The organism is Paenibacillus xinjiangensis, assembly GCF_059686975.1.
On record NZ_JCAALS010000011.1, the window covers coordinates 1 to 57,671 of the forward strand.

General features: G+C 46.7%; 44 protein-coding genes, 1 rRNA gene and 1 pseudogene (1 of these 46 running past the window's edge). 3 read left to right on the forward strand and 43 right to left on the reverse strand.

The features are described from left to right. The 7 genes from AC6ESP_RS12580 to AC6ESP_RS12610 all read right to left on the reverse strand — a co-directional run. Positions 1–108: ribosomal RNA gene (locus AC6ESP_RS12580) — 16S ribosomal RNA — on the reverse strand; the annotation flags it as partial. Between the two features lie 326 nt (positions 109–434). Next, positions 435–2,483 carry an NAD-dependent DNA ligase LigA gene (gene ligA, locus AC6ESP_RS12585; protein ID WP_497097081.1) on the reverse strand — a complete coding sequence of 683 codons (2,049 nt, stop codon included), beginning with the start codon at positions 2,481–2,483 and terminating at the stop codon, positions 435–437. A gap of 22 nt (positions 2,484–2,505) precedes the next feature. Then, positions 2,506–4,866, reverse strand: coding sequence for a DNA helicase PcrA (pcrA, locus tag AC6ESP_RS12590; RefSeq protein ID WP_497097082.1), 2,361 nt, complete (start codon positions 4,864–4,866; stop codon positions 2,506–2,508). A 223-nt stretch (positions 4,867–5,089) separates the two neighbouring features. Then, the gene (pcrB, locus tag AC6ESP_RS12595) at positions 5,090–5,794 is read right to left on the reverse strand and encodes a heptaprenylglyceryl phosphate synthase (RefSeq protein ID WP_497097083.1); all 705 of its coding nucleotides are present in this window, start codon (positions 5,792–5,794) and stop codon (positions 5,090–5,092) included. Positions 5,795–5,993: 199 nt separating this feature from the next. Further along, the gene (locus AC6ESP_RS12600) at positions 5,994–8,513 is read right to left on the reverse strand and encodes a U32 family peptidase (protein ID WP_497097084.1); all 2,520 of its coding nucleotides are present in this window, start codon (positions 8,511–8,513) and stop codon (positions 5,994–5,996) included. A gap of 141 nt (positions 8,514–8,654) precedes the next feature. Further along, a complete protein-coding gene (locus AC6ESP_RS12605; RefSeq protein WP_497097085.1) occupies positions 8,655–10,547 on the reverse strand; it encodes a copper amine oxidase N-terminal domain-containing protein in 1,893 nt (630 codons plus the stop codon). A gap of 37 nt (positions 10,548–10,584) precedes the next feature. Continuing rightward, on the reverse strand, positions 10,585–11,691 hold the full coding sequence (locus AC6ESP_RS12610; RefSeq protein WP_497097086.1) for a S1C family serine protease: 1,107 nt from the start codon (positions 11,689–11,691) through the stop codon (positions 10,585–10,587). A 298-nt stretch (positions 11,692–11,989) separates the two neighbouring features. Here AC6ESP_RS12610 and AC6ESP_RS12615 point away from each other — a divergent pair, with 298 nt between their 5' ends. Next, complete coding sequence (locus AC6ESP_RS12615; RefSeq protein WP_497097087.1) at positions 11,990–12,958, forward strand: sugar phosphate isomerase/epimerase family protein; 969 nt, start codon at positions 11,990–11,992, stop codon at positions 12,956–12,958. Between the two features lie 55 nt (positions 12,959–13,013). On the opposite strand, the gene AC6ESP_RS12620 is transcribed toward AC6ESP_RS12615, so the two are convergent. The 13 genes and pseudogenes from AC6ESP_RS12620 to ftsE form a co-directional block, all read right to left on the reverse strand. Then, a complete protein-coding gene (locus AC6ESP_RS12620; RefSeq protein WP_497097088.1) occupies positions 13,014–13,433 on the reverse strand; it encodes an OsmC family protein in 420 nt (139 codons plus the stop codon). Between the two features lie 46 nt (positions 13,434–13,479). Then, a complete protein-coding gene (locus AC6ESP_RS12625; protein ID WP_497097089.1) occupies positions 13,480–14,232 on the reverse strand; it encodes an amino acid ABC transporter ATP-binding protein in 753 nt (250 codons plus the stop codon). A gap of 24 nt (positions 14,233–14,256) precedes the next feature. Beyond that, positions 14,257–14,901 (reverse strand): amino acid ABC transporter permease, encoded by a 645-nt coding sequence (locus tag AC6ESP_RS12630; protein ID WP_497097090.1) that lies wholly within the window; start codon positions 14,899–14,901, stop codon positions 14,257–14,259. Between the two features lie 51 nt (positions 14,902–14,952). Further along, entirely contained in the window at positions 14,953–15,792 is an 840-nt protein-coding gene (locus AC6ESP_RS12635) for a substrate-binding periplasmic protein (protein ID WP_497097248.1), read from the reverse strand. 575 nt (positions 15,793–16,367) lie between these two features. Beyond that, a pseudogene (locus AC6ESP_RS12640) lies at positions 16,368–16,534 on the reverse strand (amidase family protein); the annotation flags it as partial. Between the two features lie 43 nt (positions 16,535–16,577). Continuing rightward, positions 16,578–16,793: a hypothetical protein gene (locus AC6ESP_RS12645; RefSeq protein ID WP_497097091.1), complete on the reverse strand. Its 216-nt coding sequence runs from the start codon at positions 16,791–16,793 to the stop codon at positions 16,578–16,580. A gap of 301 nt (positions 16,794–17,094) precedes the next feature. Beyond that, positions 17,095–19,980 (reverse strand): excinuclease ABC subunit UvrA, encoded by a 2,886-nt coding sequence (gene uvrA / locus AC6ESP_RS12650; protein ID WP_497097092.1) that lies wholly within the window; start codon positions 19,978–19,980, stop codon positions 17,095–17,097. Between the two features lie 135 nt (positions 19,981–20,115). Beyond that, the gene (gene uvrB / locus AC6ESP_RS12655; RefSeq protein WP_497097249.1) at positions 20,116–22,125 is read right to left on the reverse strand and encodes an excinuclease ABC subunit UvrB; all 2,010 of its coding nucleotides are present in this window, start codon (positions 22,123–22,125) and stop codon (positions 20,116–20,118) included. Positions 22,126–22,352: 227 nt separating this feature from the next. Continuing rightward, complete coding sequence (locus tag AC6ESP_RS12660; RefSeq protein ID WP_497097093.1) at positions 22,353–23,672, reverse strand: PDZ domain-containing protein; 1,320 nt, start codon at positions 23,670–23,672, stop codon at positions 22,353–22,355. A 93-nt stretch (positions 23,673–23,765) separates the two neighbouring features. Further along, positions 23,766–25,217 carry a S41 family peptidase gene (locus tag AC6ESP_RS12665; protein WP_497097094.1) on the reverse strand — a complete coding sequence of 484 codons (1,452 nt, stop codon included), beginning with the start codon at positions 25,215–25,217 and terminating at the stop codon, positions 23,766–23,768. Between the two features lie 120 nt (positions 25,218–25,337). Continuing rightward, complete coding sequence (locus AC6ESP_RS12670) at positions 25,338–26,474, reverse strand: murein hydrolase activator EnvC family protein (RefSeq protein WP_497097095.1); 1,137 nt, start codon at positions 26,472–26,474, stop codon at positions 25,338–25,340. Between the two features lie 45 nt (positions 26,475–26,519). Then, positions 26,520–27,437 (reverse strand): permease-like cell division protein FtsX, encoded by a 918-nt coding sequence (ftsX, locus tag AC6ESP_RS12675; RefSeq protein ID WP_497097096.1) that lies wholly within the window; start codon positions 27,435–27,437, stop codon positions 26,520–26,522. Next, positions 27,427–28,113 (reverse strand): cell division ATP-binding protein FtsE, encoded by a 687-nt coding sequence (ftsE, locus tag AC6ESP_RS12680; RefSeq protein WP_497097097.1) that lies wholly within the window; start codon positions 28,111–28,113, stop codon positions 27,427–27,429. The genes ftsX and ftsE overlap by 11 nt, the downstream gene beginning before the upstream one ends. A gap of 263 nt (positions 28,114–28,376) precedes the next feature. Between ftsE and AC6ESP_RS12685 the strand changes: the two genes are divergently transcribed. Together AC6ESP_RS12685 and AC6ESP_RS12690 are read left to right on the forward strand one after the other, a co-directional pair. Further along, positions 28,377–29,804, forward strand: a complete 1,428-nt coding sequence (locus tag AC6ESP_RS12685; protein WP_497097098.1) for a VanW family protein — start codon at positions 28,377–28,379, stop codon at positions 29,802–29,804. Between the two features lie 127 nt (positions 29,805–29,931). After that, on the forward strand, positions 29,932–30,600 hold the full coding sequence (locus tag AC6ESP_RS12690; RefSeq protein ID WP_497097099.1) for a hypothetical protein: 669 nt from the start codon (positions 29,932–29,934) through the stop codon (positions 30,598–30,600). A gap of 472 nt (positions 30,601–31,072) precedes the next feature. Here AC6ESP_RS12690 and argH read toward each other — a convergent pair whose 3' ends face one another. The 23 genes from argH to fliS all read right to left on the reverse strand — a co-directional run. Further along, the gene (gene argH, locus AC6ESP_RS12695; protein WP_497097100.1) at positions 31,073–32,488 is read right to left on the reverse strand and encodes an argininosuccinate lyase; all 1,416 of its coding nucleotides are present in this window, start codon (positions 32,486–32,488) and stop codon (positions 31,073–31,075) included. A 91-nt stretch (positions 32,489–32,579) separates the two neighbouring features. Beyond that, entirely contained in the window at positions 32,580–33,815 is a 1,236-nt protein-coding gene (locus AC6ESP_RS12700; RefSeq protein ID WP_497097101.1) for an argininosuccinate synthase, read from the reverse strand. 48 nt (positions 33,816–33,863) lie between these two features. Next, entirely contained in the window at positions 33,864–34,820 is a 957-nt protein-coding gene (gene argF, locus AC6ESP_RS12705; RefSeq protein WP_497097102.1) for an ornithine carbamoyltransferase, read from the reverse strand. A gap of 41 nt (positions 34,821–34,861) precedes the next feature. Then, on the reverse strand, positions 34,862–36,061 hold the full coding sequence (gene argD, locus AC6ESP_RS12710) for an acetylornithine transaminase (RefSeq protein WP_497097103.1): 1,200 nt from the start codon (positions 36,059–36,061) through the stop codon (positions 34,862–34,864). 16 nt (positions 36,062–36,077) lie between these two features. Continuing rightward, a complete protein-coding gene (gene argB / locus AC6ESP_RS12715; protein ID WP_497097104.1) occupies positions 36,078–36,869 on the reverse strand; it encodes an acetylglutamate kinase in 792 nt (263 codons plus the stop codon). Between the two features lie 31 nt (positions 36,870–36,900). Continuing rightward, complete coding sequence (gene argJ / locus AC6ESP_RS12720) at positions 36,901–38,142, reverse strand: bifunctional glutamate N-acetyltransferase/amino-acid acetyltransferase ArgJ (RefSeq protein WP_497097105.1); 1,242 nt, start codon at positions 38,140–38,142, stop codon at positions 36,901–36,903. 65 nt (positions 38,143–38,207) lie between these two features. Next, on the reverse strand, positions 38,208–39,257 hold the full coding sequence (gene argC, locus AC6ESP_RS12725) for an N-acetyl-gamma-glutamyl-phosphate reductase (protein WP_497097106.1): 1,050 nt from the start codon (positions 39,255–39,257) through the stop codon (positions 38,208–38,210). A 141-nt stretch (positions 39,258–39,398) separates the two neighbouring features. Continuing rightward, positions 39,399–40,238: a YitT family protein gene (locus tag AC6ESP_RS12730; RefSeq protein WP_497097250.1), complete on the reverse strand. Its 840-nt coding sequence runs from the start codon at positions 40,236–40,238 to the stop codon at positions 39,399–39,401. 214 nt (positions 40,239–40,452) lie between these two features. Then, positions 40,453–41,560, reverse strand: a protein-coding gene (gene prfB, locus AC6ESP_RS12735) for a peptide chain release factor 2 (protein WP_497097107.1) whose coding sequence is annotated in 2 segments (ribosomal slippage) — positions 40,453–41,487 and positions 41,489–41,560 — 1,107 coding nt in all. Because the reading frame shifts where the segments join, the coding sequence is not laid out codon by codon here. Positions 41,561–41,725: 165 nt separating this feature from the next. Further along, positions 41,726–44,230: a preprotein translocase subunit SecA gene (secA, locus tag AC6ESP_RS12740; protein WP_497097108.1), complete on the reverse strand. Its 2,505-nt coding sequence runs from the start codon at positions 44,228–44,230 to the stop codon at positions 41,726–41,728. A 244-nt stretch (positions 44,231–44,474) separates the two neighbouring features. Further along, positions 44,475–45,029: a ribosome hibernation-promoting factor, HPF/YfiA family gene (hpf, locus tag AC6ESP_RS12745; protein WP_497097109.1), complete on the reverse strand. Its 555-nt coding sequence runs from the start codon at positions 45,027–45,029 to the stop codon at positions 44,475–44,477. Between the two features lie 278 nt (positions 45,030–45,307). Beyond that, a complete protein-coding gene (locus tag AC6ESP_RS12750; protein WP_042170033.1) occupies positions 45,308–45,505 on the reverse strand; it encodes a cold-shock protein in 198 nt (65 codons plus the stop codon). A 136-nt stretch (positions 45,506–45,641) separates the two neighbouring features. After that, entirely contained in the window at positions 45,642–46,817 is a 1,176-nt protein-coding gene (pseC, locus tag AC6ESP_RS12755) for a UDP-4-amino-4,6-dideoxy-N-acetyl-beta-L-altrosamine transaminase (RefSeq protein ID WP_497097110.1), read from the reverse strand. Positions 46,818–46,837: 20 nt separating this feature from the next. Beyond that, on the reverse strand, positions 46,838–47,785 hold the full coding sequence (locus AC6ESP_RS12760; protein WP_497097111.1) for a dTDP-glucose 4,6-dehydratase: 948 nt from the start codon (positions 47,783–47,785) through the stop codon (positions 46,838–46,840). Between the two features lie 15 nt (positions 47,786–47,800). Beyond that, positions 47,801–48,859: a pseudaminic acid synthase gene (gene pseI / locus AC6ESP_RS12765; RefSeq protein WP_497097112.1), complete on the reverse strand. Its 1,059-nt coding sequence runs from the start codon at positions 48,857–48,859 to the stop codon at positions 47,801–47,803. Between the two features lie 5 nt (positions 48,860–48,864). After that, positions 48,865–49,317, reverse strand: coding sequence for a GNAT family N-acetyltransferase (locus AC6ESP_RS12770; RefSeq protein ID WP_497097113.1), 453 nt, complete (start codon positions 49,315–49,317; stop codon positions 48,865–48,867). A 43-nt stretch (positions 49,318–49,360) separates the two neighbouring features. Further along, positions 49,361–50,401: a UDP-2,4-diacetamido-2,4,6-trideoxy-beta-L-altropyranose hydrolase gene (gene pseG / locus AC6ESP_RS12775; RefSeq protein WP_497097114.1), complete on the reverse strand. Its 1,041-nt coding sequence runs from the start codon at positions 50,399–50,401 to the stop codon at positions 49,361–49,363. A gap of 8 nt (positions 50,402–50,409) precedes the next feature. Further along, the gene (locus AC6ESP_RS12780; protein ID WP_497097115.1) at positions 50,410–51,144 is read right to left on the reverse strand and encodes a cytidylyltransferase domain-containing protein; all 735 of its coding nucleotides are present in this window, start codon (positions 51,142–51,144) and stop codon (positions 50,410–50,412) included. Next, positions 51,141–52,187, reverse strand: coding sequence for a UDP-N-acetylglucosamine 4,6-dehydratase family protein (locus tag AC6ESP_RS12785; protein ID WP_497097116.1), 1,047 nt, complete (start codon positions 52,185–52,187; stop codon positions 51,141–51,143). The genes AC6ESP_RS12780 and AC6ESP_RS12785 overlap by 4 nt, the downstream gene beginning before the upstream one ends. Continuing rightward, a complete protein-coding gene (locus tag AC6ESP_RS12790) occupies positions 52,187–54,457 on the reverse strand; it encodes a motility associated factor glycosyltransferase family protein (RefSeq protein ID WP_497097117.1) in 2,271 nt (756 codons plus the stop codon). Before AC6ESP_RS12790 ends, AC6ESP_RS12785 begins: the two co-directional genes overlap by 1 nt. Positions 54,458–54,568: 111 nt before the next feature. Next, complete coding sequence (locus AC6ESP_RS12795) at positions 54,569–56,911, reverse strand: motility associated factor glycosyltransferase family protein (RefSeq protein ID WP_497097118.1); 2,343 nt, start codon at positions 56,909–56,911, stop codon at positions 54,569–54,571. 49 nt (positions 56,912–56,960) lie between these two features. Further along, positions 56,961–57,290: a hypothetical protein gene (locus AC6ESP_RS12800; protein ID WP_497097119.1), complete on the reverse strand. Its 330-nt coding sequence runs from the start codon at positions 57,288–57,290 to the stop codon at positions 56,961–56,963. Position 57,291: 1 nt separating this feature from the next. Then, on the reverse strand, positions 57,292–57,671 hold the 3' portion of the coding sequence (fliS, locus tag AC6ESP_RS12805) for a flagellar export chaperone FliS (RefSeq protein WP_497097120.1). It continues 19 nt past the right edge of the window; the window shows 380 of its 399 coding nt (coding positions 20–399); its start codon lies beyond the right edge, outside the window — the gene reads right to left on this strand; its stop codon occupies positions 57,292–57,294.

Below are 57,671 nucleotides of genomic sequence, written 5' to 3' on the forward strand. Positions count from 1 at the left end.
CCGCCGCTAACTATCAGGAGTGCAAGCACTCCATCAAGTCCGCTCGACTTGCATGTATTAGGCACGCCGCCAGCGTTCGTCCTGAGCCAGGATCAAACTCTCCATTTAGGTGTTTGACTTGCTCATTACTTAACTAGCTTTATTTCAATCATTGTCGGATTTGACGTGATCCATTTGTTCAGTTTTCAAAGAACTTGCTGTCACAATTTGTCGTGACAAGTTGTTATGTTACCAGCTTCAGAAGTCGTTGTCAACTGTTTGTTTCACATTGTTTGTCGTAATGTGATTCATCTTGTTAACGCATGTCCCCGAAGCGACAAGAGATAATATACCACGTACATTTTCGAATTACAACTTGTAATTTTTAACAATCATTAATAAAAGAAGAAGCATCCTCCGCCTCCTATTGAGGGGATGATGCTTCTGTTGTTCAATTAAGCCTCACCGAGCAAACGCAGCAGCTCTTGCTCATCTTCAATAATAGCTATTCCAAGATCACGAGCCTTAATCAGCTTGCTGCCTGCGCTCTCGCCAGCAATGACGAAATCCGTCTTTTTCGACACGCTTCCTGACACCTTGGCTCCGCATGCTTCCAGCTTCTTAGCCGCTTCATCCCGCGTCATTAGCGATAACGTTCCCGTCAGTACAACGGTCTTCCCGCTGAATACACTATCTTGTCGAACGACTGCGGGCTGCTCTGCTTCTGCCTTCACACCAAGCTCCCTCATTCTTGCAATGCTCGCCATAATAATAGGATCTGTGAAGAAGCCTACTATACTGTCTGCCACAATGCCGCCGATATCGGGAAGCCCAATCAATTCCTCAGCTGTTGCGGCCATAACGGCATCCAGATTACCGTAATGGTCAGCCAGCATCTTAGTTGTTGCCTTGCCGGTATTCGGAATACCTAGTGCGAACAAGAAGGCTGCCAGCTCGCGATCCTTCGACTTCTCGAACGCATCGATCAGCTTACGGGCTTTCTTCTCACCGAAGCGATCCAGCTTGATCAGATCGTCATAGCCTAAGCTATACAAGTCAGAAGGATCACGCACGCCGCATTCTGCATACAGCTGTTCCGCCGTCATAATGCTGAACGTATCGATATCCATCGCATCTCGTGATGCAAAATGTGTTATACGGCCAATAATCTGCGGACGACAGCCGAGCTTGTTGTTGCAGAAAATATGAGCGCCGCGCTGCTCAAGCTCAGTTCCGCAGGAAGGACAGATGACAGGATACACAATTTCTTGTCCTGGTATCTCATCCACCTTGCCCAATATTTCTGGTATCACTTCATTAGAGCGACGTATAGTAACGAGAGTACCGAGCGCGTACTTCAGGTTCTTCCGTTCAATGTCGCCTATATTATTAAGCGTACAATTCTGTACCGTTACTCCCGCCAGCTCAACAGCTTCTACGCGGGCAACTGGCGTTATTTTGCCTGTGCGTCCAACTTCCCAGGATACAGACTCCAGTATCGTCGAGGTCTCTTCTGCTTCGAACTTGAAGGCTACTGCCCATCTAGGGAATTTATCGGTATAGCCAAGCGCATTTCTCGTCCGTATATCAACAAGCTTCACTACTGCGCCATCAATTAAATAGTCAAGCCCGCTCCTTCTCTCCACAATCTGGAGCAGCTCCGCTTGCACTTCCTCTATCGTATCGAAATAGGCAGCGTAAGGATTCACCTTGAACAGATTATGCCGCAAAAACTGCTGCATCTCAAGGTGGTTCGTGAAGGACACGCCTTCTGCATAGCCTACATTATAGAAATAAGCATTCAGCTTGCGCTCTGCCGTTACTCTAGGACTTAGATTGCGCAATGCCCCAGCTGCTGCATTCCTCGCATTCTTGAGCGGCTCAGCAGCAGTCTGATTGTACTTATCCAATACAGAGAGGTTCATGATACCCTCACCTTGTACTTCAATAGTACCGTCAGTGAAAGGTATCGTCAGCGGCACCGAACGAATCGTGCGCACCTGCGCCAGAATCCCTTCTCCTATCGTACCGTTCCCCCGGGTCGAAGCTTGGACAAGCTGCCCGTTCTCATACGTCAAATTAAGCGTCAAGCCGTCAAACTTGAGCTCAATGACATAAGCAGGCTGTGGAAGGGGCTCCTCCTCAGGATGCTTGCTGTTATAATCCGCAATCCCTCTTAATACACGTTGATTCCAAGCCAGTAGATCCTCTATATTCTGAGCCTTATCGAGGCTCCACAGGCGAGCGCGATGGCGATAAGATTCGAAGCCCTTAAGCAATTCCCCGCCTACACGCAAGGTTGGTGAATCAGGCAGTACTACACCGCTGGACGCTTCCAGAGCTATGAGCTCATCATAGAGCTTGTCATAATCCACATCATTAATAGTCGGCTGATCCAATGTGTAATATTGATAATTATGAGCAGATATCTCGGCTGCAAGCTCCTTCATTCTATCCAGCACCGCTGGTGCTGCCGAAGGCGTTCCTTCTTTATGAGCGTCCATGAGAGGCTCTCCTTCCTACTATTTAAACTTTGGTTATCGGTGCAAAGCTGGCAAGCAGTCGCTTGACGCCTACTGGTGCAGGGAAAGCGATCTGCAGCTCTGTATCATTGCCTGTACCCTTGAGTGATACGATAACGCCCTCGCCCCATTTGCCATGAGCAACTCTATCCCCAGCTGCAAAATCCCGATCGCCTGAGCCTCCAGCTGCGGCTGCTCCACTCTTAACCGCTTTAGCTGCTGCATCCAGCGGCGTACTTACTCGCACCCCTGCGCCTGATACGCCTGGAGAACGGCCTCCAGCTGCCGATGAGCCGAAGGTTGTTGAACGTCCACCGCCAAAGCCAAGGGAGCCCCCACTGCTGCTGCCTCCGCTTGCGCGACTGCCAAAGCTGCCTCCCGCACGACCGATCGTACCAGCTGGCGATACACCTGCTTTCAAGTGATCCGGTACCTCCTGCAAAAAGCGGGAAGGCATGTTCGAGTTCGTCCGACCAAATAAGGTACGCATTCTTGCACTAGTAAGGTATAGCTGCTTCTCTGCACGTGTAATTCCGACATAAGCAAGTCTTCGTTCTTCCTCAAGCTCGTCATTATCATTCAAAGCACGGCTGTGAGGGAATACACTTTCCTCCATCCCTATGATGAAGACCACAGGGAATTCCAGACCCTTCGCGCTATGCATCGTCATCAGGACAACAGAATCCTTGGCAACAGCATTGCCTTCTTCATCCGCTTTATCCATTGTATCGATATCCGCGATAAGCGCCAGATCCGTAAGGAATGCGACTAACGTCTTGTCGTCGTTACGCTTCTCGAAATCCATCGTAACCGACAGGAACTCGTCGATATTCTCGAGTCTTGCTGTCGATTCGAGCGTTTTCTCACGCTGCAGCTCAATACGATATTGAGTAAGCTCGAGCATTTTTTCCGTCAGCTCCGTCACTGACAAATAATCGACCATCCGTGTTAAGTTATCGATGATTCCGCGGAATTCTACGAGAAGCGCATGAGTCCTTGCATTCACATCAACGCCCTGCAAATCTCCAAGCACGGTATAAATAGAAGTCCCTCTACGGAATGCTTCCTCGGACAGCTTGCCGATCGTCGTATCGCCAATCCCTCGTTTAGGCACATTAATGATCCGCAACAGGCTATTGTCATCAGCAGGATTGGATACGAGCTTCAGATAAGCGAGCATATCCTTGATCTCTTTGCGATCATAGAACTTGATACCGCCAACAATCTGATACGGAATATCCGATTTAATTAGTATTTCCTCTATAACCCGGGATTGAGCATTCGTCCGGTATAGAATAGCATGATCCTCGAATTTGCTGCCCTTATTCACATTCTTACGGATTTCGCCGGTGACAAAATAACCCTCATCATGCTCAGAGTCCGCTTGATAGACGTTAATGGGCTCGCCATCACCTTGATCGGTCCACAGCTTCTTCGGCTTGCGTCCGCTATTCAGCTTAATAACAGCGTTAGCTGCATTCAGAATATTCGCGGTCGAACGATAGTTCTGTTCCAGCATAATCGTGCGAGCTTCGGGATAATCGCTCTCGAAGTTCAGAATGTTCGTAATGTCCGCGCCCCGCCAGCGATAGATCGATTGGTCGCTATCACCAACAACACAAATATTATGGTGCTTGTCAGCCAGCATGCGGCACAGCATATATTGCGCACGGTTCGTATCCTGATACTCATCGACATGAATGTAGCGGAACTTATTTTGATAAAATTCAAGAACCTCAGGCATTTCCTCGAACAGACGAATCGTGGTCATAATCAGATCGTCGAAATCGAGCGAGTTATTGCTCTTCAGGCGCTTCTGATATGATTTGTATACTTTGGTCACTATATCTGTAAAATAATCACCGGTCTTCTGCTCATAACGCTCCGGCGTTAGCAGTTCATTCTTCGCACCGCTAATGGCAGCTTGAACAGCCTTCGGCTCAAATTTCTTCGTATCGATGTTCATGTCCTTCATGCAATTGCGGATAACGGACAGCTGATCAGCCGAGTCCAGAATCGAGAAGCTCGACGTGTAGCCTATCCGATCGATATCTCTCCGCAGTATACGTACGCACATCGAGTGAAACGTCGATACCCATATATCCTGACCTGTCGGTCCTACTAGTGTAGCTACCCGAGCCTGCATCTCACGCGATGCTTTGTTCGTAAAGGTAATCGCAAGAATGCTCCACGGAGCAACCCGCTTCCTCTCAATTAAATAGGCAATTCGGTGGGTCAGTACGCGCGTCTTACCGCTTCCCGCACCCGCCATAATTAATAAAGGGCCATCCGTCGCTTGAACAGCGTCCCGTTGTGGTGGATTAAGCTTCTGTACTGCTTCATCTATGCTCATCGGATTAAACATTTTCGTACTCCTTTGTTCGCATTTGTTCGCCTTTGTTTCAGTGTAGACAACGGCCAACAAACTGTCAATTTACTGGTTCAAAAAAATAATGAATAAATGGCTTGTTTCAACGCTGTTTAACTCGATTACTTCTCAACAAAAAAGGCTATTCCGGGCAAGCACCTGAACCGCTCTTGGAATAGCTGTGTGTTTCTCTTCATCTGTCTTTCCTTGCTTGAATGAATCAAACAGCGTGGACCTCGCGAACAGCCGCTACTGTAGCCAGTGCCGCATCCAAATCCGAATAAATAATATTGCCTACCACTACAGTATGGGCGGCTTCCGCTGCTTGCCTTGCCTTGTCTGTATTATCAATGCCGCCGCCATAAAATAACTGCGCACCCTGTACCGTGCTCCGCGCCCTACGTACAAGGCTCATGTCACCGAACTTACCGCTATACTCGATATAGACGACAGGCAGCCGCATAAGCCGATCCGCCATCTGGACGTGAGCGATCAGCCCCGCTTCATCAAGCTCGGTTCTAGCCTCTGTTAGCTTCGCCGCCGTAGCTTCACCGTTCAATATAATATAACCCTGTGCTGCCGTCTCTTCCCAAGGAACAAAAGCGCCATATTCCACTAGCCCTTCTGTCTGTCTGCCATTAATCCATTCTGCTCGTGTCGTATTCAGCACGATAGGAACAAAATAACCGTCAAAGCCCGGTACCGCCCCATCCATTGAGGAGACCTCCAGGGCACAGTCCACTTCATAGCGTCTGATCCGAGACATCAGGTCAACGGTATTCTCGAACGTCACTCCGCTCGATCCACCAACGATGATCGCATCCGTTCCCGACATGCATATCGCATCAAGCGCCTCGTCCGATATTTCCCGCTCTGGGTCCAGCTTAAACACGTGCCTCCAGCCTGCGAACCATGCTCCGTCCATCTTCGTTAATACCTCTCTTATCATAATCCCATCGTAAGGGTTCTATTAGAATGTAGTCATCTATCCCTATGCTAAGACAGCCCCCCTGCGTTGTCAAACGAATGCTGTTGGAAGCTGCTTCGAGCACATAGGCTTCATAAAAAAAAGCCGAAGGCTGATTTACTGGCCTTCGGCTATCTCTATATGGTTCATGGCAGGATTATTTCACCAGTTGCCCGCGTGTAACCCCAATCTGGTTCGTCGCTTTGAGCGTCTTCCATACCTTCGTACCCGTGATACGACCATCTAAGGCATCACGGTACAGAGCAAGCACCTCGAGAACCTTCTCTGGTGTCTCCTCCAGGAACTCTACCCGGTAGGACGGTACACCAAGGTCAAGGAAATGACGGATATATTCTGCGCCTGATTGCTCAATGGCATTGTATACGGTGTTGCGGCAGCCTTCATCTACACGCACGGGATGGGACATGCCGATCCGGTCCTGAAGCGATGCACGGTGGTCCTCACATGGACGTCCGCAGTTCGTAAAGTCTGTTCCTTCACTCATGAATGTACAATACACACAGTGCTCCGTATGGAACATAGGCAAATGCTGCTGGATGACAATCTCCATACGTGAAGTGTCAGCATGTGTAAGCATATCCACCATCTGCTGAATATTGAGATCATAAGACGGCGTAATAACGTCAACGCCTGATTCCGTGAATAGGCTGGCTGCCTTATGGTTCGCCACGTTAAGCGAGAAGTCCCCAATTAACTGCGGGAATGGCTTGTCTGGGTTCTCAGCACGCGCCCGCAAGTAATAATAGAGTGCCCCTGTATTACGAACAAGCACAGCATCTGGCTGCAGCTTCAATATATTCGCATGATAGCCGTTCTCGCCAGGCATATGAATACGAGGGGTAGCGAGTGCGATTGGCTTCCCTGCACGTCTTGCCGTCTCGATTGCAGCCGGGAATTGCTTAATAAATTCAAAATCCGCGTAGATCATCTCTACATCGGTCTGCACAGCAGCTTCCACCTGCTCCAGGTTACGGCATAGAGCCGTAAGACGAGGGGCAGCAGCCGGAGCCTGCTTAGCAGATGCAGCAGCTTGCTGCGAATCATCCATAGGATCAATGATATTTTTCACATAGACTGGAGGTTTAGGACGTTCACCCGTCAGCTGCTCAACTGCATCACGGCGCATGCGGTTCAGCTCACGAATCGGTACAATCAGCTCACCTTCAAGGGCAACCTCCAATTGATCCAGCTGATACACAGTTCCGCCAAGCCTGCCAAGCTGATCCTCCAGCAATGCCGCATCCATTGGACGCTTCGACGCTTGCTCCAGCAGCAGCTCCGAAGCCACTTCTACCGTGTTGCCCTTCTGCACATCGGTCCACCATGTACGGAGCGGCTGGCCAAGGACGCCTTCTACCTTCACATGCAGAGGGAATACACGGTATGGCTTCTCTGTTTCGTAGGTTGCACGCAGCCGCTTGTCGAGCGCTGGGTCATTCGTCTTCCAGACACGGTCGCCAACATGCACCTTACGAAGGTCCACGTCATTGCGTCCAGGAACCAGCTCCAGCATCGTGCCTTCCTGTGCTTCGCCTTCGATCTTCACGCCTTGACGGCGCAGATCATAGATACGTCCGCCCTCTTCCTTCTTCGTTGGGTCGCCTGCATCGAACACAATGCCGTCTCCGCGCTTCAGTGGAGCATCCAGTCGAACGGTTACGGCGTCACGCAGGATACGCTCCACTCGGCCAATATATACACCCCGGCTTTTCGGGAATGTTCCTTCTACCAGCATTTTATTATTCGTACCATCTAAGAAGCCATGCGTGAAGCCACGCGAGAAGCTTTGCTGCAGCTCACGAACCTCTTCCTTGGAAGGCGCTGAGCGATCTCCGTCGAAATATCGATCGATCACTTTTCTATATTTGCTGACAACGTTAGCTACATACTCAGGGCTCTTAAGCCTTCCTTCGATTTTGAAGGAGGTTACGCCCGCTTCGATAAGCTCAGGTACCAGATCAATGGCTGCAAGATCCTTAGGAGACAGCAGATAGGCGACATCACCCATCGGCTGATGAACACCATCTACCATCAGATCATAAGGAAGACGGCATGCTTGCGCACATTCACCGCGGTTAGCCGAGCGTCCACCCCACATCTCAGATGTCAGACACTGGCCCGAATAGGATACGCATAACGCACCGTGAACAAATACCTCCATAGGCAGCTTCGCCTGCTCGCCGATCTTGCGAATTTGCTTCAGGTTGTTCTCCCGACCAAGCACGACACGCTCAAGCCCGAACGGCTTCGTAAACTCCACCGCTTCTGGTGATGTGATCGTCATCTGAGTTGAACCATGAATCGGGAAGTCCGGGGACAGCTCGCGAATAAGCTTAACAAGTCCCAAGTCCTGCACGATAACCGCATCAACACCTGCATGAATACACATCTCAATCAATTGTCCTGCATCACGAAGCTCATCTTCGAATACGAGAATGTTGAACGTCAGGAAGCCTTTTACTCCATAGCTATGAAGAAACGCCATAATCTCAGGGAGCTCTTCACTCCGGAAGTTGTTAGCACGCGCTCTAGCATTAAACTTCTCTACACCAAAAAAAATCGCATCTGCTCCATTAGCTACTGCAGCACGCATGCAATCCCAGTCACCGGCCGGAGCCAGCAGCTCTATATCTTCTCTTTTTATATCAATTGTCATTCGACTTTCATTCCTCCAATTAAAAACCTGTTACTGCTAGTGTAACAAACCAAAGCGCTTGACGCCACCACCCAATACTGGTAGAGAAGCAAGAAAGCCCGCCCTTCGGATGAAGGACAGGCTTACTCTTACGCTTACTAACTAGAACAATTGAACCGATTGAATCATATCATCCAACTGCTTCAGAACAACCGGCGTTGCGTTAGCATCATTAACGAAAAGGGTAAATACGATAATGTTGCCTTTATTCTCAAATATATAGATAGTACTCGTTGCAGGAGTCCCATAGTATGAACCTTTTGCAACTAACTGGGTTACCGAATTCACACCTATAGAAACCGAGGATGCATTAGACACATTATAATCATCCTCTTCATAATACTCCTTCAGGAATTTGGAAACCTCGGAGACGGTATCGTCCTCATATACTTCTATTTCTATATCGCTTCCGTAATCGTAATAACTAACATAATCGTCCTCGAAATTGGATGCATAGCCACTCCAGTAAGCAGGCAGAACAACGGAATAACCGTATGTGTTGCTCTTCTTCGTTACTTTTTTAGTTCGGTCTACATTGTCGTAATCATCCTCAACCAGACCGAAGTTCTTTTCTACATAAGCTGTGTCTAAATCAACGGAAGCCATTACTTTTTTGAATAAGGCATTCCCCTCCGAGCCGGCTTTCGCCGTATATGAGAAATCCAAGGCATAACGGTAGTTCCCTTTAATGAAGAACACTTCATTATAAACAGACCATGTCTTCAAATCCTCTGTCGTTTCATAGGAATAGACCATCGCTGTGCCATCCTTGAGCTCCAATGTAGAGGTCGATTCATTCCGAATATAGCTTGGTAAAACATACTCATGAACTATATCCTGACGGCGCTTCAACCATTGATCAATCGTATCCCCTTCAATAAGTGAAGTGATTTCGAGCATCATAAATCCGTCTTCTGCTACAAATGTAGGAGAAGCGCTTGTCGCTTTCCTCCAGCCTATCGGCAGCTTAACAGTCAGACCGTAATCCTCTGCATGGAAAATAATTTGACCGTCTACTACCTTCGTAATATCTTTGATGGTCTTATCAGCCGTATTGAAGCTTGGCACAAAGCTGTTGAGGAATGACTGATACGAATCCAGTGCAGACTTCTCTGTCCCCGTCACACCGATCATGATAATGTACAGCTTATCCCCTTGCTTAGTAGCGCGATACTCGAAGATCATTTTTCTTTCCTTCGATTTGGAGACAATTTTCTCGAAGCTGAGCCCTCCAACCGTAATCGTCCGCTTATCCAGAATCACTTCATCATAGCCCAGCCATCCCGACAATTCATCACGGATTTCCTCTGTCGTCAGATCTTCACTAACTTCTTCTGTCGTAACAATAACACTGGAAGCTTGCTTCGCATCTGCCCAAATAACGAAAGCACCATCATCACTTTGGTTAGTTTGAACCAGTCCAGCTGGATAGTTCATCGACCAGCCCAGGTAGCTGTCGCCAACTTTGGTCTTGCCATAATCGGAATCAATCGTGTTGCCAGAGCCCGAAGTGCCGCTTGCACGTGTGCCTGTAATGACCGTTTCCTTCGTTTTGGTATCCTTCGCGATCTTAGCACCGAAGGCCTCTACTATAACTCTAACCGGCACCATCGTCGTATTCTTCACAATAACAGGAGCTACCGACACGGTTTTGGAGGAATTATTCACCTTAACCGTTTTGCTTCCAATCGTAACGACTACTTTTTTATCATTATAAGTAAGGGTAATAATTTTGTTGTCCTGCAGCTTCAGCGTTGCTCCGAAAGCTTTCGTAATCACACTGAGCGGAACCATCATGGTACCTTTGGCTTCATAAGGGGCTTGAACCGTTATCGCTTGTCCATTAATCTTGACGGTTGAGCTCCCTGTCTTCAATCGAACCTCTACAGCTGAACTTGCAGCCTCAGCTCCGAATACGGCTGCCGGCAGCATAGCTATAATAACAAACATAGCTAGCAGCATCAGCGTTCCTTGCTTCATGACCCTTGCCTTCATCTAATCATATCTCCTCTATTAACTATTTATAAGTGAATTAGGCCGCAACAAGTGTAAGCTTACGTGTAACCAAATCGCCGTCGATCATCATCATGATTTCCAGCTGCTGTCCAGGCAGATAAGCCTTCAGAAGCTCATTCAGCTCAACAATAGACGATATCTGCTTGCCCGCTACAGAATAGAGAACATCACCGACTTGGATGCCCAGCTTCTTGGCTGACTCTGACTTAACCGAGCTGACCGTGAGCGGATCCGTAGTAGGCAGTCCGACGATCGCAGACCAGCTCTCCTCCAGCTCTATGCCAAGGGATGCACGTTTCACAGAGCCATATTTGAAGAAATGATCGGTCACATACTTAACCGTATCTATAGGGATGGAGAAGCCGATATTGTCGATATCCGTATCGACAAACTTCATCGAGTTGATACCGATAATCTCACCCTTCATATTCACAAGCGGCCCTCCGCTATTGCCCGGATTAATGGCAGCGTCCGTCTGAAGCAGCTGATAAGCTGAAGATATGGATCGATTCATCCCGCTTAGAATACCTGTAGTAGCCGTGTTCCTAAGTGTAAAAGATACCGGCGTACCAATTGCGATTACCGTCTCTCCAACCTGAGCCTTAAGTGGCGTTGCCGCGAACTTGGCTGCTGGAAGCTTGGAGGCGGTGATCTTCACCAAGGCGAGATCGCTAATTTCGTCGACATTGGATTTTTTGCCACTGTATTGCTTGCCGTCAGCCGTTACGACCGTAATATTCGTCATATTCTTGACGACATGTGCATTCGTTAGAATATAGCCGTCAGCCTTCATTATGACTCCTGTTCCATGCGAGAGTGCATAGCGGTCATCCCCGCTGCCAGAAGCCTTGCCGATAATCGCAACAACCGAAGGAGATACCGCCTTGACTACTGCCGGAACATCATTAGGCGTATACGTATAGGTTTTCTTGGCGGCATCATAGGTGCCTGCTCCACCTAATACACTCGTCAGGGAGGACGCCTTCACATATACCTCTCCATTGATCTTCGTTGCATTCATTACAACCCCGCTGCTTGCTGTCCCTGCAGCAAAAGCTGTCCCTGTCAGCAGCAACCCTGCGACTGCAATACCTATGCCTGCGCGAAGCATACTTTTCCTCACTCTATCAACCTCCTACAGGCCTATCAATCTAATCGTATTCTACTAATAAACAATTAATAATGTAGCATGTTTTTCCAATTCATACAATAATATTTGGTATATATATATGGAAGTGACGTTGGGTCAAACTACCGGAATCCGAACGTCCTACAGGGAAGGAGCCACATTCTATTTCATTTGCTTAGTTTATATGCGATTTTGGTTTATATTTCGTATTTAGTAGGTAACCTTTCTGTACGGTGCTATAATAATGATGGCTAATAAAACTATTGAACGTTCCCAGGAGGTATAGAGAAAAATGAAATTAGGCGTATTCGCAGTGCTTTTCTCACAAAAACCGTTTGAAGAGGCTCTTGACTATATTGCAGCCCAAGGTCTTCAAGCCGTAGAGCTCGGAACTGGTGGTTATCCAGGAAATGCACATTGTGATCCTGATGTACTGCTCGCAGATGAGGGCAAATTGAAAGCGTTTAAACATGCGGTGGAATCACGTGGGCTCATGATTAGTGCATTAAGCTGTCATGCTAACCCACTGCACCCACAGAAGGCACTTGCTGCACCTGATGATGCAATCATCCGCAAAACAATTGAGCTCGCTAACCGTCTTGAAGTATCGGTAGTGAACACATTCTCCGGCTGCCCAGGTGACCATGAGGATGCCAAATATCCGAACTGGCCAGTAGCACCTTGGCCGAATGACTTCCAAGACATTCTGAAATGGCAATGGGAGCAAAAAGTTATTCCTTATTGGTCTGAGATCGGTTCAATCGCTGAAGCGAGCGGTGTCAAAATCGGACTTGAGCTGCACGGCGGCTTCTCCGTTCACACCCCTGCAACGCTGCTTCGCCTTCGTGAGGCAGCTGGCAAAGCTATCGGCGCTAACCTTGATCCAAGCCACATGTGGTGGCAAGGAATCGACCCTGTCCAAGCGATTCAAATTCTTGGCCGCGAGGGTGCAATCCACCACTTCCACGCGAAGGATACGACGATTGATCCGATTAACGTGAACCGTCATGGCTTGACTGATATGCAATCCTACTCCCTCATGCTTGATCGTGCTTGGCAGTTCCGTACAGTCGGCTTCGGTCATGACCTGAAGGTATGGGCTGACATTATGAGCGCCCTTCGCCTCGTTGGCTATGACTATGTAGTCAGCATTGAGCATGAAGACGGCTTGATGTCCGTAGAAGAAGGCTTCACCAAGGCTGTACAGAACTTGCAGCAAGTTCTGATCAAAGAGCCGCTTGGTGAAATGTGGTGGGTATAAGCTTCACATAACAAAAGCCTGCCGAGCATTAGCTCGGCAGGCTTTTGTTTATTGATTAACGGGAGGCTTCTTCCCCATTAAGAATTAGACGATAAGTAATCTCTGCGCTAAGTGAATCCGATACGGCGCAATATTTCTCCTTACCCATCTCAATCGCTTTCCACACCCGATAATCAGGAACATCTCCGTCCACCTTGAATACCAGTTCAATATGCGTAAAGCCCTTAGGCATTTCTTCTTTTCTCGTCCCTATCGCATCAATCTCAATATGTTTAATGGAATCCAAGAATGAATTCATAATCATTGTAATGTCGATACCGATACATCCTGCAAGACCAGCTAGGAGCAGCTCCATCGGGGTAGCCCCTTGGCCATCACCGCCATAAGCGGCCGTTGCATCCATCCCAACACTGTAGCCAGAAGGACCTACAGAAGTAAAGGATCTTTTTCCCTGCCATGTTGTCGTTACATTCATTGAAATCCCGCTTTCTCTTATGAGGTTAATGTTTCTACTTGCTATATCATTCATTCCGATTAATTTGCCTCAGGAACCGCTTTGCTCGTTCGGTCGTAGGCTGCTTGAAGAAAGCATCCGGGGCCGCCTCTTCCACAATAACGCCTTCATCCATGAATAGCACACGGCTTGCGACACCCCGGGCGAAGCTCATCTCATGTGTCACGACGAGCATGGTCATGCCATCACGAGCAAGCTGACGCATGACATCGAGCACCTCTCCGACGAGCTCCGGATCAAGCGCAGAGGTCGGCTCATCGAACAACAGAATTTCCGGCTCCATCGCCAGCGCTCTTGCGATAGCAACGCGCTGCTGCTGACCACCAGACAACTTCGACGGGTAAGAATCCTTCTTCTCTGCAAGCCCGACCTTCTGAAGCATTTGTTCACCAATCAGCACCGCCTGCGCCCTGTTCATCTTCTTGACTGTCAGCAATGACTCAATGACGTTGCCAAGTGCTGTTTTGTGCGGGTACAGATTGAATTGCTGGAACACCATGCCTGTCTGCTTGCGAATATTCCGAATCAACGAATTGCGCTGACGTTTTTTCATATCCGCATCTACATGGATACCGTTCACTTCAATGGAGCCTGCGCTTAGCGTCTCGAGTCCATTCAAGCAGCGAAGCAGCGTGCTTTTGCCAGAACCACTGGGGCCCAGAATAACGACTATCTCGCCCTGAGCCACTTCCATATCAATACCCTTCAGAACCTGTACATCCTGAAAGGATTTCATTACACCTGATGTTGTTATTATCATCGCTCTCACATCCCAACCAGACGATCAATAAGCTTTGGACAAGCGCTTCTCAATTCTCTCCAAGATTGTCGAGAACACGGTACTCATCACCCAGTACATAATGGCAATACCGATGTAGAATGGCATATTCACATAATAGCGAGCGATGAGCAGCTGCGCTGTCCGTAATAGCTCGGTTACTGCTATGAAGGAAACAAGCGACGTCTCCTTCAGCATGCCTATGAACGTATTCCCCATTGGAGGAATCGCCACACGTGCGGCTTGTGGGAAAATAATTCTCCACAGCGTCTGCCAGCTAGTCATGCCCGTTGCAAGTGCAGCCTCTGTCTGTCCATGAGGTATGGATAGAATGGCTCCACGGAACGTCTCTGACAAATAGGCGCCGACATTAATGCTTAATGCCAGGCATGCCGCCGTCAAAGACCCAAGTGTAATCCCGTAATCGACCAGACCATAATAAATGATTACGATCTGCACGAGAACAGGAGTCCCTCGGATGACGGATACATAGACACGCGCTGCCCACCGAACGGGCAAGTTGCCTTTTAGACGGGCCACAGCTACGACTACACCGATGATTAGCCCGAAGAACATCGAGATCACGGTAATATACAGAGTATAATAAGCACCCTTTAACAACAATGATAGATTATCAAAGACGAGCTCCATAACGTAATGATTCCCTTCTTACTGCTTCACTTGCTCCCAGGGAAGCTTAGCTTATTCTGCAGCCGGCTTCTCACCGAACCATTTTTCGAAAATCGTATCGTATGTTCCGTCTGCCTTCATATCAACAAGAGCTTGGTTAAGGGCATCACGGAATTCAGGGTTATCCAGGCGAACAGCAATACCTGCTTGATCCGCTTTAATGGGCTCTCCGACTGCTTTGATCTTGAACCCGTTCTTATCTACGATTGGTTTCAAAGCATAAATATTGTTAATCGTTGCGTCGATGCGTCCTGCATTCAGATCCTGAAGCGAGGTAATGACATCATCATACGTTTTAATTGTAAAGTTACCTACCTCAGGAATAGCTGTATCGCGCAAATAAGTCTCATCATTCGTTCCAAGTCCTACGCCGATATTCTTCCCTTTGAAGTCTGCAAGCTTCGTAATGCTATCGTTGCTGTCTTGTACGATAATTTTCACTTCGTTCGTAATATATCCCTCAGTGAAATCAATCTGCTTCTTGCGCTCTTCTGTAATCGTCACTTGGCTAATGATGGCATCGAATTTCTTCGCTTGAAGACTGGAGATGAGCCCCGAGAAATCTTGAGTTGTGAACTCTACTGTCACACCAAGGCGTTTCGCTACTTCCTTCGCAATATCAGCGTCAAAGCCGTCAACTTCATTGTTGTCATTCATGAAGTTATACGGTGCATATGTGCCCATCAAGCCAACCTTCAGTACACCCTCTTGCTTAACTTGCTCGAGCAAATTAGATGCTGCTGCTCCTGAATCAGGAGCTGGTGAAGCCGTATTCGATGTTTCATTGTTCGTATTGTTAGCCCCACATGCGCTCAATACGACAGTAAGTAAAAGAACAGCTGTTAAGAGCATATAAGTTGATGCTTTGGATTTGAATTTGTTCACGATTGATTCTCTCCTTTTAATTTATGTCTCTACATAATGTGTCCGGCTTTCGCCAGCTAATCCGTAATCAGACAGGATAAAAGCAAAAAGCAAAGTTAAGCAATGTATGCCAACGGGTTTGCACTGACTCGTCAGTCAGTACAATTCAAATCCTATAGGGTAACTGGACTATTGTCAAGTGAAACTGCTATTAAAAGGATAGTTAGACTCTATTGTATATAAAAACGAGCCTCTAGAAAACTTCTAGGGCTCGTTTCGTACAAACCGTATATCCTGATTTCTGCCCGCAATAAAGGAAATGCCGATCGGCAAAGACTGACTGGACTCAAGTGGGATATGCAGCTGCGGTAATCCCGATAATCCAGCGATGCAGGTAAGCTGCAGCGCACCTAGACGCCATTCCTCCTGGTCAGGTCCACTACCGCCAAGTAGTGGAGCACCGCTGGGCGTAGTGGTATCATTAGCAGACCATCCTCCCCAATCAGCTCGTCGATCATGGTCTGATACTGCTCTCGTTGCTGCAGCAGCTCAGTCAAATGCGCCCTTACAGAGCCGCCAGTATCAGTTCCTAGAGCGACATCGGCAAGAACGGCAGCGACTGCGACCGCTGATCCGCTTGATGAGCCTCCTGGATTACACTCTGGCGCTTTGGGATTCACAGGCGTCCGTAATATGTATTTTCTCCATTCAGACTATACAGTTGCAGGTCAAATAAAAAAAAAGCCTGCCATTGCCGGCAGGCTCCCCCTTACTTACGCCATCCAAACTTTAAAGATCATTATGTAATCGATATACAAAAATAACGCGAGTGATACGAAAGTAAATCCAATTGCGAACACATTTTTCTTCGGTCTAGCGGACAGGAGCCGAACAAAACCGATCAGAATCAAAATGGTGAATGCAAGCATGAACCAGTCGAATGTATTTATATTGCTGGTTGCTTGTGCTGCCTCTTCTGCCAAAAACATCGGATGACCTCCTTTTTTTCACACGTATCCTATATTAACTATATGTTAGCTTCTAGTGGCTCACGATGCAAGTCCCAATATGCATTCGTAACAAGTTTGTCACGATTTTCTAATTTTCACACCAAATCATTTTTTTTCTAGGCGAAAAAACCGTATGAATGGCTCTGCAATTATAAAATACCCATCTCTTCCAACGTTTATTACCTTCCGTACAAAAATCTGGCTGCTAGGTTATAATTAAAAGCTGCAGCGTCTAGTCGTCTCCCTGCCACGACCGACTCTACAGCTTATTTGTTCCCTGTTACTCGACTACACCCGCTGTGACACTCCCTAAGGCACGCTGCTTCTGAAGTGTCCGCTCGCGATCCCTTTCCAATACAGGCTTCAAATACTTGCCCGTATAAGAACCAGATACTTTCACGACCTCCTCCGGAGTGCCTGAAGCAACGATAGTACCACCACCGTTACCGCCTTCCGGTCCTAGATCGATCAAGTAATCAGCTGTCTTAATGACATCTAGATTATGCTCGATAACGAGTACCGATTCACCTGAATCCACTAGTCGATGCAGAACGGTCAACAGACGATCAATATCATCCACATGCAATCCGGTTGTTGGCTCATCCAGAATGTAGAGTGTCTTGCCCGTACTGCGACGATATAGCTCGGATGCCAGCTTAACCCGCTGTGCCTCTCCACCTGATAGCGTAGTTGCGGGCTGACCTAGCGTCATATAGCCTAAACCTACATCTAGCAGAGTCTGGAGCTTCCGGTGTATACGAGGAATGTTCTCGAAGAACTTGCAGCCGTCCTCGATCGTCATCTCCAGCACTTCGGCAATGTTCTTGCCTTTATATTTCACCTCGAGCGTCTCACGGTTATAACGCTTACCCTTGCAAATCTCACAAGGAACATAGACGTCAGGCAGGAAGTGCATCTCGATCTTGATAATGCCATCGCCTCTGCAAGCCTCGCAGCGGCCGCCCTTCACGTTGAAGCTGAAGCGGCCCTTCTTGTAACCGCGCACCTTCGATTCATTCGTCGTCGAATAAAGATCACGTACATCATCGAACATGCCTGTATACGTGGCAGGGTTCGAGCGTGGAGTACGTCCAATCGGAGATTGATCAATATCGATAACCTTCTCCAGATTTTCTAACCCTCGAAGCTCTTTGTATGCACCTGGACGGACCTTCGCTTTATTCAGATCGCGCGCAAGCGTCTTGTATAAAATTTCGTTAACGAGAGTCGACTTACCCGAACCGGAAACACCTGTTACGGCGGTGAAGATGCCGAGTGGAATTTTGACGTTCACGCCCCGCAGGTTATTTTCCTTAGCGCCCCTGATCTCGAGCCACTTGTCTGTCGTTGCCCGACGGCTTTCCGGAACCTCAATGAACCTGCGTCCGCTTAAATATTGACCCGTCAATGAGTTCTCATTAGCCATCACTTCAGCTGGAGTACCTTCTGCGATAATCGTGCCGCCGTGAATACCCGCTCCCGGCCCAACATCGATTATATAATCAGCAGCCAGCATCGTATCTTCATCATGCTCAACCACAATAAGGGTATTGCCAAGATTACGCATATGCTCCAGAGTCTCTATTAGTCGATCATTATCCCTCTGATGGAGGCCGATACTTGGCTCGTCCAATATATAGAGAACACCCATCAAGCTGGAACCGATCTGTGTGGCAAGACGAATACGCTGCGCCTCTCCACCCGATAATGTACCAGCGGCACGGCTCATCGACAAGTAATTGAGTCCTACATTCACTAGGAAACCGAGTCTACTGTTAATTTCCTTCAGAATTAGATTGGCTATCGTCCGTTCTTTCTCCGTGAGGTCAAGCCCATCGAAGAACCGCTGAGCTTCCCCTATGGAGAGTGAAGTTACGTGAGAGATGTTCTGGTCATTAATTGTAACAGCCAGCGTCTCCCGCTTCAGACGATGCCCTTTGCAGCTTCCGCAAGGCTTCGCGCTCATGTATGCCTCAATATATTCCCGCATCATATCCGAGGCTGTATCGCGATAGCGGCGCTCCAGGTTGTTCACAATGCCTTCGAATGGAACGTACGCTTCCTTACGATGACCGAAATCATTCTCGTACAGGAACCTTACACGTTCCCCTCCAGTTCCGTAAAGCAGCTTCTTCATCTGCTCCTCGTTAAGCTCGGATACAGGAACATCCTTCGGAATACTGTAATGCTCACATACAGAGCTCAGAAATTGCGGATAGTAGTTCGAAGTACTGCCTGCCCAAGCGGAGAAAGCAGCTTCGTTAATGGATTTACTCGTATCAGGGACTAGTAGATCTGGGTCTACAATCATCTTAGCTCCGAGCCCGTCACAATCTGGGCAAGCGCCGTAAGGGCTATTGAAGGAGAACATCCTTGGCGCAAGCTCCTCCACGCTGAAGCCGCATACTGGACATGCCAGATTGGAGCTGAACAGCAGCTCTTCCTGATCAATAATATCAACCAGCACCCGGCCATCAGACAGCTTCAGCGCCGTCTCCAAGGAATCAGCTAGGCGGCTGTGAACATCTGACTTCACAACGATGCGGTCTACAACAACCTCGATGCTATGCTTCTTGTTCTTCTCCAGCTCAATCTTCTCGCTCAATTCACGAAGCTCACCGTTCACCCGTACTCGAACGAACCCCTGCTTCTGAATATCTGCAAGCAGCTTCGTGTGCTCGCCTTTGCGGCCGGAAATAAGTGGCGCCAGAATTTGCAGCTTCGTCTTCTCAGGATACTCCATAATACGATCAACCATCTGCTCCACAGTCTGGGACGTAATCTCGATCCCGTGGTCTGGACAATGCGGCTTGCCGATTCTAGCGTACAACAGCCTCAGATAATCGTAGATCTCTGTGACAGTCCCTACCGTAGAACGGGGATTCCGGCTTGTTGTCTTCTGGTCGATAGAGATAGCAGGAGACAGCCCTTCAATAGAGTCCACATCCGGCTTCTCCATCTGTCCGAGGAACTGGCGGGCATAGGCAGACAGCGACTCTACATAACGACGCTGTCCTTCTGCATAGATCGTATCGAATGCAAGCGAGGATTTGCCTGAGCCGCTGAGGCCCGTAAGCACGACAAATTTATCGCGTGGTATTGTGACATCGATATTTTTAAGATTATGGGCGCGTGCACCCTTAATAACAATCTTGTCGCTAGCCAATCTTATTTCCTCCTTAAGGTTTTGCGTAGCAAAACCACTTCGTAAGCAAAGACCTAGGTTTTGCGTAGCAAAACCACTTCGTAAGCAAAGACCTAGGTTTTGCATAGCAAAACCACTTCGTAAGCTCTAACCCATCTACCCCATCTCGGCGCGCAGCTCAAGCAATGCGTCACGCAGCTCTGCCGCTCTCTCGAATTGAAGGTTCTTCGCAGCGTCCTTCATCTCGGCTTCGAGCCTTTGCAGCAACGATTGGCGTTCCTTCTTCGACATCTTATCGGCCCCAACGCCGGTCAAATAATCCGCCTTGCCTTCAGCGACCTTCGTCGCCTCTATAACATCCATTACTTTTTTGCGTATTGTCTGTGGTGTAATGCCATGCTCTTCATTATGAGCAAGCTGAATCGTACGACGACGCTCGGTTTCCTTCATCGCTTTGTCCATCGAATCGGTGATCCTGTCACCGTACAGAATAACACGGCCCTCGCTGTTACGCGCGGCACGACCAATCGTCTGAATAAGAGAACGCTCCGAGCGGAGGAAGCCTTCCTTGTCAGCATCCAGAATCGCTACCAATGATACCTCTGGTAGATCCAGCCCTTCCCGCAGCAAGTTAATGCCTACGAGCACATGGAATGTTCCTAGCCGCAGATCCCGAAGGATGGCGATCCGCTCCAGTGTCTTAATATCCGAGTGCAAATAACGCACTTTAATACCGATTTCCTTGAAATAGTCCGTGAGATCCTCAGCCATCTTCTTCGTAAGCGTCGTAACGAGTACACGCTCATCCTTGGCAATACGGTCACGAATCTCAACGAGCAGATCATCGATCTGCCCCTTCGTCTTACGAACCTCAATAACCGGATCAATAAGACCTGTTGGACGTATGATCTGCTCTACCATCGTCGGACAATGCTCAATCTCGTAAGGGCCTGGTGTTGCTGATACATATATAATTTGTTTAACCTTATCCTCGAACTCTTCAAACTTAAGCGGCCGGTTGTCCATAGCGGAGGGAAGCCTGAACCCATGATTCACGAGCATTTCCTTACGCGCGCGGTCACCGTTATACATCGCTCTGATCTGAGGTACGGATACATGAGACTCATCAATAACAATTAGCATATCATCTGGAAAATAATCGAATAGCGTATAAGGCGTTGCTCCACGTTCTCTGAAGGTTAGAGGACCTGAATAGTTCTCAATGCCTGAGCAGAAACCCATCTCTGCCATCATCTCTAGATCATAACGGGTACGCTGCTCCAGTCTTTGCGCTTCCAGCAGCTTGCCGCCCTCTCTAAGCTCTGCGAGCCGCTCCTCAAGCTCCCTCTCGATATTAATGAGGGCAAGCTTCATCGTCTCCTCCTGCGTCACGAAGTGAGAAGCCGGGAATATCGCGACATGCTCTCGCTCGCCGACGATTTCGCCAGTCAGTACATCGATCTCCGTAATACGCTCAATCTCATCTCCGAACAGCTCTATCCTCATTGCCCGTTCATTGTTGGCTACTGGGAATATCTCAATAATATCTCCACGAACACGGAACGTACCGCGAATGAAGTTAATGTCATTGCGCTGGTATTGGATGTCTACAAGCTTATGCAGAATGGTATCCCGCGGCTTCTCCATCCCTACACGGAGCGACAAAACAAGACTGCCATACTCAATCGGCGAACCGAGACCATAAATACAGGAGACACTCGCTACAACAATAACGTCACGACGCTCGAACAGAGAGGTCGTCGCCGAGTGACGCAGCTTATCGATCTCATCATTAATGCTAGAATCCTTCTCGATATAAGTATCCGTAGAGGGAATATAAGCCTCTGGCTGAAAGTAATCATAATAGCTGACAAAGTATTCGACCGCATTGTCCGGAAAAAACTGCTTGAATTCGCTGCACAGCTGCGCCGCGAGCGTCTTATTATGAGCGATAACAAGTGTAGGCCTATTCAACTTAGCGATTGTATTCGCAATGGTATACGTCTTCCCTGTTCCTGTTGCACCTAGCAGCGTCTGATGCTTCACTCCACCCTCTATACCTTCGAGCAGCTGTCGGATTGCTTCTGGCTGATCCCCTTGCGGTGTATAGTCTGACTGTAGAACAAATGGCTTGAATTCCGTCGAAGCTTCACTCACTCCACCCATCACCTCTTTACCTGTCATTATTCTATCCTTCATTATAGTCAATTTTCTACAAATCAAGCAGAAAAAGTTTAATGCTATCTCTTAATGAAACTGTCATAAGAATGTGTGTTCCCCTATATTATAGCCTTCCTAGGCTAACGTTGCAATTGCCAATCCATAAATAAATGAAGAGCCTCTCCATAAGTTATCGACTTAGGAGAGGCCCTTGTGTAATAGCCTTATCAAACTTATGAGTGCGTGGAGGTCTGCTGATCGCTTACTGGTACCGAGCCATGCCCACGGCGGTTAGCCGTGCGCGTTCTCCGCAGCAGATCCAGCAGAGACGACGGCTCAGCCGCAGCATAATAATTCGCTTGCTCATCGGGTGCGAGTATGACACCTAATTGATGATGCTCGCCAGCATATCTGGCCTTTTGCACAAACTTAATTTCCCCTTGGAGATTCAGCACCTCCAGCTTGAATTGCGCAGGGTTGCTCTCTAGCGCATCATGCAAATCTTCCTTCGAATAAACACGTCTTCCGTTAACCTTGGCAATGATCTCTCCCGCGGTTAGCCCTAACGCTTCCGCCGGTGTACCAGGAACGATACCTAGAAGGCGCAGTCCTCGATGGTCATGAACGAATAGCGGACTTTGTCGAGACTCTTGAAGTCTGCTTCGCCATATAATCAGCTCATGCAGCAGCAGGGAGCATAATGCAGCTACAGGCATAAGAGCCGGAAGCCACCAAGCGAGCAATGCAGCCGCCATTAGGCCGATACTGAATAGTGTGAGCCCTCCTGCTGCATGACGCGCCTTCTCACTCGGCAGCATCGTACGTGTCATTTCACTAAATCCAATAATCATCGGCAGCGCGATAACCGTCCAGCCCTGCGACCAATCCGTACCGAATAATGACATCCACGGCAATGAAGTTGTCTCCGCTGTGCTCATACCAGATGCAGGTACAAGCAGCAGCAGCGGTACCGGCCAGAAGCCTTGCAGCATATATCCGCCTACCAGCTTGCCACGCTTGCCTTCCAAGAAAAGAGGGGTGGCGAGCTTGTGCCCTTGTTTTCTAACTAGGAAAGCCTCTGCCAGATGCAGCAGGGCGACGAGCATGAGCAGTCCGACCATATCGATGCTTGCGAGTGAGCTTGCTAATTGACCGATCCAATCACTGCGCTCTGCGAGCGGTGTCCAGCCCACTATCCATTGCAGCAGTCCAATAACACCCGCTCCATAAGCGAAGCATAAATAACGAATACGGAACAGCATTAGCACAGCTGCCGCACACCATAGCCATAGTACAGCTTCAGCGGTTAAGCTGATGCCAATAAATGCACCCACCACAGATGCGAATAACCCCGCTACAAGACCTGCCAGCATCGCCCGTCCCAGCAGCCGCGGCCAAATATGAAGACGAACAGCGAACAGCTGTCGTTCCAGCCGTGTCTGCCTCGTATACTGCAAAATAATAAAGAGAACTGCGATATAATAAAAAGGCTGTGCTAACAATTGCAACACGGCCAGTTCGAATTGCTTCAGCAGCACTAAGGTTGTTTCCAAGTGTTATATCAGCTCCTTCTGTTCATATGGCCCAACAATAAAAGGCTGACTCCGAAGACAGAGTCAACCTTATTATTATTCGACATCAGCTGCCTATTTCCTGCCAACAATGTTGATTGCTTCATGCAGCTGCTTGTCGTTATTGTCATCCTGCAGCCACTTGATAACTGCTTGTTCGAGTGCTGCAGCCGTCTTCGTATCCACCATCCCAGTTACCGGAATAGAAGCATCCGTCTGGAACTGCTTGACCGCAAGCTCTGTATCCTCGCTATAATAACCATCCTGTCGCTTCGGGTCATAGCCAAGTCCGGTCAATATCGACTGCAAGCTCCGAACCTGGTCACCTAGGGTATCCTTTTTGAGCGTCTCCGCGATCGTCAATCGAGCTGCTCTATACAATACAGGTGCAGGCACTTCCTTATCCGGCTTAATCCCCACTTGATGAATCCACTCACCATTAGGTGTCAGCCATTTGGCAATAGTCATCTTCACCAGGCTGCCGTCACCTAACGTTTTGTTATAGCTTACCTGTACCGTGCCTTTGCCAAAAGTCGTCTCCCCGACCAGTGTGGCACCGGCGCTATCCTTCAAGGCACCTGCAAGTATTTCCGAGGCGCTTGCGCTGCCTTTGTTCATTAAGACTGCGATGGGATAGGCTTTGCCCTCGCCCTTCGACACGGTTTTCTCCCGGTCTCCTTCACGGTCCTCAACCTGAACGATGGCTTTGCCGCTTGGTATGAAGGCTTGGGCGATTTCAACGACGACCGGCAGCACGCCACCTGGATTATTACGGACGTCAATAACCAGCCCCTTCATCCCCTTTTCCTCCAGAAGCTTCAGCTCTTCCTTGAATCGTTCTCCCGTATTCAGAGAGAATTGACGTATCTCAATGATGCCCACGCCGTCGTCTCTAAGAGACGCATAGACAGTCTCCACATCAATATCGTCACGAACAAGAATAAGCTCAATCGGCTCAGAGAAGCCAACCCGTTGAATATGAAGCTTCGCCTTCGTTCCTCGTGGTCCACGAATTTTGGATACAGCATCGTTGAGCTTCAGGCCATCCAGCTTATCTCCATTAACGGATATAACAACATCCTTGGCAAGAAGCCCTGCGCGCTCTGCAGGTGAGCCTTTAATAGGGGAGACGATGACGACCTTCCCTTGCTCAAGCGTCACTTCAGCACCAATGCCTGTAAAGGAGCCTTCAATGGACTCTGAGAATTGCTGAGCCGTATCTTTCTCCATATAGACCGAATACGGATCCTCTAGCGAAGTCATCATGCCTCTAACAGCACCATCTACCAGCTCATCCCGGTCTATCTCTTGAAAATATTTGGTTTCAATTAAATCCAGTACAGCATTAATCTTGGTGAGCTCACTCTTGCTTAAGCTTGAATGTTCATCTGCGGATACCGACACAGCAGCCTGCTGCGATCCGCCGTCATTAACAATGAATAGGTCGGCCACAGTCAACGTGACTAACACCGATGCAATCATCGTCATCAGAACAAAAGCCATAACCGTACGACCTCTGAAATGCACGCTCGACACCACCCTCTCATTTGACCAGTTCCGTGCACCACACTAGTATATGACAAGCTGTTCCTATTTATTAGTCTACAAATAAGGCAGCCAAATGGCTGCCTCTTGGTTAGCTATGGATTACTTCAAATAACCGCTTGGGTTAACCGCAACTTGGTCCTTACGTACTTCGAAGTGAAGATGTGGTCCAGTGGAATTGCCTGTACTTCCGACCTCGGCAATTTTCTGTCCTTTTTTGACTGACTCGCCTTTTTCAACCTTAATGCCGCCATTTCTAATATGTCCGTACAGCGTCCACAATCCGTTGCCATGATCAATAATCACGGTATTGCCATAACCGCTCCATACTTGAGCTACAATGACAACCCCGGCTTCAGCTGCGAATAAATCCGTACCCTGCGGCGCTGCAAAGTCCATACCTGCATGAAGCTTCTTAACCCCTGATATAGGATGAATCCGATAGCCGAAGCTCGAGCTGACCCGATAATTATCACGAATCGGCATGCCAAGCTTACCGCCGCTATATGGATTTTTTATTTTATTTTTTTCTTTTTGAAGGTCAGATACTTTCTTCGCCAGATCCAGCAGCAGAGCCTCTTGCTCTTCACTGATATCCTCAAGCTCTGCGATCTCTTGGTTGTAGCTGGCAATCATAACTTCCTTCTCTTTTTCCTTATTGTTCAGCTGTGTCTTATATTTCTGCAGCTTCGCATAGCTAGTCTTGACTTCTTCAAGAGCATCTTCAACCTGAAGCTTCTTCTCAATGACTAACTCTTTGTCCTTCTTGTGCTGTTCAAGGATGCTGCGGTCTTGACTTAGAATCGACTGAAGCGCATCGAACCGATCTATGAAGTCGGTGAAGCTAGTCGAGCTAAGCAATACATCCAAATAAGACACAAACCCGTTCTCATACATAAGACGCAGTCGCTGCTGGAGCAGCTGGTCACGTGATTCGACACGCTCCTCAGCTTCCTCCAGGTCTTTGCCGGCCTGCTGCAGCTCTTCTTCCTTCGTCTCCACTTGAGTCTGCACTCGCGTTAGATTAATAACGACATCATCCAGCTCCGCCATAAGCGTCTCCAGTGACTTTTGGGCTTCCGCCTTCAGACCAGAGATAGCATCCTTCTTCTTCTCCGCATCGGCAGCATCCTTCTCCGCCTGTTCAATCTGCTGCTTCGCACTTGCGAGATCTTTGTTTATTTTATCGAGTGAAGCCGCATTCCCGCCAACAGGCTGCAACAAAAATACAGTTAACATCGTTAAGACAATAACAAGTTTCTTCCCTCTCACCCGAGCTGTCACCTACACTTTCAAATATTTTCTAACGGAAATGGTACTTCCCCATACGCCAATCAACGTACCAAGACCAATCAGCAGCCCAGCTACCATTACTCCGCATTCCTGCACCGTTACCAGCTTCATCATCATGAGGCCGAGCTCCACCTGCGTGAGACGAACGAGCTCCGAGTAAGACACCAGCACCACCGCTGTGGTTATTGCGGAAGCTACAATTCCGATCAATGCGCCTTCAATAAAAAAGGGCCAGCGGATAAAGGAATTCGTCGCACCTACCAGCTTCATAATGCCAATCTCACGTCTTCTCGCTATAATCGTCATCTTGATCATGTTGGAGATTAGGAACATGGCTGTCACACCTAGACCAATAACGATGACAAGACCGATGTTGCGGACTGCATTCGTGATTTTGAACAAGGTCTCTACCGTTCCCTGTCCGTACTTCACACTTGTAATAGGAGCCATATCGTCTGCCTTATTAATCGCTGTAATGCGATCAGCAGCTTCTTTAATCGTCTGCGGATCGAACACCTCTACTGTGAACGAATCCGGAAGCGGATTGCTTTCCTTGTCATATCCATCAAGCAGAACGTCTCCGTCCTCGCCTAGATTTGTGCGCAGCAGCTCCAGCCCTTCCTCTTTGGAGACAAAGGTCACTTTGCTCACTTCTGCAATGTTCTTAATTTTATTGCTCAGCTCGTCCACTTTGGCTTGTTCAACGGTTGTCTGCAGGTACACTCGGATCTGCACTTGATTCTCTATGGTAGAAGCAAAGCTGTTCACATTCAGTGCCAATAGGAGGAACACGCCCAGCAAGAATAACGAAATGAAAATGGAGCTCATTGAAGCGAACGACATCCAGCCGTTGCGAATAATGCTCAATAAACCTTCTCTTAGGTGGCGGAGGATGGTTCTAAGCTTCATAACCGTACTCCCCTCTTGCCTCATCACGGACAATGTTGCCGTTCTCTATTGCAATAACCCGCTTGCGCATAGAGTTAACGATATCCCTATTGTGCGTCGCCATCACGATGGTCGAGCCACGGAAGTTGATCTCTTCGAGCAGATTCATAATGCCCCAGGACGTCTCAGGATCGAGATTGCCGGTAGGCTCATCCGCTACGATAACCGAGGGATTGTTCACAATAGCACGAGCGATCGCGATCCTCTGCTGCTCTCCCCCAGATAACTGAGCGGGTAGGCTGGCGTGTTTATGCTTCAGGCCGACGAGATCCAGAACCTCCATCGTCCGTTTCTTAATAATGCGTCTAGGTGCCTCAATCACTTCCATCGCAAACGCCACATTCTCATAGGCAGTAAGCTTAGGCAGCAATCTGAAATCTTGGAAAATAACGCCGATATTGCGTCTTACAAACGGGATCTTGCGGGGCTTCAGCTTGCCGATATTGAACCCGTTAACCGATAGCTGCCCTTTCGTTGGAACCTCTTCCCGATATATCAATTTCATGAAGGTTGATTTGCCTGCGCCCGATGGTCCGACCAAATATACGAATTCATTGCGATCTATGCGAACGGAAACGCCATTAAGTGCATTCGTTCCGTCGGAGTACGTTTTCCATATGTCATGCATTTCTATCACATTATCACATCCTGTTTGTAGTCAGTCTTACTAATTCGACAGGGTTGGTTGAAATCCTCCACAATGGGGTTTATTTCCGCATTTTTCACAATTCTCATAAAAAATTTACAAATTATTTCAAGAAGTAATTGTCTGTTATTCGACAAAGTCAAGCCGCAAAAAATGGTGAATCATTCAATTCCAAGTATCTGGAAAAAATGTTCAAACTGCTGCATATATATGAAACATTGTCTATTTGGAGGAAGGAAGGGTGGGTATCTATTATGAAAAAGCTGCATATTGGAGTTATCATTGTAACTTCTTTACTACTCGTTGCTTCCATCGGCTGGGGCATTCTGTGGTATTATTCCGGGCAAGAAACCGTACCGGATGAGGTAACAGCCGGTGGCGTCGCTATTGGGGGCATGAGCATTGATGAAGCGATACAGCTTCTGGATGAATATGAGAAGTCGCTGGAGAACCGTCAGCTCAAGGTGGAAGCAAATACGGCTGCCGAGGACAGCCAGCAATGGACAGCTGCGGAGATCGGATATACAGCGGAGTTCACGGATGTGCGAGAGGCTCTGCTCAAGCTGAGGAGCGGCAACGTCTGGGAGCGCTCGAAGTACCGGTATCATTTTCCCAAAACCTATGAACTGACACAGAGCTTCGACAAATCGGTGTTCGAGACGTTAATTCGCAAGCAGTGGGGCTGGATTGATCTGAATGAGCCCAAGGACGCGGTGCGGACCATTACCGAGCAGGATGAGGTCATCTATGAAACGCATGTGGATGCTTACCGGATTGAAGTGGAGAAGCTTACGGAGCAGGTGCAGCCTTGGGTGATTGTGAAGGAGCCAGGAATCAAGTCGGAGTCGGAGCAAGCTCACACGGCCCAGCTGCCCATCCAAACCGTACATCCCAAGGTGACGCTGGAGCAGCTCCAGGCAGAGGGCATTGATCGCAAAATCATCGAGTTCTCGACCGATTTCAAATCTAGTGCGGAAGGCAGAGCCTATAACGTCACTTCGACAGCTAAGGCGCTCAATGAATGGCATCTGGCACCGGATGAGGTGTTCGAATACAGCAAGGTCATTGCGTTAACAGAGGAAGAATACGGGTTCAAGGAAGCCCCAGTAATTCTGAATGGCAAGCTCGTTCCCGGTATCGGCGGCGGTATTTGTCAAGTATCTAGCACGCTCTATAACGCGATTCTCCGCACGGGGCTTGAGATTGTAGAACGTCGCAACCACTCTATTCCCGTCTCTTATTTGCCATTAGGTCAAGACGCTACTTATGCGGATGGCGGCATCAACTTCCGGTTCCGCAATACGACAGGCAAGCATCTCATTATTCGGACCGTTGTGGAGGATCGCAAGCTGACCGTTAAGCTGTTCGGCACGATGGATGAGAGCATTCGCTATGATATTGATTCGACTACCGTTCAGACACTATCCCCTTCTGTGCAGGAAGTTACGGACAAATCACTCGCTCCAGGGAAGAAATCAACTGTACAACAAGGAAAAAATGGCTACGTCGTGGAGACTTACCGCACGCTGCTGCGTGATGGCGAGGTTGTCAGCCGCGAACGCGTATCCCGTGACACGTACAAAGCGCAAGCAACAGTCATCCATGTCGGCCCAGGCAGCGATGCCCCAGCCGCAACGCCTTCCCCTACTAGCGAGCTTCTTGAGGATGGGGTTACGGGTTGAAGCATTATGTTTTGTGACAAGCGCGAATATGTTATTATTTAACCAGACGAAGAACGTCCTTAGCCATTACGGCTTGAGGGCGTTCTTTTTTTGTTTAAGTACCTATGATATTGGGAGGGTTGCTGTTATGACTGATTTTGAACAGGCGCATAAGCGATTTGTCGAGCATCATACTGCTCTTCGAGCTGGCGAGCGCAAAGGCCGGTTGGTGAGGGGACATAGCTTCGCAGAGAAGCTGCTGCTGAAAAATGTGTGGTGGCCGTTATTTGGCCATTTCGATGATCTTCATCCCGAGTATGAAGTTTATGATTGGAACTGTAAATCGCAGTTTATTGACTTCGCCTTCCTTCCAGACTTCGGACGCTTCGGACTAGAATGTGATGGATTCCAGAGTCATGTAAAGGATATGGATCGCGAGAAATTCAGCTACTCGTTGAATCGGGATACTTTCCTTACAGGCACAGGTTGGAAAATGGTTCATTTTTCTTTTGATGATGTCCAGCATCGCCCTGAGGTTTGCCGAACACTGCTCCAGATCGTTATAAGCCCTCATATGCTCCGAAAACCTGCTGCTAATCCAGTTGTGCTAATGGAGAAAGAAGTACTTCGTCTGGCATGGTCATTGGGCCGGTGGATTCGTCCTAAGGATGTATGCGAACACCTGAACCTCAACTTTCGAACCGCACGCAATAAGCTCGTGTCACTCTCAGAGAAAGGACTACTTAAACCGATTCAACGGGGAGCTCATATCCGATACTACGAGCTGACAGAGGACGCTCTCGAGCAACTCTTATAGCTGGGCTGGTACTGGTGGGCCAGGCTCTAAAGTATAGCTTCCCCTTGTGAAGACAGCGCATAAAGCGCACCGTCCAGCCTTCCCTTGGCCTGTGAGTGGTTCAGACTGCATTTGATACAACCTTATTGCGGTATATCGACATTAGCTTTCTAAATACTGCACTCACTACAATCCGATTTCCTGAAATTTACTTTTATAAGCCAAAACAACGGATTTGATTGTATGTAATACAACCTATGCGGATTTCTAGTGCCGTTCCTTCTGATTTGATTGCACTAAATACAATGTAGCTCCTATTGGTGCAAACATCACTTAACAAGAATGAAATTTAGTTTGTTAGATGCTCTGGGTTGGGTTGGGTTGCTAAGCCTGGTCGTCTATTTGTGACCAAGGAAACAGCTTGTTTGTACAAAAAAACCGAGGGACAGGAAGATCGATTCGATCATCCTGTCCCTCGGCAATGTTAGTACGCTTAGCGGCTGCGCTCAGCGTATTCGGCAACCCAAGCGGCTGAGGCGACGAGCTCAAGCTCGGCACGGCCAATCGCATCTTGTACTTGCGTCTTCGCTGTGCCACCGTATACGTTACGCGCATTAACGACCTGCTCCGGCTGGAGCACATTGTAAATACGGTCATCGAATAGTGGCGAGAACTGCTTGAACTCTTCGATTGTAAGATCAAGCAGGTATTTGTTCTGCTCGATGCAATAGAGCACTGTTTTGCCAATAACCTCGTGCGCTTGGCGGAACGGCAAGCCTTTGCCAACGAGGAAGTCAGCGATGTCCGTCGCATTGGAGAAGTCTTGGTTAACCGCTTGACGCATACGATCCTTGTTGACCTTCATCGTTGCGATCATTGGAGCGAATAGCTGGAGCGCTCCTTGCAGCGTTTTAACCGTATCGAACATGCCCTCTTTGTCTTCCTGCATGTCTTTGTTGTAAGCAAGCGGCAGCGACTTCAGTACCGTCAGCAAGCCCACGAGATTACCGTATACACGTCCTGTTTTACCACGGACAAGCTCCGGCACATCGGGATTCTTCTTCTGCGGCATAATGCTGGAGCCTGTGCAGAAGGCATCGTCAAGCTCAACGAAATGGAACTCCGTGCTGGACCATAGGATAAGCTCTTCGCTAAGACGCGACAGGTGCATCATAATGATCGAAGCATCCGCTAGAAACTCCAAGATAAAGTCGCGGTCGCTGACAGCATCGAGGCTGTTCTCATAGACGCGGTCGAACTTGAGCTGTTTAGCTACAAAATGACGGTCGATCGGGAACGTCGTTCCCGCAAGCGCACCTGCACCGAGGGGCAGCATGTTGATCCGTTTGTAGCTGTCTTGCAGACGCTCAAGATCACGTCCGAACATTGAGACATAAGCCATCAGATGATGGGCAAAAAGAATCGGCTGTGCTCGCTGCAAATGCGTGTAGCCTGGTACGATTGTGTCAATGTTCGCCTTAGCTTGCTCAATAAGCGCCGATTGGAGCTTTTGCAGCAGGTCAACGAACTCAACAACACGCTTCCGCAGGTACAGATGCATATCTGTTGCGACTTGGTCATTACGACTGCGTCCTGTATGAAGCTTGCCGCCGACCGGTCCAACATCATCAATGAGCGTTTTTTCGATATTCATGTGAATGTCTTCATCAGCTATCGAGAATTCCAGATCATTCCGCTTGATACGCTGCAGAACACGGTGAAGGCCATCCTTAATCGCTTCTACATCATCTGCTGGAAGGATTCCTTGCTTGCCCAGCATCGTGACATGCGCCAGACTGCCTTGAATATCCTCTTCCGCCAGCTCTTTATCGAATAAAATAGATGCCGTATATTCCTCTACTAATTGGTCGGTCTTCTTCGTGAACCGGCCGCCCCATAATTTGCTCACTTGTTCGCTGCACTCCCTTCCGAATGCTGCGCAGACCGCCGCATGTGTGCTTCAAGCATACGTACGACGGCCCACCAGCTGGTTCGGATTATTATTTTTTGCTTTGTTCTACGCCGGATGACACTTTCAAGCGAAGTGCGTTCAAGCGGATAAAGCCTGTTGCATCGCCTTGATCATAAGCTTGGGAAGGATCTGCTTCCATTGTCGCGATATCTGGGTTGTATAGGCTGACAGGGCTTTTCACGCCTGCGCCGATGACATTGCCTTTATATAGCTTCAGGCGAACGACGCCTGTTACATTCTTTTGCGATTCCAGCACGAGGGCTTGAAGAGCAAGACGCTCTGGAGCAAACCAGAAGCCGTTGTATACAAGCTGGCTGTACTTCGCGATAAGAGAATCACGAAGATTCATAACTTCGCGGTCCATCGTAAGTGATTCCATCTTGCGGTGAGCTGTGAATAGGATTGTACCGCCTGGAGTCTCGTATACGCCGCGGCTCTTCATGCCAACGAAGCGATTCTCAACCATGTCCACACGGCCAATACCGTGCTTGCCCCCGAGTTCATTCAGCTTATCCATAACGCCAAGCGGGCTAAGCTGTTCGCCGTTAATAGCTGTACAGTTGCCTGCTTCGAATGTCAGCTCCACGTACTCCGATTGATCAGGTGCGCGCTCTGGAGATACGCTCAGCACGTACATTTCTTCATTCTCTTCGGAGCTTGGATCGAACCAAGGATCCTCAAGCATGCCGCTCTCGAAGCTGATGTGCAGCAGGTTGCGGTCTGTCGAATACGGCTTAGCTGCCGATGCTTGTACTGGAATTTCATGCTTCTCCGCATAGGCGATCATCTCAGCACGGCCTGGGAACTCCTCACGGAACTTCTCTTCACGCCATGGCGCGATAACCGAGATGTCTGGAGCAAGTGCTGCTACAGCAAGCTCGAAGCGAACTTGGTCGTTGCCTTTGCCAGTTGCACCATGTGCAATGGCTGTAGCGCCTTCTGCACGAGCGATGTCAACCATACGCTTAGCGATAAGCGGACGAGCAATGGATGTACCCAGCAGGTACTGTCCTTCATAAAGGGAGCCTGCTTGGAACATCGGGTAGATGAAGTCAGCCGCGAATTCATCACGGAGATCATCAATATAGACTTTGGATGCGCCAGTTGCCAGCGCTTTAGCCTCTAGGCCATCGAGCTCATCCTTCTGGCCAATGTCAGCTGTGAATGCAATGATTTCTGCATCATATGTTTCTTTCAACCATTTCAAAATGACGGATGTATCCAATCCGCCGGAATATGCGAGTACGATTTTTTCCTTCGCCATTTCCTGCACCCCTTTAAGTATGATGTCTATTAATAATTGAAATGAAAGCTACATAATAGCTGCCATTATCGCTTTCTGTGCGTGCAGACGGTTCTCAGCCTGATCGAAAATAATCGAGTGCTTGCCATCGATAATGCCTTCAGTCACTTCTTCACCGCGATGCGCAGGCAGGCAGTGCATGAACTGGTAATCCTTCTTCGCGTATTTCACCAGCTCTTCGTTGATCTGGTAGCCGGCAAAAGCGAGCTCACGTTCTTTTTGCTCAGCCTCTTGACCCATGCTCGCCCATACGTCGGAGTAGATGATATCCGCATCAGCAATAGCTTCCTTCGGATCATGGCATACATGAATGTGTGCGCCCGTCTCAGCAGCATTGTCCTTCGATTGCTGAATCATATCGGCATCCGGCTCATAGCCTTCCGGAGTCGCCACGGACATATTCACGCCCAGCTTGGCTGCACCCATCATCAGAGAGTGAACCACATTGTTGCCATCACCGATATAAGCGACCTTCAGCCCTTCAAGAGTGCCTTTATGCTCCAGAATTGTCTGGTAATCCGCAAGCGCTTGGCAAGGATGCGACAGATCCGTCAAGCCGTTAATAACCGGAATCGTAGCTCCACGTGCAAGCTCCACCACTTTGCGGTGAGCGAACGTACGGATCATGATCCCGTCCAAATAACGGGACAGCACTTGTGCGGTATCTAGAATCGTCTCGCCGCGTCCGAGCTGCAGATCATTGCCGCTAAGGAACAAGCCTTGGCCGCCGAGCTGATAGATCCCCACTTCAAAGGATACACGCGTACGGGTTGATGATTTCTCAAAAATCATCCCGAGCGTTTTGCCATTCAGCAGATGATGCGTCTCGCCTGCCTTTTGCTTTCTTTTCAAATCAATCGCTAGATCGATCAAGTACCGAATTTCTTCTGGCGTATAATCCACCAGCATAAGGAAATCGCGCCCCTTCAAGCTAAGCGCCAATTCTTCCTGCACGGACTGTGTCATAATCGGTATTCCTCCTTCACTTTCGTTCATTTCGATGTATGTTAACCCTTAGCCTCGGACAAAAGCTCTGTCAATATCGTTACAGCCATATCAATCTCTTCTTTCGTAACGAGCAGGTTCGGCAGCAGACGAATGACATTCGGTCCAGCTGAGATGACTAGCAATCCACGGTCTTGCGCTGCCTTAAGGATAGCAGCTACCGGCTCTACACACTCAATGCCGACGATCAAGCCTTTGCCGCGCACTTCTGTGACGAACGGATTCCCTGCAAGCTTGCTTACAAGCTCCCCAATCAAATAATCGCCGTACTCAGCTGCACGATTAGACAGCTTCTCGCCGACAATCGTTTCGATGGTTGCTTTTACAACAGCCGTAGCAATTGGTGTACCTCCGAAGGTGGAGCCGTGGCTGCCTGGGCCGAATGCTTCACGAAGCTTCTCCTTCGCTACCGCTGCACCAACCGGGAAGCCGCTGCCAAGGCCTTTTGCCAATGTGAAAATATCTGGTTCGATTCCGTAATGCTCATAGGCGAACAGCTTGCCTGTACGTCCCATGCCGGTCTGAATCTCATCGACAATGAGCAGAATCCCATGCTTGTTGCATAGCTTCACGAGCGCATGAACGAATGCCGGATCGGCAGGATGAATACCGCCCTCTGCCTGAATCATCTCCAGCATAATGGCAGCCGTCTTATCCGAAATAGCCGCTTCGAGCGCCGCAATATCATTAATCGGGATATATTGGAAGCCCTCTGGCAATGGAGCGAAACCTTCCTTCACCTTCTCTTGGCCCGTTGCTGTCAGTGTAGCCAGCGTCCGTCCGTGGAAGGAATTCTCGAAGGTAATAATCTCATAACGTCCATTGTTCAGTACCTTCTGTTGGTAACGACGAGCCATCTTAATCGCTGCTTCATTCGCTTCCGCTCCGGAGTTGCAGAAGAATACCGCATCCCCGCTGCTGTTGGCTGTAATCAGCTGAGCAGCTTCCTCTTGGTTCGGTATGCGGAACAGATTCGACACATGCCACAGCTCATCAAGCTGCTTCACCAGCGCTTCCTTGATCTGACGAGGCGCATGGCCCAGATTTGTTACGGCAATGCCGCTCATGAAGTCCAGATAACGGTTGCCCTGATCATCCCACAGCCAGCTTCCTTCCCCTTTGACAAGAGAAATCGGATATCTGGCATAGGTAGGAAGCAAGGACTGATCGGCAGCAGCTGCCGTTACTTTCGTCTCGCTCATTATCATTCCCACTTTCTTAATGACTCTTCAAGATTCGTGTACCTACGCCGCCCTCTCGTACCGCTCTGCTCAGCACACCCGGCTCCTCGCCGCTTACAATAACAACCTCACGCACATGACCTTGAATGCATTGCACTGCTGCACGCACCTTCGGTATCATGCCTCCGTAGATTTCACCGCTGGCGATCATCGCTTCGATCTCCTCGACGCTAGCCGAAGGCATCACTTCCTTCTGACCGTTAACCGTGCGAAGAATGCCTGGCACATCCGTGACAACGATCATCTTCTGTACGCCAAGATGGGATGCAACAGCACCTGCTGCTGTATCGGCATTAATGTTGTACCGCTGACCCTGCTCGTCAATACCGATCGGAGCGATGACTGGAATATAGCCCATCGCCATAATACCGGCAATAATCTCAGCATTCACACCCGTCACATCGCCTACAAAGCCGATTTCATCCGCATTCGCCACTGGCTTTGCTTGAATGAGCATGCCATCAACGCCGGATACGCCAAGCGCCTTGGCGCCATTCCCTTGCATCTTACGTACAATTTCTTTATTAATACGGCCTGCAAGCACCATCTCGACGACATCAAGGACGTCCTCATTCGTCTTGCGAAGACCGTTCACGAATTCGGTTTCAATACCTAGCTTCGTCAGCGTATCGGATATGGCCGGACCGCCTCCATGGACAATAACCGGTAGAATGCCCGTCTGCTGCAGCTCTCTCAGCTCTCCGAAGAAAGAATCAGGCAGAGCCGCAAGTGTGCTTCCGCCGCATTTCATAACAAATCGATGTGGCATCTCGTTCTATTCCTCTCTCTCTTCCTGACGCTTACGTACGGTAAGCTGCATTAATACGGACATAATCATAAGTAAGGTCACAGCCCCATGCGGTAGCCGCTCCATTCTCCATATGTAGATCAACATGAATAACGACGGTGTCGCCCTTCAAATACTCAAGTGCTGCTTCTTCATCAAAAGCTACCGGCTTCGACTGCTCCAGTGTGATGATCGAACCAAGGCTAATATCGACCGTGTTCACGTTAACCGGCTCACCTGCACGGCCAACAGCCGCAATAATCCGGCCCCAGTTCGCATCTGCTCCGAATACCGCTGATTTCACGAGTGAGGAGCCGATAATCGTCTTGGCAATAGCGCGTGCTGAATTCTCACTCACCGCACCCTTAACCTGCACCTCTACCAGCTTCGTTGCGCCTTCGCCATCGCGAGCGATCGCTTTGGCGAGCACCTCGCATACATAACGAAGCGCCGCTGCAAAAGCGGACCAGCCCTCATGCTGCGGAGTAAGCTCATCGTTGCCTGCAAGGCCACTTGCCATTGCAACGAGCATATCATTCGTGCTTGTATCTCCATCTACCGTAATCATGTTAAACGTATAGTTCGTCGCTTCGCGCAGCAGCTGCTGCAGCGCCTCGCTGCCGATAGCTGCATCTGTCGTAACGAAGCCGAGCATCGTCGCCATGTTCGGGTGAATCATCCCAGAGCCCTTGGAGGCACCAGCAATATGAACGAGCTGTCCATCGATCTCCAGCGACACGCAGACCATCTTTTGAACCAAATCCGTCGTAAGAATCGCTTGGCAGAAGCCATCAGCCGCTGAACGATCAGATGCAAGCTTAGCAGGCAAAGCGTCGATGCCATCCCGTATCTTGTCCATCTTCAGCAGCTCGCCAATAACGCCCGTTGAAGCAACTGCTACCTGATCCGCCGCAACGCCAATGGAATCCGCGAATCGGGAACGCATTTCATAAGCATCCTCTTCGCCTTGTGTACCCGTACAAGCATTAGCATTCCCGCTGTTGACCAGAACAGCACGCAAAAGCCCATCCGAGTTAATACTGTCGCGAGTCACCTGAATCGGCGCCGCCTGAAACGCATTCAATGTATAGACCCCTGCTGCCGCAGCAGGCACTTCACAGACGATAGCGCCTAGATCATGGCGATCTGTTTTTTTAAGGCCACAGTGCAGACCGCCGGCTGTAAACCCTTTAGGTGTCGTGATCGATCCTTCCGATACGACCGAATATGCCGCTATAGATTGCTCCAGTCCCATGTACAATCGATTCTCCTTCAGCTCATTCGCATACGATAAATATGCTGCTATAATTTCGGTTATTATTACGGATAAACCGGAATAAACTGCAAGCCTAACGTCTCGTCCCAGCCCATCATGATATTCATATTCTGAATCGCTTGACCCGCAGCACCCTTAACGAGGTTGTCAATAACCGATACGATCGTGACACGTCCCGTTCTGCTGTCTACTGCAAAGCCTATGTCACAATAATTGGAGCCCCATACTTCCTTCGTCGCTGGCCAATGGCCCTCTGGACGAATCCGCACAAACTTACGACCCTCATAATAATTGCGATACAGCTCAATAAATTCCGCTGTACTCCGGCCGCCCTGTACACTCGCGTACATCGTCGACATTATGCCCCGTGTCATCGGCACCAGGTGTGTCGTGAAGGTCGTAACAACCTCACGTCCAGCAACATCAGACAGAACCATCTCAATCTCTGGAGTATGCTGGTGCTTGTTAAGCTTATACGCTTTGAAATTTTCATTCATCTCGGCATAGTGGTGGCCAAGGCTGACACCGCGTCCCGCACCAGACACACCTGACTTCGCATCGATAATAATCGTCGAAGGATCAATCCAGCCTGCTTCTACAGCCGGTACAAGACCAAGCACCGTAGCGGTCACGTAACAGCCTGGATTTGAAATAAAGGAAGCCCCAGTCACCTTGTCGCCGTACACTTCAGCCATACCGTACACGGCCTGCTTCAAATACTCAGGGTCAGCAGGTGATTTTTTATACCATTCTTCGTATAAAGCCGTATCCTGTAGTCTGAAATCGCCTGACAAATCAATAACCTTCAGACCCGCTTCCAAAAGCGCCGGAGCGAGCTTCGACGCAACACCTGCAGGCGTAGCTGTGAAGACAACATCAGCCTTGGCCTTGATGGCCTGTGGATCAACATCGTCAAGCAGCTCCGTCATAATGCCCGTTAAATGCGGAAAGCCTTCCGCAATGGGGGTTCCAGCGCTGGATGAAGAAATGACCGATGTCACTTCTGCCAGCGGATGGGATGCAAGCAACCGAATAAGCTCAACGCCGCCGTAGCCGGTTGAACCGATTATCGCCACCTTTACCTTCTCGTTCATATCGTCTACTCTCCCTATGAAATCATCTAACATCTATTTTACATGATTCAACAGCCCATGGAAATATCGTCTTATTCCGTATTATTATACAACTGTATTTATAATAATACAACGAGAAATACGCTGATATTTCCTGCCAGCTCACTCCATCTTGAAGCCTTGTCCGACAACCTCCGACGTATCGCTAATGATGACAAATGCACCCGGATCGATAGCGCGCACTAGCTGCTTCAGCTTGGCTACCTCCGTCTGACCGACTACTACCATAAGCACCGTCCGTCCATCTCCTGTATAGCCGCCATGAGCATCCAGCTTCGTCAGCCCTCTGTCCAGATCATGCAGAATAGCATCTCCAAGCTTCTCCGCTTCCTCACTTATAATAAATGCCACCTTGGACACTGGCAGGCCCGTCTGAACAATATCAATCGTCTTGCTCGTCACATACAGCCCGATTAAAGCGTACAGGGACACCTCAGGTGAAATGACGAATCCCGCCGCAATGATAACACAGCCGTCGAAGCAGACAACAGCGAGCCCCAGCGGCAGCCCTGTATACCGATGCAGGATTTGTGCAGCCAGATCAAGTCCGCCAGTAGAACCGCGTCCGCGAAACACTAAGCCTAGACCAAGCCCTACGCCAATGCCCCCATAGATGGCAGCAAGCAGCGCATTATGCGTCGGAGACTCCCAATGGGCAGTCAGCAGGACGAATAATGGAAGCAGCACGGAGCCGATCGCTGTTTTCAGAGCAAACTTTTTGCCCAGCAGCCATATTCCCGCTACAAATAGAGGAATGTTCACCGCCCACTGTGTATACGCAGGTGTAATATCGAACATCCGCTGCACGAGAATCGAGATGCCCGATACCCCTCCTGATGCGATGCCATTAGGCACTAAAAATAAATTAAAGCTCACTGCCACGATCATAGAGCCTATAATCACTTGTACGATGCTCCAGATCGCCTGACCGCGAGCGCTCATAGGCTGCCTGCTTCTTTTGCTTGCTGCTGCCGAACGAGCACTAACCTCACTGCTCACTATATTGCCCTCCCTAATTTCAAACCGCTAATTACAACCAGAACTCTATCCCTTTATTCGCAAAAAAAGAAGAGTCCCACCTCTTATCAGTGTTGGAACTCTTCCCCTAACCTATGCGCATGTGCGCTGATTGAGCCATTCAAAACGCAGCTTACGATTAGTCGTGGCGGATTTGATGACGCAAATAGCCGTCGATAAAAGCATTGATATCGCCATCCATAACGGCACCGACATTGCCTGTCTCCACCTGCGTCCGATGATCCTTCACCATGCTGTAAGGATGGAACACATAGGAGCGAATCTGGCTGCCCCATGCAATCTCCGATTGCTCGCCGCGAATTTCTGCCAGATGGTTTTTCTGCTCTTCGATTTTACGCTCGTAGAGCTTGGACCTTAGCATGTTCATCGCACGCTCACGGTTCTGGATCTGCGATCTTTCCTGTTGGCAGGCTACAACAATCCCGGAAGGGATATGCGTAATCCGAATTGCAGACTCCGTCTTGTTGACATGCTGGCCGCCGGCGCCGCTCGCACGGTACGTATCGACCTTCAAGTCTTCACTGCGGATCTCAATCTCAATGTCATCCGATATCTCCGGTACCACATCGCAAGAAGCGAAGGACGTATGCCGGCGTCCCGATGCATCGAACGGTGATATCCGCACGAGCCGGTGAACACCCTTCTCGGCCTTCAAATAACCATAGGCATTATAGCCTTTAACCAGGATCGTCACACTCTTGATACCCGCCTCATCGCCCGGCAAATAATCAAGCAGCTCGACCTTGAAGCCGCGCTTCTCAGCCCAACGCGTATACATCCGGTACAGCATCTGTCCCCAGTCTTGGGACTCTGTGCCGCCTGCTCCCGGATGCAGCTCGAGTATCGCATTCAGCTTGTCGTATGGCTGGTTCAGAAGCAGCTGCAGCTCGAACTCATTCACTCGCGCGACCAATGCCGGTGTGCCTTCGATAAGCTCGGCATCCAGCGTCTCGTCTTCCTCTTCCTCCGATAGCTCCAGCACCATCATTAGATCTTCCTGATCACTCTGCAGACGCTCATATTGATCAACGACTGACTTCACCGCATTCATCTCTGCAATTACGCCTTGCGCACGATCATTGTCATCCCAGAAATCAGGCGCAGTCATTTTCTCTTCGAAGTTCGAGATCAATTCCTGCTTCAGATCTAAGTCAAAGAGACCCCCTGAGTTCTTGGAGCCGCTTCGCTACTTCGCGTAATTCCTGTTTCACTGATATATCTATCATAGCGTATGCTTCACCTCAATTTATGTATATGAACAGCTACTTCTGTTATTGTCTGAATCGCATAAACGCGCCGGCTTGCCTGAGGAGAGGCTAACCTATCTCTCCTCGCTTCACCTGACGCGTCCACTCATTCTATTCCTTTAGGCTTGCAATAAGCAAGCGTTCCTATTCCTTACCGTGGCATTGCTTATATTTCTTGCCGCTGCCGCATGGACATGCATCATTGCGTCCCACACGCTCTAGACGCTTGGCTGGACGCTTCTCCTGATCGCTTGGGCTGTTCGTTGTCGTCTGGCCCTGCGCTACCTCTTGACGCTCCAGGTTGCTCTCAACGCGTGCTTTCATGATATACTTCGCTACCTCTTCTTGAATGTTCTCAATCATTTCCTTGAACATCTCGAAGCCCTCGAACTGATATTCACGAAGCGGATCCGTACCGCCATATGCACGTAAGTGGATACCTTGGCGAAGCTGATCCATCGCATCGATATGATCCATCCATTTGCTGTCTACCGCACGCAGAACGACAACCTTCTCGAATTCACGCATCGTCTCCGCACCAAGCTCCTGCTCACGCTCATCATAATAAGCAGTGACCTTGCCATTGATAAGCTCAATGATCTCTTCCTTCTCTTTGCCCCATAGATCGTCTCTCGTGAACGTATCCTCTGGCAGGAAGGTTGCATGCACGAATTCAATAATAGCCTGCAGATCCCATTCTTCCGGAATATCCTCCGTCGTATGAGCCTCTACCGTACGTTCGATAACAGGCAGAATCATTTCCATTACGATCTCACGAATATTATCCGAGCTAAGAACGTCGCGGCGCTGCTTATAAATAACTTCACGCTGCTGGTTCATAACGTCATCGTATTGGAGAACGACTTTACGCGTGTCGAAGTTGCTGCCCTCTACGCGCTTCTGCGCAGATTCTACAGCCCGTGAGATCATCCGGCTCTCGATAGGCTGATCCTCATCAAGTCCGAGACGATCCATCATGCCCATGATGTTCTCCGAGCCGAAGCGGCGCATAAGCTCATCCTCAAGTGACAGATAGAACTGTGATGACCCTGGGTCACCCTGACGGCCAGCACGACCACGAAGCTGATTATCAATCCGACGGCTCTCATGACGCTCGGTACCGATAATATGCAGTCCGCCTAGATCTCCTACACCTTCACCTAGCAAAATATCCGTACCACGGCCAGCCATGTTCGTTGCAATCGTAACGGCGCCAGCTTGCCCTGCGCGGGATATAATCTCAGCTTCCTCAGCGTGGAATTTCGCGTTCAATACTTTGTGGCCAACTCCGCGGCGCTTCAGCATATCTGAAAGCTTCTCAGAGTTCTCGATTGAGATCGTACCTACAAGCACCGGCTGGTTCTTGGAGTGACGCTCTACGATTTCTTCCACTACTGCCTTGAACTTGCCAGTCTCGCTCTTGTAGACCACATCTGCGATATCCTTACGAATCAAAGAGCGGTTCGTAGGCACTTGGATAACATCCAGGCCATAAATACGCTTGAACTCTTCTTCCTCTGTCTTCGCTGTACCGGTCATCCCGGCAAGCTTACGATACATCCGGAAGTAGTTCTGGAAGGTAATCGTAGCGAGCGTCATGCTCTCGTTCTGTACCTTCAGCTGCTCCTTCGCTTCAATCGCTTGGTGAAGCCCGTCGCTGTAACGGCGCCCAGACATAAGACGGCCCGTAAATTCATCAACGATAATAACCTCTTCATCCTGCACGACATAATCGACATCGCGCTTCATGATAGCAGTCGCCTTCAGAGCTTGTTGGATATGGTGGTTAAGCAACACATTGTCATGATCGAATAGATTCTCGATGTGGAAGGCCTTCTCTGCTTTCTCCACACCCGCTTCAGTCAGCATGACGTTGCGAAGCTTGATATCAACATTGTAATCCTCTTCTGCTTTCAGACGGCTTACGAAACGATCTGCGGCAAAATACAACTCAGTCGACTTCGCAGCTTGTCCCGAAATAATGAGCGGCGTACGCGCTTCATCGACTAATATGGAGTCCACTTCATCTATGATGGCAAAATAGAGCGGGCGTTGTACCATTTGCTCTTTGTATAGAACCATGTTGTCACGCAGATAATCGAATCCGAACTCGTTGTTCGTACCATAAGTAATATCGGCAGCATAAGCCTCTTGCTTTTCTTCATGTGACAGTCCGTGCATGTTACAACCGACAGTCAGTCCCAAGAAGTTATACAGCTGTGCCATCATCTGGCTGTCCCGGAGGGCCAAATAATCATTGACCGTAATAACGTGGACGCCTTGGCCGAGCAGCGCATTCAAATACACTGGAAGTGTCGCAACGAGCGTCTTACCTTCACCCGTTCTCATCTCGGCAATCTTGCCTTCATGAAGCACCATACCACCCATCAGCTGTACGTCAAAATGACGCATGCCTAGCGTTCTCTTGGATGCTTCACGAACAACAGCGAAAGCCTCTGGCATAATTTGCTCCAAAGTCTCGCCTTTTTCTATACGTGCTTTGAATTCTTCCGTCTTGCTCTTCAGCGCTTCGTCCGACAGTACCGATACTGTGGACTCTAAACCATTCACTTCTTCTACCGTACGCGTGAGACGCTTGACCTCGCGCTCGTTCGCATCACCGAATATTTTTTTCACTAGTCCGAGCATGGTCTTCCCCTTTCGTGTTACGCCTGTTTGCCTTAAATTGTAACAGTTTGTAGAGACCGCCGCAACGCACCCGTGCTCAATTCCATCAATAGCCAACAATAGAGCGGTATGACCGATGGATTAGCGGCACTAATATAGGGCAATAGGAATTCAAAAGGCCCTTTCCCCTGATGGAGAAAAGGCCCGGTTTATTCGCAATTTAGGAGTTAGGAGTTGAATAAGTACTTATTATATGACCATAGGGTTATCCGTGCTCGATCAGACCATATTTGCCGTCACTACGTTTGTAGACAACGTTCACTTCCTTATTATCGACGTTGGAGAACAAGAAAAAGTTATGTCCTACCATGTTCATTTGTAAAATGGCTTCCTCAACATCCATCGGTTTCAGAGTGAATTTCTTCGTACGAACGAGCTCTAAGTCGTCCTCTTCATCCAGAACGCGTACTGCAGAGCCCACCTCTTCTGCAAAGAACATCTTAATGCCGCTCTCCTGACGGAATTTACGGTTCAGCTTGGTCTTGTGCTTGCGAATCTGACGCTCAAGTTTGTCCACTACGACATCAATGGAAGCGTACATATCCTCGCTCTTGTCCTCGGCTCTCAGCATAACGCCTACGAGCGGAATCGTGACCTCTACTGCATGTTTGCCCTTGGTTACGGATAATGTTACGGTTGTTTCATTCGTTTCGGAGGTAGGATCCTCAAAATATTTTTCCAAGCGGCTAAGCTTCTTCTCGGCGTAATCTCGTAATGCCTCTGTCACTTGAAAACGATGACCTCGTATGATGTATTTCATGGGGCATTCCTCCTTTACATGGTCTTATTATATCATATGCAGGAGCCTAAATCAAAATAGTTTTTAGTTTATTGTGAATTTTCTAATAATTTAATTGTAGAATTTTCTATTCGTATTTTGCTCAGTGTATGCGAGCGTTTTTGCGAGCGTTAATGAGGCATTGTGGAGTAAGCAGATAAGTACAGACGCAAAAAAAAAGCCCCGGATAACCGGAGCTTCTGTGTGTAGGGTTAAATATGCTGTGATTCGTATAAGTTGACTAGAAATTAGCCAAATGATTACAGTTTAATTACGTTAGCAGCTTGTGGACCGCGAGCGCCTTCAACGATATCGAATTCCACGGATTGGCCTTCTTCAAGCGTCTTGAAGCCTTCGGATTGAATCGCGGAGAAATGGACAAATACGTCGCCGCCTTGCTCAGTCTCGATAAATCCATAACCCTTCTCTGCGTTAAACCATTTAACTTTACCTTGCATACATAAACAGTCCCTTCATAATCAAGTAGCTGTGAAGCTTCTTAAGTAAGCCCACAATTCGATAATATCACCGTGGACACAGGATTGTCAATATTTGCTTTGAAAGCGAATACATTATGGATACAGCAGGAATGAATCAATTAAAGTACCTTAAATACACCATCTGAACTGCATCTATAACATCCTCAACATCCTGTTGGTTCATACCCGGGAATATTGGCAATGAGATAGCTGTCTGATAATAGTTTTCTGCCACTGGATAGCTCTGACCAGCATAGCCATACTGTTGATAATAAGGCTGTGTATGCACTGGAATATAGTGTACATGCACGCCTATATTCTCTGCTCTAAGCGCTTCGAAAATCTGCTTTCGATTCGCGCTAAACTTCTCCAATTCCCACCGAAGCACATATAAGTGCCAGCTTGATTCAGCTTGTGGATGCTGATACGGACAAATTAGACCAGACATATTTTTAAACGTTTCGTTATAGATCGCTGCTATTTCTCTGCGTCTTCCAACAAACTTATCTAACTTACCCATCTGCGATTCGCCAAGCGCTGCTTGCAAATCTGTCATCCGGTAGTTGTATCCTAAATCCACCATTTCATAATACCAAGGACCGTCATTATTCTGCATGAGGGTAACATCTCGTGTCATGCCATGACTACGGAACAAAAGTAACTGACGGTAATATTCCTCATTGTCCGTTACAATGATACCGCCTTCCCCAGTCGTAACATGTTTAACGGGGTGGAAGCTAAACATCGTCATATCTCCGAGAATACCGACTTTAACGCCGTCATATGAAGCTCCTAGTGAATGTGCAGCATCCTGAATAACGACTAAGTTATGTTGCCGAGCAATTTTTTTAATTCTATCCATTTCAACAGGCTGGCCTGTGAAATCAACCGCAATAATAGCCTTTGTATGCCCTGTTATCTTCATTTCGATTTGATCAGGATCAATATTATACGTCTCTGGATCAATATCAGCAAATACGGGAGTTCCACCAGTATATAAAACACAATTACTACTCGCGACAAAAGTAATCGGTGTCGTTATGACTTCATCTCCAGGCCCGATACCCGCTGCATAACAAGCACCATGCAGTGCCGCCGTACCATTACAGAACGCGACTGCATACTTCGCACCGACATAATTCGCTACTTTTTGCTCGAATCGTTCAATAGCAGGACCCTGAGTAATAAAGTCACTTTTCAACACATCAATAACAGCATTTATATCGTCTTCATCAATCCATTGCTTACCATAAGGGAGCATAGTGCTTCTAATCGGAGAAGAGCTTTCCATCGAATATTAACCCCCATCTGCTAAATCAAATCTGTTGAAGCAATCCACTGTTCTGTACGTTTAATACCTTCTTCTAGGGAAACAGCAGGAGCCCATTCAAGGAGACGACTTGCTTTACTATAGTTACACTGAAGCTTCTGAATTTCACTTTGAGGATGAATGTGTTCAATATGGTGAATGTTCACTGAATCCTGAGCAATTAGATTGGCCAGATCATTAATCGAAATATCACGACCCAGGCCTGCGTTCACGATTTCACCGTTTACTCGATCGCTATAGCCCGCTTGAACTACAAATCGAGCACAGTCTTCCACATATAATAGATCACGTGTTTGCGTACCCTCACCATAAATATTAAGATCTTTTCCTGCTAATTTGTTTTTGATGAAAATAGCTACAACGCCACCTTCACCGCCTGTTTTCTGAAACGGTCCATAGGTATTGAATGGACGAATAACGACAGTTGGTAAGCCATAAGCAAAATAATAGGACAACACCATATTCTCAGCTGCAATTTTCGAACCTGCATAAGGTGAAGCCGGCTTGATTGGGTGCTGCTCAGTAATGCCCTGCTCATCTGTACAGCGATCGTACACCATACAAGTACTCATAAAGACCACTTTGACATTGTGCTTTCGACACTGTTCCATTACATTAAATGTTCCCACCGTATCATTGTTAAAGGTAGTACGAGGATCATCAATTGAATCCTGCACATTAATAGAAGCTCCTAGATGATAGCAGATGTCGAATTTATGCGCAGAGAATAGTTCTTCTAGAAGTTGTTCATCTAGAATAGAGCCTTGGATGAATGATTTTAGATTAGGATGCTGACGAAACTCAGCGATATTCACTTCACGCCCATTCGACAAATCATCCAAAATCCAGACAGCATGTCCATCCTCCAATAATTGTTTGGTAGCCCATCGGCCGATAAATCCGGCTCCGCCGGTCAGTAAAATGTTCATAACTAAATCCCCCTTTTATCCAATGATATCCCAAGATACTGGTGTGCCTTTTTTGATGTCATGCTTTGCTTGTTTACCAATTATATGATCTAAGTATTTAGTTGGTAAGCCAAAACCCGGTCTTATAGCTTTTATATTCTGTCTATCAAACATCTGTCCTTTACTAATATCCTGAGAAACATATAGCGATCTACGATACTGTAGAGAGGTTCTTTCTTTATCTGTAGGACCATAAGTTATTTCCCCTAGTGCTTGCCATGCACGTTCTGTCTCTATAATAAGCGACTTTAATTCTTCTGGCTCTAACGAAAAAGCAGAGTCTACTCCTCCATCTGCACGACACAGTGTAAAGTGCTTTTCAACTACAGTAGCACCTAAAGCGACACTTGCAACCGAAACCCCCGTTCCCATGGTATGGTCCGATAGACCAACCTGGCAGTTAAATAAATCTCTCATATGGGGAATTGTTGATATATTTGTATTTTCTGCAGAAGCAGGATATGTACTCGTACATTTTAACAATATAATATTTTGGCATCCTGCTTCTCGAGCTGCGCGTACCGTCTCGTCCAATTCAGCGACAGTAGCCATGCCTGTAGAAATAATCATCGGTTTCCCTGTAGCCGCAACTTTGCGAATAAGTTGGATATCCGTATTTTCAAATGAAGCAATTTTATATGCAGGCACATCCAATGTTTCTAAAAACTGTACAGCTGTTTCATCAAATGGCGTACTAAACCCAATCATCCCAAGTTCTCTGCATTTATCAAATATCGGTTTATGCCAATCCCACGGAGTGTATGCTTCTTGATAAAGTTTATGGAGTGAAGTACCTTTCCACAGACTGTCCGGATCAGCAATATAAAATTCTCCATCAGCTAAATCTAATGTCATAGTATCCGCAGTATATGTCTGTATTTTCAACGCATCAGCCCCAGCTTTTGCTGCAGCTTCAACAATTTGCAGAGCACGTTCTAACGATTGATTATGATTGCCCGACATTTCAGCAATAATAAAAGGCTTATGCTCTCTCCCTACTTTTCTATCGGCAATTTGGATAAATGAATTATTCAATATAATCACAGCCTTAACACAAATTTTATGACCCCAACTTCATTACTCTCAATTTGGTTATAACCAGCCTTTGAAAAACAATTCTTTGACGCTTCATTACGTTCTTTTACGTAAGCTATAATGAATTTCAATTGGTTTTCCCACTGCTTAGCATATTCACTAGCCTCAGTTACAATACGTGTACCATATCCTTTTCCCCGATAAGGGTGGGCTATGTTAATGCTTATTTCAGCTGAAGTCTCCTCTATCAAATCCATCCTCAACACGCAAATCCGCTCATTATCATACTCAACGATCATTATTTTTCTTTTTGGGTTAGCAAGACTATTTACAAACCATTGTCTATGATCTATTAGTGAAATCGGTGTGCTATCAAAGGATTGCGCACAGGTTTCAATATCATTCCTACACTCAAATATCCAATCACAATCTTCGGGTAGTACATCTCTAAATATCATGTATCCACTCCCCAACTATCATTAATTACAATGATTTCAATGGCTATTTTTTTAATTCCAACAATTGATACATTCTGTTAACAACACGAGCAGCACCTAAACCATCGACTAAACTTTTTGCTATTCTCCCTGATTCCTTTATTCTTTGTTGATCCCTCAAAAAGAGCACAAGCTGTCGTTGTATGTGTTCCTCATTTACATGCTGAGAAAGCCCTAAGCAGTGATCTATTCCCAACTGTTCGCCGTAGGTTGCAATTTCTCTTTGGTTATCTGCGACAATAGTAACGAGCGCTGGGAGGCCCATAGAGTATCTCTCCCACGTAGTCGTCCCACCCCCACAAATAGCAATGTCCGACATGCACATAATCTCTGCCATTTTGTCCGTTTGTACATGAAGCTCCCAGTTTAAGTTATTTTCGCAAAATTCAGCTATTACATCATGCATAGCATGTCCAAGCCCAATGACAACATGTATGCTAATAGGAATACTCAATTGTATGCTACTTATTGCGTTCAGTGCCTTTATAGTTTCATTGGAAGGATCTGTTCCGCCATAACTAATAAGAATAGTCATTCTATCCTTCTCTTGCGACCCACAACTATCCCTTAATAAAGAAAACTGTTCACGCAGCAATGCATAATTACATCCTAACAGTTGATCAGCATTTGAGTTTACTAATCCTTTATAACGCACATCCTTATTCATTAATTCATTCTGATCCAATAATATATCGCAATAATGAGGACGATTAGCCAAGTCATCTATTACTAGTAGTTTTGTCACATACTTGGCTATTCGTACTTCATCCTCTCTATCCCAGCTATACAGATCAATTATGAACCAATCCAATTTATATGGCAGCTCACTTAATTGTTTCTCGCATCCTATCGATTCTTCATTCGAAAGCTTGACCAATTCGATCTGATTATCTCTCAGAGACTGACATTGCGAGTCACTCAGTTGATAGGCAAACCATAATATATAAACTCCTTTACGTTGAAGTTCGGAAGCGAGTGTCATACAACGCATAAAATGACCTACGCCTAATAAAAGTGATGAATCTGCTCGTATCCCAATCTTCATTCAGAAACTCACTCATTCCCAAGCTTTTTTTGTTCAATATGCGAATTAATGCTTATCATTTCAGGATTTTGTTTCAATATTCCCAAAATACTATGAAACGAGACCTCCAAGTTGTGTTCAATGCATTTTTCATAAACAGTCTTTATGAATTGCCAATCTTCTATTGTATCCAGTGTCCAACGATGAGATGAGTAGTCGAAGTTTCCAGTCAATTGGACAACTCTGAATTGATTACGATTCTGATAAATGTACGGTGTTACATGCTCTCTTTGAAAATCATGCTTAGCTCTATGCCAAGCACTCTTAAGTGATTCAAACGTAAAAATTTCGCAATCAAGCCCTCGAGGATAGGTACGTTCTAACGTATTGCTAGCATAGTCACACATCTCTCGTTCGAAGAAGAGTATGAGATCTGATAGAACCTCGACATCTATGTACGGACAATCTGAAGTTATCCTAACTATCCGGTCAGCCTGAGAAAGTAATGCCGTCTGATAAAATCTATCCAAAACATCATTTTCCTCCCCTCTAAAAACGAAGGCCCCATAATGTTTGGCTTCCATAACAATTACATTATCTATTTCCTGAGTAGTAGTAGCTACCCAGACTTCATCTATAAGGTGGCTTTTCTGCAGTCTTGTAATAACATGACCTATCACAGAATTTCCACCTAAATCTAATAAAACCTTTCCAGGAAGCCTAGTTGAACCCATCCTAGCCTGAATAATCGCTACTGTTTTCATACATTCACAGGCCTTTTTATGTCATTTGAATTATCTAATAGGCTGTTATCAAGCAATATCTCCCTCACCAGTTTTTTGGAAATGAATGGTGTATTATGTGAGCTATAGCTGCCATTATCTGCAGGCTTTCCATCCTCATATTGTCTGCCCCCTATAAAAGCATTAGGAATGACAAACATATCCTCGAATTCAATGGCATGATGGGCTTCTTCCTCTGTCATCAGCTCTTCATACATTTTCTCTCCGGGGCGAAGTCCAATTTCCTCAATTTGAATGCTAGCTGCAGACAAGGACAACCGCTTTGCAGTCTCTTCAATTACACATTCAGCTAAATCTTGCAGCCTAATGACAGGCATTTTTAATACAAATACCTCTCCGCCTTTAGAAATTTGCAATGATTTAATAGTAAGATCAGTCGCTTGTTTTAACGTCATCATAAACCGACTCATGTCTTTCTGGGTCACAGTTATTCGGGACTGCTCCTTAATCTGCTTTTGGAATAATGGAATGACCGAACCTCGTGACCCCATTACATTACCGAAACGAACAGCCGAGAAGATTGTTTTTCCTGCTCCCCCATAATATTGGGCTGCAGATATTAACCGCTCTGCCATTAGTTTAGAAGCACCATATGTATTAGTGGGTGCTATCGCTTTATCCGTACTGGTGAATACCGTCTTAGCTACACCACAGTCAATAGAAGCTTGAATAACATTCTGAGTCCCTAATATATTGGTTTGTACCGCTTCAAAAGGGTTATATTCACAAGAAGGTACATGCTTCATTGCTGCTACATGAAACACATAATCAATATCCTGCATAGCACGACGAACGCGTTCATAATCCCTTACATCCCCAATTAGAAATCTGATATTGGGAATGTTGCGATACGTTTGCTGCATTTCAAACTGTTTATATTCATCGCGGCTTAAAATCCGTACAACCTCCGGGCCATCCAATAATATAGTTGAAAGAAGTGATTGCCCGATTGTCCCCGTACCTCCGATGATTAATACCTTCTTCCCTTCAAAGAAACCATTCATCAGAATTCCCCCAATTCTCTCTTGTCTCTGGCTGCTTCAACTCTTCTTTTCGTTTCATTCACAATTTCTTTAAGCTCCGGAGTTTGAATAATCATTTTTCTAACAAGCGGTTGCATGATATCGCGCGCAAGCTCCGCTTTCTTTGTCAAATCTGTTTCATTGGTCAATTCAGGCAAGTCCCGTTCAAATTCATATAATTCATTTCTACATACCTTTATATAAAGCCCTTGAAAGGGCCTGCTAGCTAAAATTTCTTTCCATCCTGCATTAATTAATGCAAACGTCTTTAAACATTGCTCCGGCTTGATTCTGCAAAGCTCCAACACTCTATCGATTAGATGATCAACCTTGTTCAATCGTTCCTCAAATATGTCTATTTCTTCAGAGAAAGTCGAAATTTGCTTACTTATTTTTTGTATTCGCTCTTTAGCATAGCGCTGCATATTCGACATTTTCTTCATAAAATAATCATCTTCTATCCATTTATCCTGCAAACGAATGAGAACATCCTCCATTCGCTCGTATACAGTATGTTTAATTCTTGCACCCATCCAAGAAGAATTTACAAAACAAACATTAGGATGCAAGCTCAATAAATCCTCTATATCAGACAAAGTTAACTGCATAGCTTCGTTTGTCTGATTGACAGTTCCACGCACATTTTCTACCGTTAATTTGGCACTGGCAATAATTGAATTGATATCTTCCTGTGGGATATGTTGCGCTCCAGGTGCATACATATTTTCACTTGGGTAAGACAAATCCTGACCAGTAAACACAATCTCTTTAATACCCATATATATCGCTGCTTGAATCGCCGTTCCAGTCACCGATAGTGTAGATTGGAATACAGGATCCTCGCTTGTTAGTGACATAAAATACTTGATAATAACATCATTATTTAAGGGTACATGAAATAGATTATTTGCTTTGTTATCTACAATACGATAATTAATCATCGGAGCGAATAGCAAAGGAATACGAGTCGTATCTAGCTCCTTAAACGCATCGTAATTGGCCTTGCCTCCATCTATAGATACAATCAAATGTGGTTTAATATCATAATATAGTAAAGACTGAATCGATGATCCTGCAGCGATAATAAATGCATGATTTTTCAACTTCCGAAGATATTCAATATCTGCTTCTAAGGACGGACCCGCCCCCACAACAACTGCCGTTATTCCAACAAGTTTATCCTTAAGGCTTAATATGGGCGGATTATCCAGTATAGACGCCAGGTTATACATACTATTCGAGACCCATTCCATACCAAACTTCTCATTCATGCTAATCGAACTTTTGTAATTTAATGTAGCAATTGCAGCATCTCTAGCGAATTGTTCGATTTCCAAGCTCATTATTTTCTCATAAATAGGTAATGCTATAAGCTCCGGTTCTCCCTTTATATGCTTAAGAAACCGATAGAGCATTTGATCCCTTTGCTCTCTATCTATTCCTACCACAAAATCGGCTACATTTAACTGCTCGAATAGACTATTTAGATCAATAGCCTCCATAGCTGCCAGTAGTATCTGTGCATCGGGTTCATATATATATAGACGATGCTCTGGATACAACTCCCCGTAGCTTTGGGCATGGTGCCCGAGACCAAATCCATATATAAACAGATGCAGTTTGTCGTTATCCTTAATAGCTGTCTTCTCAACCCAACGCTTCGTATCGATAATTGGGTTGAACTTACTATACATATATACTTCTTTATTATCGTTAGTCATTATACAGAGATTAGGCAAGCCATTTCTTGCAATCGTTATTTGATATTGAGAACGATCTCTGGTTAATGAAGAAATTTGAGCATATATTTTTGGATACTTTCGTTTAAGAAACTCAACATTAGCCTTTACTCGTTGTTCGATAATGCCTTTCTCTTCTCCCAGATCAGAAGCTAGTTGCTGGAAAAGCGGCATTAATTCATATCTTATCGAGTCGCTCGCACCTAAGTAATCTTCTTTATCCATATATACATTCATTTTCTGAAACATCTCACTCGTTCTGGCAATTGTACGTGCTATACAAGACTGCAAAACGTTGAAATGATCTGATTGATTCATTTGCTCATTAAGCACGTTCAATGCTCTATATAGATCATCTATGCCTTCTACAGCATCAGCAAATTTCTCCCACTCATGTTCCGTCATCGGTTCAAGAAGCGATTCCGTGAGATGCGCACAGGCGTCAATTAACTTGGGTAAAAATATTATAATTTGTTCAACTAAATCATCCGTATCCACTTGCTGTCGATCCATCACGGCACCTCCTAAAACACACCTTATATCTATATCGACAAAACACTCTGATTAAATAAGAAAAACCGTCAGAAATCCCCTCTGACGGTTCATGTAATTAATTCCATTTTCTTAATTGCTAATCTCTGTTGATACCTTCTCACGAGTTAAATGTTTAACGCGAGCAATAGCTTCTTCAACATATTCTGTTAATTGTGGTGTACTATCCTGTAATTTTTCCACTAAATGCCCTAGAATCTCAACAAACAAAACTGCTTTTTTTTGTATATTTCTCTCATCCACTATTTGTGGTAATTGTCTGTCAAAGTCACTTAAAATCGATTTCATTGCATTTTGATATACGCTAATAAATGGTTTACTATTCACTACATTGCCCCACTCATCCTCGATTAATCCCATAGATTTCAGACATTTATCCGGATTTGTAAGACTTAAATTAATCAGCTTATCTAATCGTTTCTCAATGCGCTTAAGGCTATTGGTCATTGTCAGTATTTGTTGCGGAAGCGCATATAATCTGGATTCAATTTCATTCCTTCGCTTATTATCATGCAAGGCAAATGGAGCTTGTAATACATGCTCTATATTCAATCGAGTGACAGAGCCCCTCTTAAACCTATCTAAGGTTACCCCCATATTCTCCGATATTGTGTGATTAATTTTAGCCCCATTTCGTGTCGTATTAACAAAGCGAATATGTGGAAACAGCTTAAGCTGCTTTTCAAAGTTGTTTAACGTTAGTTTCATTTTAATATCAGTTCGATTCTTTGTTCCATTAACATTCTCAACCCACTCGGAAGCTCCAGCTACGATACGATTAGTCTTTTCGTCTGGAATATGTGCGGCCCCAACTGCATACATGTTTTCTGTAGGATAAGACAAGTCTTGACCGGTCAACACAATTTCTTTGCATCCCATATACACTGCAATCTGAATGGCTGTACCTGTTACAGAGTACGTAGAAGAAAAGAAAGGATCGTTTACTGAAATGCCCATTAAATAACTCGTAATATCATCACTATTAAGATAGGCATGAAACGTATTGCTATATTGTTTGTCCACAATTCTATGCTCAATTTGAGGAATGTATACAAAGGGAATCTGTTCTCTATTAATATTCTTGAACGCTTCATAGTTTGGCTCCCCGCCATCCATCGAAACAATCAGATGAGGGGAAATACCGAAATGCTGTAGTGATTGAATCGCTGAACCTGCCGCGATAATAATTGCATAGTTCTTCATTTCTTTAAGGTATTCAATATCCGCCTCCAATGATGGGCCTGCTCCAACAATAATTGCCGGAACTGCCTTCATTGAGTTATGTAGATTTGCAAAAGAAGGCGTAGATAGATTGGCTGCCATGTTATAAAGAATATTTTTGGTGTGCGCGAATCCAAAACGATTCATTGTCTGCTTATTTACCTTATAGTTTAGCGCAACGTGTTTAATTAACAAATATAGCTCTTTTTTCTGTTGTTTATAACATTTATTATAGATCGGTATATCTGTTACATTCACTTGTTTGCCACCCCAAAAGCATAACAAATATAGCATTTTCTCAGCCTCATCCGAGTTCGCCCCAACAGCGAAGGCCTCTATATTAGCTTGCGTAAATAACACTTCTAAATCAACTACACACATAGCAGCAAGCAATACTTGCTCGTCAGGCTCAAGCAAATAAATCTTGATTTTTGGATATTTCTGTGCAAAATGTACCAAGTGATAACCGAATCCAAACCCATAAATAAGCGTATGTCGTTTCCCATCCAGCGTCTCTGCTATTGTCTCTGACCAGCGCTCTGCTTCATATTTGGGATTGTATTGACTGTACAAAAAATAGGAGTTGTTTTCATCGTTCACAACAAACAGATTTGCGGTTCCATCCTTTGCTGCTATAATCTGATATTTTTCTTCTTCTCTCTTAAGCTCCTTTATCCGTTCATATACACCAGGATGTTCATTTTTCAAAAAACTCAAATTAGTCATGAAGCGCTGCTCTCTTACAGTATCCTCTTCACCTAAACTAACCATTAAATTTTGAAAAATAGGAAGGAGTTCGTGCTTCAATACATCTCCAACGGACACATTGTCTTCGGTATCTACATAATGATTTAATATCGAAAACTTATCGGATATTTCATCTATGGTTTGACTAATAATGGATTGAATACAATAATGGTTTTTTGTCGCATTTAGTTCTTCCACTATTACCTTTAATGTTTTATATAAATCGTCTATTCCTGTTACAACCTGTCCAAAAATATCCCATGACTGTTCACTTAGTTTTTCGTAAAATAAGTCAGAAACAGACTCACACGCGGTAATAAGTTTAGGCAAGAAAGTCTTTATCTCTTCAATCATTTCCTTTGTCTCGGGCATTATATCTCCCATTATCAAAATACCACCTTCGTATTCATTATTAACGTATATATCGGATAATTCTTTTAAGTTCATAAGAAAAAGCTGTCAGGTATTTTTTCCCAACAGCTCGTTTTACAACTTTTCATTTTTGTTTGTCGACAAAATAGCTTCCTACTGAAAAAGATACTTGATCGTACTTGTTTTTCTGATATCGTGCATATTTCATCTTATCAAGTCCTTGTGAGGCTTCAAATTTCAAAGTATTCATACGACTTAATATAAGTTCGTCATAACCACAAATTTCACGAATGCGCTGATTTTCAGAATCTGAAAGGTTAGTCTGAGCTTGAAGCTTACTGATCGTATTACTCCTAAGCTCAACCAAAGCCATTATCTGTTCCGGGCTGACGTCCCCTATATGCTCCACGAGTTGAACTGTTGTTTCATATAACTCTGTTAGTTCAGTATGCATACTAGACGATACCCGCCTCAAACGAACTGCTTCCTGCTGGTGCTTTAACAACTTGCTTCCATGTTTCCAAAAATTCCTGTAGAAAACCAAGCACTTCCAAAGCCGGGGCTTCATTCTTCTTCAAATTGGAATCAATAAGTTGGCGCAGCATATATTCATAAACGACATACAATTGATTCGATATCTTATATTCATAGTTTAAAGCAGCAATAAGCTCATTTATTACAGATTGAGCTTTCTTTAAATTTGTATTCGCTATTTCATATTTACCATTACGAATGCCCTCGATACCTGCCTTTGTGAAACGAATGGCACCTTCATACAACATAATAACTAGTTTTCCACCTGTGGCGGTTTGTACGGAAGACTGCTGATAAATTT

Bases quoted from the DNA above. Each gene is read 5' to 3' on its own strand.
- AC6ESP_RS12800 (WP_497097119.1), bottom strand. From the start codon at position 57,290: ATGCATACTGAACTAACAGAGTTATATGAAACAACAGTTCAACTCGTG.
- AC6ESP_RS12635 (WP_497097248.1), bottom strand. From the start codon at position 15,792: ATGCTCTTAACAGCTGTTCTTTTACTTACTGTCGTATTGAGCGCATGT.
- AC6ESP_RS12760 (WP_497097111.1), bottom strand. From the start codon at position 47,785: ATGAACATTTTACTGACCGGCGGAGCCGGATTTATCGGCCGATGGGCT.
- AC6ESP_RS12685 (WP_497097098.1), top strand. From the start codon at position 28,377: ATGAAAAAGCTGCATATTGGAGTTATCATTGTAACTTCTTTACTACTC.
- AC6ESP_RS12600 (WP_497097084.1), bottom strand. From the start codon at position 8,513: ATGACAATTGATATAAAAAGAGAAGATATAGAGCTGCTGGCTCCGGCC.
- argF (WP_497097102.1), bottom strand. From the start codon at position 34,820: ATGACACAGTCCGTGCAGGAAGAATTGGCGCTTAGCTTGAAGGGGCGC.
- AC6ESP_RS12645 (WP_497097091.1), bottom strand. From the start codon at position 16,793: ATGTTTTTGGCAGAAGAGGCAGCACAAGCAACCAGCAATATAAATACA.
- secA (WP_497097108.1), bottom strand. From the start codon at position 44,230: ATGCTCGGACTAGTGAAAAAAATATTCGGTGATGCGAACGAGCGCGAG.
- AC6ESP_RS12795 (WP_497097118.1), bottom strand. From the start codon at position 56,911: ATGAACTTAAAAGAATTATCCGATATATACGTTAATAATGAATACGAA.
- AC6ESP_RS12630 (WP_497097090.1), bottom strand. From the start codon at position 14,901: ATGGAGCTCGTCTTTGATAATCTATCATTGTTGTTAAAGGGTGCTTAT.
- AC6ESP_RS12780 (WP_497097115.1), bottom strand. From the start codon at position 51,144: ATGAAAACAGTAGCGATTATTCAGGCTAGGATGGGTTCAACTAGGCTT.
- AC6ESP_RS12785 (WP_497097116.1), bottom strand. From the start codon at position 52,187: ATGAATGGTTTCTTTGAAGGGAAGAAGGTATTAATCATCGGAGGTACG.
- AC6ESP_RS12670 (WP_497097095.1), bottom strand. From the start codon at position 26,474: ATGTTAACTGTATTTTTGTTGCAGCCTGTTGGCGGGAATGCGGCTTCA.
- argB (WP_497097104.1), bottom strand. From the start codon at position 36,869: ATGCCACATCGATTTGTTATGAAATGCGGCGGAAGCACACTTGCGGCT.
- pcrB (WP_497097083.1), bottom strand. From the start codon at position 5,794: ATGGACGGAGCATGGTTCGCAGGCTGGAGGCACGTGTTTAAGCTGGAC.
- hpf (WP_497097109.1), bottom strand. From the start codon at position 45,029: ATGAAATACATCATACGAGGTCATCGTTTTCAAGTGACAGAGGCATTA.
- argC (WP_497097106.1), bottom strand. From the start codon at position 39,257: ATGAACGAGAAGGTAAAGGTGGCGATAATCGGTTCAACCGGCTACGGC.
- AC6ESP_RS12700 (WP_497097101.1), bottom strand. From the start codon at position 33,815: ATGGCGAAGGAAAAAATCGTACTCGCATATTCCGGCGGATTGGATACA.
- AC6ESP_RS12750 (WP_042170033.1), bottom strand. From the start codon at position 45,505: ATGCAAGGTAAAGTTAAATGGTTTAACGCAGAGAAGGGTTATGGATTT.
- AC6ESP_RS12770 (WP_497097113.1), bottom strand. From the start codon at position 49,317: ATGATATTTAGAGATGTACTACCCGAAGATTGTGATTGGATATTTGAG.
- AC6ESP_RS12620 (WP_497097088.1), bottom strand. From the start codon at position 13,433: ATGAATGTAACGACAACATGGCAGGGAAAAAGATCCTTTACTTCTGTA.
- AC6ESP_RS12625 (WP_497097089.1), bottom strand. From the start codon at position 14,232: ATGATAATAACAACATCAGGTGTAATGAAATCCTTTCAGGATGTACAG.
- AC6ESP_RS12615 (WP_497097087.1), top strand. From the start codon at position 11,990: ATGAAATTAGGCGTATTCGCAGTGCTTTTCTCACAAAAACCGTTTGAA.
- argJ (WP_497097105.1), bottom strand. From the start codon at position 38,142: ATGGGACTGGAGCAATCTATAGCGGCATATTCGGTCGTATCGGAAGGA.
- AC6ESP_RS12690 (WP_497097099.1), top strand. From the start codon at position 29,932: ATGACTGATTTTGAACAGGCGCATAAGCGATTTGTCGAGCATCATACT.
- pseG (WP_497097114.1), bottom strand. From the start codon at position 50,401: ATGAAGATTGGGATACGAGCAGATTCATCACTTTTATTAGGCGTAGGT.
- argD (WP_497097103.1), bottom strand. From the start codon at position 36,061: ATGAGCGAGACGAAAGTAACGGCAGCTGCTGCCGATCAGTCCTTGCTT.
- pseC (WP_497097110.1), bottom strand. From the start codon at position 46,817: ATGGAAAGCTCTTCTCCGATTAGAAGCACTATGCTCCCTTATGGTAAG.
- pcrA (WP_497097082.1), bottom strand. From the start codon at position 4,866: ATGTTTAATCCGATGAGCATAGATGAAGCAGTACAGAAGCTTAATCCA.
- ligA (WP_497097081.1), bottom strand. From the start codon at position 2,483: ATGGACGCTCATAAAGAAGGAACGCCTTCGGCAGCACCAGCGGTGCTG.
- ftsX (WP_497097096.1), bottom strand. From the start codon at position 27,437: ATGAAGCTTAGAACCATCCTCCGCCACCTAAGAGAAGGTTTATTGAGC.
- AC6ESP_RS12790 (WP_497097117.1), bottom strand. From the start codon at position 54,457: ATGGATCGACAGCAAGTGGATACGGATGATTTAGTTGAACAAATTATA.
- uvrB (WP_497097249.1), bottom strand. From the start codon at position 22,125: ATGGGTGGAGTGAGTGAAGCTTCGACGGAATTCAAGCCATTTGTTCTA.
- AC6ESP_RS12605 (WP_497097085.1), bottom strand. From the start codon at position 10,547: ATGAAGGCAAGGGTCATGAAGCAAGGAACGCTGATGCTGCTAGCTATG.
- AC6ESP_RS12730 (WP_497097250.1), bottom strand. From the start codon at position 40,238: ATGAGCGCTCGCGGTCAGGCGATCTGGAGCATCGTACAAGTGATTATA.